This window comes from Ruegeria sp. ABV3_008 (genome assembly GCF_056161185.1).
Genome location: NZ_JBSWYP010000009.1, coordinates 115,343 through 172,353, shown reverse-complemented (window position 1 = coordinate 172,353; position 57,011 = coordinate 115,343). Strand labels below are relative to the sequence as shown.

General features: G+C 56.4%; 49 protein-coding genes, 1 tRNA gene and 4 pseudogenes (1 of these 54 cut by a window edge). 22 read left to right on the top strand and 32 right to left on the bottom strand.

Features of this window, described 5'->3' with window-relative positions:
- Positions 1-96 precede the first annotated feature (96 nt).
- From ACXAH8_RS16195 to ACXAH8_RS16175, 5 genes are all read right to left on the bottom strand, one after another.
- Positions 97-1,362 (bottom strand): ABC transporter permease, encoded by a 1,266-nt coding sequence (locus tag ACXAH8_RS16195; RefSeq protein ID WP_170376954.1) that lies wholly within the window; start codon positions 1,360-1,362, stop codon positions 97-99.
- The gene (locus ACXAH8_RS16190; protein ID WP_170376956.1) at positions 1,359-2,165 is read right to left on the bottom strand and encodes a taurine ABC transporter ATP-binding protein; all 807 of its coding nucleotides are present in this window, start codon (positions 2,163-2,165) and stop codon (positions 1,359-1,361) included. The genes ACXAH8_RS16195 and ACXAH8_RS16190 overlap by 4 nt, the downstream gene beginning before the upstream one ends.
- Positions 2,166-2,234: 69 nt before the next feature.
- The gene (locus ACXAH8_RS16185; RefSeq protein ID WP_170376958.1) at positions 2,235-3,230 is read right to left on the bottom strand and encodes an ABC transporter substrate-binding protein; all 996 of its coding nucleotides are present in this window, start codon (positions 3,228-3,230) and stop codon (positions 2,235-2,237) included.
- Between the two features lie 331 nt (positions 3,231-3,561).
- Complete coding sequence (locus ACXAH8_RS16180; protein ID WP_170376962.1) at positions 3,562-3,942, bottom strand: carboxymuconolactone decarboxylase family protein; 381 nt, start codon at positions 3,940-3,942, stop codon at positions 3,562-3,564.
- A 168-nt stretch (positions 3,943-4,110) separates the two neighbouring features.
- Entirely contained in the window at positions 4,111-5,208 is a 1,098-nt protein-coding gene (locus ACXAH8_RS16175; RefSeq protein WP_475219844.1) for an aromatic ring-hydroxylating oxygenase subunit alpha, read from the bottom strand.
- Positions 5,209-5,342: 134 nt separating this feature from the next.
- Here ACXAH8_RS16175 and ACXAH8_RS16170 point away from each other — a divergent pair, with 134 nt between their 5' ends.
- Both ACXAH8_RS16170 and ACXAH8_RS16165 read left to right on the top strand, forming a co-directional pair.
- Positions 5,343-7,820 (top strand): FAD-dependent oxidoreductase, encoded by a 2,478-nt coding sequence (locus ACXAH8_RS16170; protein ID WP_475219843.1) that lies wholly within the window; start codon positions 5,343-5,345, stop codon positions 7,818-7,820.
- A gap of 67 nt (positions 7,821-7,887) precedes the next feature.
- Positions 7,888-8,991, top strand: coding sequence for a mandelate racemase/muconate lactonizing enzyme family protein (locus ACXAH8_RS16165; protein ID WP_475219842.1), 1,104 nt, complete (start codon positions 7,888-7,890; stop codon positions 8,989-8,991).
- Between the two features lie 5 nt (positions 8,992-8,996).
- Here the strand turns inward: ACXAH8_RS16165 and ACXAH8_RS16160 are convergent, their stop codons facing one another.
- From ACXAH8_RS16160 to napF, 15 genes and pseudogenes are all read right to left on the bottom strand, one after another.
- A complete protein-coding gene (locus ACXAH8_RS16160; protein ID WP_475219841.1) occupies positions 8,997-9,956 on the bottom strand; it encodes an ornithine cyclodeaminase family protein in 960 nt (319 codons plus the stop codon).
- An 11-nt stretch (positions 9,957-9,967) separates the two neighbouring features.
- Positions 9,968-11,095, bottom strand: coding sequence for an aminotransferase (locus tag ACXAH8_RS16155; protein WP_475219840.1), 1,128 nt, complete (start codon positions 11,093-11,095; stop codon positions 9,968-9,970).
- Between the two features lie 22 nt (positions 11,096-11,117).
- Entirely contained in the window at positions 11,118-12,071 is a 954-nt protein-coding gene (locus ACXAH8_RS16150; protein WP_475219839.1) for an ornithine cyclodeaminase family protein, read from the bottom strand.
- A gap of 93 nt (positions 12,072-12,164) precedes the next feature.
- The gene (locus ACXAH8_RS16145; RefSeq protein WP_475219838.1) at positions 12,165-13,154 is read right to left on the bottom strand and encodes a pyridoxal-phosphate dependent enzyme; all 990 of its coding nucleotides are present in this window, start codon (positions 13,152-13,154) and stop codon (positions 12,165-12,167) included.
- A gap of 113 nt (positions 13,155-13,267) precedes the next feature.
- Positions 13,268-14,248 (bottom strand): LysR family transcriptional regulator, encoded by a 981-nt coding sequence (locus ACXAH8_RS16140; RefSeq protein WP_475219837.1) that lies wholly within the window; start codon positions 14,246-14,248, stop codon positions 13,268-13,270.
- Between the two features lie 168 nt (positions 14,249-14,416).
- A pseudogene (locus ACXAH8_RS16135) lies at positions 14,417-14,540 on the bottom strand (IS5/IS1182 family transposase); the annotation flags it as partial.
- 48 nt (positions 14,541-14,588) lie between these two features.
- Positions 14,589-14,848: pseudogene (locus tag ACXAH8_RS16130) on the bottom strand (transposase); the annotation flags it as partial.
- A gap of 63 nt (positions 14,849-14,911) precedes the next feature.
- The gene (locus tag ACXAH8_RS16125) at positions 14,912-15,175 is read right to left on the bottom strand and encodes a hypothetical protein (RefSeq protein ID WP_475219836.1); all 264 of its coding nucleotides are present in this window, start codon (positions 15,173-15,175) and stop codon (positions 14,912-14,914) included.
- Positions 15,176-15,188: 13 nt separating this feature from the next.
- The gene (locus ACXAH8_RS16120) at positions 15,189-15,881 is read right to left on the bottom strand and encodes a NapC/NirT family cytochrome c (RefSeq protein ID WP_419738394.1); all 693 of its coding nucleotides are present in this window, start codon (positions 15,879-15,881) and stop codon (positions 15,189-15,191) included.
- 29 nt (positions 15,882-15,910) lie between these two features.
- Complete coding sequence (locus tag ACXAH8_RS16115) at positions 15,911-16,348, bottom strand: nitrate reductase cytochrome c-type subunit (protein WP_475219835.1); 438 nt, start codon at positions 16,346-16,348, stop codon at positions 15,911-15,913.
- 12 nt (positions 16,349-16,360) lie between these two features.
- On the bottom strand, positions 16,361-17,278 hold the full coding sequence (gene napH / locus ACXAH8_RS16110; RefSeq protein WP_475219834.1) for a quinol dehydrogenase ferredoxin subunit NapH: 918 nt from the start codon (positions 17,276-17,278) through the stop codon (positions 16,361-16,363).
- Entirely contained in the window at positions 17,275-18,093 is an 819-nt protein-coding gene (napG, locus tag ACXAH8_RS16105; RefSeq protein ID WP_475219833.1) for a ferredoxin-type protein NapG, read from the bottom strand. Before napG ends, napH begins: the two co-directional genes overlap by 4 nt.
- A gap of 27 nt (positions 18,094-18,120) precedes the next feature.
- Positions 18,121-20,613: a nitrate reductase catalytic subunit NapA gene (gene napA / locus ACXAH8_RS16100; RefSeq protein ID WP_475219832.1), complete on the bottom strand. Its 2,493-nt coding sequence runs from the start codon at positions 20,611-20,613 to the stop codon at positions 18,121-18,123.
- Positions 20,614-20,630: 17 nt separating this feature from the next.
- A complete protein-coding gene (locus tag ACXAH8_RS16095) occupies positions 20,631-20,903 on the bottom strand; it encodes a chaperone NapD (protein WP_475219831.1) in 273 nt (90 codons plus the stop codon).
- On the bottom strand, positions 20,900-21,412 hold the full coding sequence (gene napF / locus ACXAH8_RS16090) for a ferredoxin-type protein NapF (RefSeq protein WP_475219830.1): 513 nt from the start codon (positions 21,410-21,412) through the stop codon (positions 20,900-20,902). The genes ACXAH8_RS16095 and napF overlap by 4 nt, the downstream gene beginning before the upstream one ends.
- Before the next feature lie 590 nt (positions 21,413-22,002).
- Between napF and ACXAH8_RS16085 the strand changes: the two are divergent.
- The 3 genes and pseudogenes from ACXAH8_RS16085 to ACXAH8_RS16075 all read left to right on the top strand — a co-directional run.
- Positions 22,003-22,229 (top strand): annotated as a pseudogene (locus ACXAH8_RS16085) (hypothetical protein); the annotation flags it as partial.
- A gap of 103 nt (positions 22,230-22,332) precedes the next feature.
- A pseudogene (locus tag ACXAH8_RS16080) lies at positions 22,333-23,703 on the top strand (cytochrome ubiquinol oxidase subunit I).
- A gap of 6 nt (positions 23,704-23,709) precedes the next feature.
- Positions 23,710-24,720: a cytochrome d ubiquinol oxidase subunit II gene (locus ACXAH8_RS16075; protein WP_475219829.1), complete on the top strand. Its 1,011-nt coding sequence runs from the start codon at positions 23,710-23,712 to the stop codon at positions 24,718-24,720.
- 295 nt (positions 24,721-25,015) lie between these two features.
- On the opposite strand, the gene ACXAH8_RS16070 is transcribed toward ACXAH8_RS16075, so the two are convergent.
- The 3 genes from ACXAH8_RS16070 to ACXAH8_RS16060 are packed head-to-tail and all read right to left on the bottom strand — an operon-like array spanning position 25,016 to position 27,482.
- Entirely contained in the window at positions 25,016-26,179 is a 1,164-nt protein-coding gene (locus tag ACXAH8_RS16070; protein WP_475219828.1) for a saccharopine dehydrogenase family protein, read from the bottom strand.
- The gene (locus tag ACXAH8_RS16065) at positions 26,176-26,877 is read right to left on the bottom strand and encodes a DUF4166 domain-containing protein (RefSeq protein WP_475219827.1); all 702 of its coding nucleotides are present in this window, start codon (positions 26,875-26,877) and stop codon (positions 26,176-26,178) included. The genes ACXAH8_RS16070 and ACXAH8_RS16065 overlap by 4 nt, the downstream gene beginning before the upstream one ends.
- 41 nt (positions 26,878-26,918) lie before the next feature.
- Positions 26,919-27,482 (bottom strand): GbsR/MarR family transcriptional regulator, encoded by a 564-nt coding sequence (locus tag ACXAH8_RS16060; protein ID WP_475219826.1) that lies wholly within the window; start codon positions 27,480-27,482, stop codon positions 26,919-26,921.
- Between the two features lie 545 nt (positions 27,483-28,027).
- On the opposite strand from ACXAH8_RS16060, the gene ACXAH8_RS16055 reads away from it, so the two are divergent.
- Genes ACXAH8_RS16055 through ACXAH8_RS16040 form a run of 4 tightly spaced genes read left to right on the top strand, consistent with a single transcriptional unit; the run spans position 28,028 to position 30,985 of the window.
- Positions 28,028-28,369: a copper resistance CopC family protein gene (locus ACXAH8_RS16055; protein ID WP_475219825.1), complete on the top strand. Its 342-nt coding sequence runs from the start codon at positions 28,028-28,030 to the stop codon at positions 28,367-28,369.
- Between the two features lie 2 nt (positions 28,370-28,371).
- On the top strand, positions 28,372-29,238 hold the full coding sequence (locus ACXAH8_RS16050; RefSeq protein ID WP_475219824.1) for a copper resistance D family protein: 867 nt from the start codon (positions 28,372-28,374) through the stop codon (positions 29,236-29,238).
- A gap of 8 nt (positions 29,239-29,246) precedes the next feature.
- Complete coding sequence (locus ACXAH8_RS16045) at positions 29,247-30,557, top strand: multicopper oxidase family protein (protein WP_475219823.1); 1,311 nt, start codon at positions 29,247-29,249, stop codon at positions 30,555-30,557.
- Between the two features lie 59 nt (positions 30,558-30,616).
- Positions 30,617-30,985: a c-type cytochrome gene (locus ACXAH8_RS16040; protein ID WP_475219822.1), complete on the top strand. Its 369-nt coding sequence runs from the start codon at positions 30,617-30,619 to the stop codon at positions 30,983-30,985.
- Positions 30,986-31,095: 110 nt separating this feature from the next.
- Here the strand turns inward: ACXAH8_RS16040 and ACXAH8_RS16035 are convergent, their stop codons facing one another.
- Complete coding sequence (locus ACXAH8_RS16035) at positions 31,096-32,187, bottom strand: LysR family transcriptional regulator (RefSeq protein WP_475219821.1); 1,092 nt, start codon at positions 32,185-32,187, stop codon at positions 31,096-31,098.
- Positions 32,188-32,255: 68 nt separating this feature from the next.
- Here ACXAH8_RS16035 and cuyA point away from each other — a divergent pair, with 68 nt between their 5' ends.
- From cuyA to ACXAH8_RS16010, 5 genes are all read left to right on the top strand, one after another.
- Positions 32,256-33,269, top strand: a complete 1,014-nt coding sequence (gene cuyA, locus ACXAH8_RS16030; RefSeq protein WP_475219885.1) for a D-cysteate sulfo-lyase — start codon at positions 32,256-32,258, stop codon at positions 33,267-33,269.
- Positions 33,270-33,301: 32 nt separating this feature from the next.
- The gene (locus tag ACXAH8_RS16025; protein ID WP_170377011.1) at positions 33,302-34,261 is read left to right on the top strand and encodes an ABC transporter substrate-binding protein; all 960 of its coding nucleotides are present in this window, start codon (positions 33,302-33,304) and stop codon (positions 34,259-34,261) included.
- A 69-nt stretch (positions 34,262-34,330) separates the two neighbouring features.
- Positions 34,331-35,386 carry a quaternary amine ABC transporter ATP-binding protein gene (locus tag ACXAH8_RS16020; RefSeq protein WP_475219820.1) on the top strand — a complete coding sequence of 352 codons (1,056 nt, stop codon included), beginning with the start codon at positions 34,331-34,333 and terminating at the stop codon, positions 35,384-35,386.
- Positions 35,383-36,927 carry an ABC transporter permease subunit gene (locus tag ACXAH8_RS16015; protein ID WP_475219819.1) on the top strand — a complete coding sequence of 515 codons (1,545 nt, stop codon included), beginning with the start codon at positions 35,383-35,385 and terminating at the stop codon, positions 36,925-36,927. The genes ACXAH8_RS16020 and ACXAH8_RS16015 overlap by 4 nt, the downstream gene beginning before the upstream one ends.
- Entirely contained in the window at positions 36,924-37,646 is a 723-nt protein-coding gene (locus tag ACXAH8_RS16010; RefSeq protein WP_475219818.1) for an alpha/beta fold hydrolase, read from the top strand. Before ACXAH8_RS16015 ends, ACXAH8_RS16010 begins: the two co-directional genes overlap by 4 nt.
- Positions 37,647-38,428: 782 nt before the next feature.
- Here the strand turns inward: ACXAH8_RS16010 and ACXAH8_RS16005 are convergent.
- The 3 genes from ACXAH8_RS16005 to ACXAH8_RS15995 are packed head-to-tail and all read right to left on the bottom strand — an operon-like array spanning position 38,429 to position 44,012.
- Positions 38,429-39,574: a DNA cytosine methyltransferase gene (locus tag ACXAH8_RS16005; protein ID WP_475219817.1), complete on the bottom strand. Its 1,146-nt coding sequence runs from the start codon at positions 39,572-39,574 to the stop codon at positions 38,429-38,431.
- The gene (locus ACXAH8_RS16000; protein ID WP_475219816.1) at positions 39,574-42,486 is read right to left on the bottom strand and encodes a BpuSI family type II restriction endonuclease; all 2,913 of its coding nucleotides are present in this window, start codon (positions 42,484-42,486) and stop codon (positions 39,574-39,576) included. The genes ACXAH8_RS16005 and ACXAH8_RS16000 overlap by 1 nt, the downstream gene beginning before the upstream one ends.
- Entirely contained in the window at positions 42,483-44,012 is a 1,530-nt protein-coding gene (locus tag ACXAH8_RS15995) for an Eco57I restriction-modification methylase domain-containing protein (protein ID WP_475219815.1), read from the bottom strand. The genes ACXAH8_RS16000 and ACXAH8_RS15995 overlap by 4 nt, the downstream gene beginning before the upstream one ends.
- A gap of 1,281 nt (positions 44,013-45,293) precedes the next feature.
- Between ACXAH8_RS15995 and ACXAH8_RS15990 the strand changes: the two genes are divergently transcribed.
- Positions 45,294-45,476 (top strand): helix-turn-helix transcriptional regulator, encoded by a 183-nt coding sequence (locus ACXAH8_RS15990; RefSeq protein WP_475219814.1) that lies wholly within the window; start codon positions 45,294-45,296, stop codon positions 45,474-45,476.
- A gap of 109 nt (positions 45,477-45,585) precedes the next feature.
- A complete protein-coding gene (locus tag ACXAH8_RS15985) occupies positions 45,586-46,899 on the top strand; it encodes a primase-helicase family protein (RefSeq protein WP_475219813.1) in 1,314 nt (437 codons plus the stop codon).
- 57 nt (positions 46,900-46,956) lie between these two features.
- On the opposite strand, the gene ACXAH8_RS15980 is transcribed toward ACXAH8_RS15985, so the two are convergent.
- The 3 genes from ACXAH8_RS15980 to ACXAH8_RS15970 form a co-directional block, all read right to left on the bottom strand.
- Entirely contained in the window at positions 46,957-47,919 is a 963-nt protein-coding gene (locus tag ACXAH8_RS15980) for a tyrosine-type recombinase/integrase (RefSeq protein WP_475219812.1), read from the bottom strand.
- Between the two features lie 144 nt (positions 47,920-48,063).
- Positions 48,064-48,140 (bottom strand) — tRNA-Pro (locus tag ACXAH8_RS15975).
- 104 nt (positions 48,141-48,244) lie between these two features.
- Positions 48,245-49,360, bottom strand: a complete 1,116-nt coding sequence (locus ACXAH8_RS15970) for a THUMP domain-containing class I SAM-dependent RNA methyltransferase (protein ID WP_475219811.1) — start codon at positions 49,358-49,360, stop codon at positions 48,245-48,247.
- Positions 49,361-49,656: 296 nt separating this feature from the next.
- Between ACXAH8_RS15970 and ACXAH8_RS15965 the strand changes: the two genes are divergently transcribed.
- The 6 genes from ACXAH8_RS15965 to nqrF are packed head-to-tail and all read left to right on the top strand — an operon-like array spanning position 49,657 to position 55,529.
- The gene (locus ACXAH8_RS15965) at positions 49,657-51,000 is read left to right on the top strand and encodes a Na(+)-translocating NADH-quinone reductase subunit A (RefSeq protein ID WP_475219810.1); all 1,344 of its coding nucleotides are present in this window, start codon (positions 49,657-49,659) and stop codon (positions 50,998-51,000) included.
- Between the two features lie 5 nt (positions 51,001-51,005).
- Positions 51,006-52,214, top strand: coding sequence for an NADH:ubiquinone reductase (Na(+)-transporting) subunit B (locus ACXAH8_RS15960; protein ID WP_170472437.1), 1,209 nt, complete (start codon positions 51,006-51,008; stop codon positions 52,212-52,214).
- Positions 52,207-53,034, top strand: a complete 828-nt coding sequence (locus tag ACXAH8_RS15955) for a Na(+)-translocating NADH-quinone reductase subunit C (RefSeq protein ID WP_170554954.1) — start codon at positions 52,207-52,209, stop codon at positions 53,032-53,034. Before ACXAH8_RS15960 ends, ACXAH8_RS15955 begins: the two co-directional genes overlap by 8 nt.
- Positions 53,034-53,687 (top strand): NADH:ubiquinone reductase (Na(+)-transporting) subunit D, encoded by a 654-nt coding sequence (locus ACXAH8_RS15950; RefSeq protein ID WP_152460184.1) that lies wholly within the window; start codon positions 53,034-53,036, stop codon positions 53,685-53,687. The genes ACXAH8_RS15955 and ACXAH8_RS15950 overlap by 1 nt, the downstream gene beginning before the upstream one ends.
- Positions 53,687-54,295, top strand: coding sequence for an NADH:ubiquinone reductase (Na(+)-transporting) subunit E (nqrE, locus tag ACXAH8_RS15945; protein WP_170377273.1), 609 nt, complete (start codon positions 53,687-53,689; stop codon positions 54,293-54,295). Before ACXAH8_RS15950 ends, nqrE begins: the two co-directional genes overlap by 1 nt.
- A 10-nt stretch (positions 54,296-54,305) precedes the next feature.
- Positions 54,306-55,529, top strand: coding sequence for an NADH:ubiquinone reductase (Na(+)-transporting) subunit F (gene nqrF, locus ACXAH8_RS15940; RefSeq protein ID WP_425085315.1), 1,224 nt, complete (start codon positions 54,306-54,308; stop codon positions 55,527-55,529).
- Positions 55,530-55,586: 57 nt separating this feature from the next.
- Here the strand turns inward: nqrF and tviB are convergent, their stop codons facing one another.
- Both tviB and ACXAH8_RS15930 read right to left on the bottom strand, forming a co-directional pair.
- Complete coding sequence (gene tviB / locus ACXAH8_RS15935; protein ID WP_475219809.1) at positions 55,587-56,870, bottom strand: Vi polysaccharide biosynthesis UDP-N-acetylglucosamine C-6 dehydrogenase TviB; 1,284 nt, start codon at positions 56,868-56,870, stop codon at positions 55,587-55,589.
- Positions 56,871-56,885: 15 nt separating this feature from the next.
- Positions 56,886-57,011, bottom strand: partial view of an SDR family NAD(P)-dependent oxidoreductase gene (locus ACXAH8_RS15930; RefSeq protein WP_475219808.1) — the 3' end only. The gene runs 888 nt beyond the window's last position; the window shows 126 of its 1,014 coding nt (coding positions 889-1,014); the start codon falls outside the window, past its right edge; its stop codon occupies positions 56,886-56,888.

Below are 57,011 nucleotides of genomic sequence, written 5' to 3'. Positions count from 1 at the left end.
GCGCTAACTTGTGTAGTTGGCGAGAGGAGCGGTTGGACAAAAAAAACCGGCAGATCGACGAGCGGGTCAATCTGCCGGTGTTTTTGGTATATTAGGTCAGCTACGACCCTTCCATGGGACCAGCACGTTCTCGGCCTTGCGCATCAGGATATCGATGCCGTAGCCGATGATGCCGATCAGCACGATGCCCATGATCACGATGTCGGTCAGCTGGAATTTCGAGGCCGCGATGATCATCATACCAGCCCCTTTCTGCGCTGCGACCAGTTCCGCCGCAACAACCGTGCCCCAGCAGACGCCCATCGCGACCCGCGCACCCGTGAAGATCTCGGGCAGAGAGTTAGGGACGATCACATGACGCATGATCTGCCATTTGGATGCACCCAGCGAATAGGCCGCGTGGATCTTGGAGATGTTCACCCCCGAAACCCCCGCACGGGCCGCAATGGTCATGATCCAAAGGGCAGCAAGGAACAGCAGAACGATCTTGCCGGTCTCCCAGATTCCGAACCAGATGATGACCAGCGGGATCAGCGCCAGCGGAGGGACAGGTCGCATGAACTCGACAATCGGGTCGAACCAACCGCGAAACCAGCCCGACAAGCCCATCGCATAGCCTAGCGGAATGCCCACGATAGCCCCGGCGATGAAACCTGCGATGACGCGCAGCAACGACCAACCCAAGTGCTGCCAGAGCGAGAAGTTCTGATAGCCTTCATTGGCGATCTCGAAGAAACGCGCGACGACCGTTTCAGGCGCAGGCAGCCAGATCGGGTTCATTTGCAGACCCTGTGCCGGAGTAAAGCTGATGGCGCCCTTGCCGGTCAGCGATACAGTGCCGTCGCCAACATTGACTTTTGCGTCAGGACCGATCGGATTGCCATTGATCGCGATGATCTTTGCGCCATCTGCGCGTTTGGCGTCGTCGTTCTTGTCAAACAAGATGGTCGAGGACCGCCCTGTTGGCGCAGCAAATGCATCGTCTTTGGCGAAGCCCGTACCGGGGTCAACCTCGAAATCTTCGGCGTCTTCTCCGAACGGAGGGACGCGGATGAAGACTGTTGCGTCATCGGTCGTGCCGTCCGCATTCTCGACCGTGTAGGTGAATTGGGTTTCCCCCACAAACGGGCCTGGAACGTGCAGCGGGATCAGTTTTGATCCTGTGAATGCCGCCCAGATCACGAAGATAACCAGAATCGAGATGATCGAGGCTGCGCGATCCGCCCGCACAGCACTTTCATCGCCAAAGGTCACAGTTTTCAGGCTGGTAAAGTCCTGACGGCTTTGCAGGCCCTTGCGCAGCAGGTGAACGATCAGAAACGCGCCGCCGAACAGGCCGATATAAAACAGAAGTACGATCATGATGCTTGCTCCGTCCGGCCCATGATTTCTTCTTCCATTTCCCAGATCATCGACAGGATTTCATCTCGGGTTTCGGCGAAACCTTCGGACTTTTTGACATCGCGAAGGTCGGCGTTCACGCCGCGTTCCGCGAAAGGCAGGTTGTATTCCTTGTGAATGCGGCCCGGACGCGGGGCCATCACGATCAGGCGTTCACCCAGCAACAGGGCCTCCTCGACCGAGTGGGTGATCAGGATGATGGTCTTGCCCGTCTCTTTCCAGAGTTTCAGGACCAGGCCCTGCATTTTTTCCCGGGTCAGCGCGTCCAGCGCGCCCAAAGGTTCATCCATCAGGATCACGTCTGGCTCATTGGCCAGACAACGGGCCAGGGCCACGCGCTGCTGCATCCCGCCCGACAGCTCATAGACGGCCTTTTCCTTGAAGTCCTGAAGGCCGACGACCTCAAGAAGATGGTCCGAGATCTTATCGCGCTCTTCCTTGGGCATGCCCTTCATGCGCGGGCCGAATTCCACATTTTCGCGCACGTTCATCCATTCGAACAAGGCGCCTTTCTGAAACACCATGCCACGTTCCGCGTCTGGCCCTTCGACCACGTGGCCATTTAGCTCGACCCGGCCCGAGGTGGGCGCAAGGAAGCCCGCGACGATGTTCAGCAACGTTGTCTTGCCGCATCCCGAGGGCCCGAGGACCGAGACCAACTCACCTTCTTTTAGGCTGAGCGTGACGTCCTGAAGGGCTTGCACAGAGGTACCGTTGGGCAAGTCAAAGCGCATGGACAAATCAATGATGTCCAGTTCAGGCATTCCGTTTCCTTCCTGCTGTTGTTTCCGAAGGCCAGCCGGATGACCGGCCCCCGGAATATGTATGTTGTATTAGTTGGACGCGGCCGCCAGCGGCGCGCTGTTTACAGCGCCCTCATAGGAGTCCAGCGCCGAGTCGATGCTGCCCGCATCCACAAAGACGTTGGCAACGCCGCCCATGAACTCATGCGCGCCACCACCCAGCCATTTGTCAGACAGCTGCTCTTCGGCAGACGGGAAGGTGAAGGTCGCGATGGTCGCCTCGGCATCGGCCAGGTCCATACCTGCATCCTTTGCGATCACGGCCAGCATCTCGTCCTTGGACTCACCTGCGTTCCACTGCGCGTTTGCGTCAGCAGTCACTTTGAGGAACTTGGACAGCAGTTCCGGCTCTTCTTCAATGAACGCAGTCGGTGCGCTTGTGACGTCGAACACCAGAATGCCAAGCTCTTCCTTCTCAGCTCCGGTCAGCAATACGTTGCCATGTTCAGTCATACGACGTAGCGCGCCGCCCCAGCCGCAGACCATGTCCAGGTTGCCCTGAGCAAAGGCTGCCGCGCCATCGGCGGGTGCCATGTCGACGATCTCGAGCGAGCTGGTATCCACACCGAAATGAGCCATCTGGGACAGGAATCCGTAGTGCGCGGCTGTGCCAATCGGAACACCGACTTTCTTGCCGTTCAACTCGCCGGCGTTGGTCTTGTCGATTTCCAGCGCTTCGGCCACGACGCAGTTGTCGTTGTCCGAATAGCTAACCGCAACATCGACGGCCTGCAGGTCCTGACCAGCTGATGTGGCCACAACGAACGGCGGAACGCCTTGGCTTACAGCGATCTGAACGTCGCCGGATGCCATAGCAGCCGACATCGCAGTCCCGGTGTCGAAGGACACCCAGTTGATCTTGACGCCCATCTCTTCTTCATAGGTGCCATTGGCCTTGGCGTATTGGAACGGCATCGGCCATTCGAGGAAATAGGCGACGGTGATTTCATCCGCAGCCGCTGCTTGTGATGCCGAAAACGCGGCAAGACCTGCGCAGGCCGTTGAGAGCAGATACTTTTTGATCATTGGTTTATGTTCTCCCTGTTGTGATGATCATTTTTTTATATGGCCCGACTTTTTGTCGGACCGATACCTGAGACAATAGACCCAAGATGGTGAAACAGCGAAACAAATTGTGCTGCAGCGCTGTAAATACCGGGGGCAGAGCTGCGAAATTGGGCGCGAAGGCGCGCAAAATCCATTTGGCGGCTCTGCCGGGAATTGCTGTTTGTTTTCAACGTTGTCTCATGTTGAACCGTCCCCGTACGCGGTTGTGCCAAAGACGTCTGGTCGAGCGGGATTGCTCTGGTGCCTGTTGCGGGAATCGACACCTCTGATCGCTGTTTCAAAGCGGGCTTCATAGTAGATCCCGTTCCTCCAGCACCTTGCGCGCCACGCGGAAACACTCCAGCGATTGAGGAACACCGCAATAGATTCCGACCACGTGAATGATCGACTGAATTTCCTCTTTGGTGACGCCATTGTTCAGGGCACCGTTACAGTGGATTTCCCATTCGTGCATCTTGCCCAACGCACCCAGCATGGCGAGGTTCATCATCGAGCGCGTCTTGGCGTCAATTGTGTCGTCACCCCAGCCAAAGCCCCAGCACCAGGCGGTCATCGCCTCCTGAAAAGGGCGGGTGAAGTCATCCGCCGCCGCAAGGTTCTTTTCCACATATTCTGCGCCCAGGGTCGATTTGCGTTGCTTTAGCCCGGTTTCGAACAGGGTGTCATCCATAGGTCTTCCTCGTGATTATGCGACCCGTTGACTATTGGTCAGCCAATCCGGCAGACGGGTCTCCTGCCAGATGGGACTTGCCTTTATATCCAAATTCAAAAGCAATGAGTCGCACGTCAACCTGCACAGTGGCAGGTTCTACCGTACGGAATCCAAAAGAGTTTAAGGTCAGGCGGGTGTGTCCACGCCGTCCCGCATCCATTGTTGCAGCCGGGCGATGGAATGTTCGCTCATCACGCCGCATTTGGGGTCCAGAACCAGTGGGCCGGGCACATAGCCCTTTGACTTGAGGCCGCGATACACGGATTCGACCAAGCGAATATCCTCGGCCACTGTGGTTTCGCGATCCTGTACGGCCAGCCCGCGGATCACATCGCTTTCATGGCCGCCCTCCGTGTACCAGCCCCGCCAGACGGTGCACGTGTCCACGGTTTCCGCGCGCCAGTGATAGGTATTTAGCACATTCCCAGGATAACACTGAAATGAAAACATGGGCCACAGGAACCACGACTGATAGTCGCCGGCATGGGGCACCGACAGGTCGATCGGATAGGTCATTTTGTCTAGCGCTTGACACTCGGTCGTATGGCGCAGCACGTAGCCCCCTTGTTCGTCAGGCCGGATGTCATAGGTTTCCGGCTTCACCACGCCCTCCGCAAAGGTGGGGTGGTTCGATGGGCAGTGGTAGCACTCCGAGTAATTCTCGACGGAGACCTTCCAGTTGCAATCCTCCGGAATCTCGACCCATTCCAGCGGCGCGAGGTCATCTATATGGGGTACGAATTCGGCGATCTCTTCGCGCACGCCGGGATACCAGTCGTCCATCGGGGCGGCATCTTTGTCGAGATTGACGAAGACGAAGCCCAGAAAAATCTCGGTACGAACCTCGGTCAGACAGATTTTTTCCCGTTCAAAGCCGGGGACCGATTTGATGTTAGGCCCTGCGCGCAGCCCGCCAGTCAGTTCATACGTCCATTGGTGATAGGGGCAGACCACAACCCGAGTATTGCCGGTTCCGGTCACCATCTCATGCGCGCGGTGTTGGCACACATTGTAGAAGGTGCGGACCACCTCATCCCTGCCGCGAATGGCAAACAGGTTCTGCCCGGCAATCTGAAAGGCGAAGTAGTCGCCCACATTTGGGATATCGGCCGCGTGTCCTGCGAATTGCCATGTCCGCGCCAGCAGCCTGTTCATCTCATCTTCGAAGACAGCGGGATCGGTGTAGTAGCGGGCCTCGAGCGAGTGGGTGAGCGGCTTGGTCATGATGGATCCTCAACTTGGAAACCGAGGGGCTTGCCTTGGGTAGCGTTCATTTGTGTCGTTATGTGTTGACCGTGGTACATTTGTTTGATTATCAAATCCACAGAAATCTGCGACTCTGGAACAGGAATCCTGCGATGTCCAAGAAAGAACTGCCCGAACGCGCAAAGGTCGTCATTGTTGGCGGCGGGGTCATGGGCTGTGGCCTCGCCTACCACCTTGGCCACGAAGGATGGGGGGAGGAGACCATCCTGCTGGAAAAGGCCGAGCTGACCAGCGGCTCGACCTGGCACGCGGCGGGTCAGATCACTCATTCCACAAGCTCTTATGGGCTGGGCAAGATGGTCGACTACAATATCGGCCTCTATTCGAAAATGCTGGAAGAAGAGACCGGTCAGGCCGTCACGTGGCACGGTTGCGGCTCGTTCCGGCTGGCCTACACCGAGGATGAGATGGACTGGCTGCGCCACACGCTGTCCGTCGGTCGCGCCCTTGGCTTCAATATCGAGCTGGTGGGCCCCGAGTTCATTGCTGAAAAGCACCCGTTCTACAATCTCGACGGTGTTCTGGGCGCGCTGTACACGCCCGATGATGGCCATGTTGACCCTTCGAATGTGACCATGGCCATGGCAGCGGGGGCACGGCAGAAAGGCGTAAAGATCTTCCGACACTGCCGCGCCACCAACATCACGCAGAACGATGCAGGCGAATGGGTGGTCGAGACCGAACAGGGCACGATCATCTGCGAACATGTCGTCAACGCAGGCGGCACCTATGCGCGGCAGATGGGCGAATGGTCCGATCTGCAGCTGCCCATGACCTCAATGACGCACCACTATTTTGTCACCGAGAACGTGCCGGAATTTCAGGATCTGGACACGGAACTGCCGGTGATCCGCGATGACAAGATGGTCTCGGGCTATATCCGGATGGAGCAGAAGAAGGGCCTGATCGGGATTTATGAGAAAGAGAACTCGAACTCTGTCTGGCATGATGAATGCCCTTGGGAATACGAGAACTGGCTGTTTGAGGCCGATTATGACCGCGTTATGCCCTGGCTTGAGAATTCGCTGGAGCGGATGCCAATCTTTGCCGAACTGGGCATCACCCGCGAAGTGCACGGCGCGATCAGCCATCCGCCCGATGGCAACCCGATGGTTGGTCCCGCACCGGGCGTTAAGAATTACTGGTGCTGCTGCGGCACGCAGATCGGCATTGGCTGGGGTCCGGGTCTGACCCGCGAACTGGCGAAATGGATGGTTCACGGGGCCGCCGATATCAACATGCGCGATTATGACCCGCGCCGCTTTGGCAACTACGCCAAGAAAGACTGGCAGGTCGTCAAGGCGCATGAGGACTACAAACTGCGCCATGAGATCCCCTTTCCGCATTTCAATCGTCTTGAGGGGCGTCCGATCAAACCGTCTCCGCTCTATGAGATCCTCAAGGACAAAGGCGCGGTTTATGAGGAGGTCTTCGGCCACGAACGCCCCCGCTGGTTTGCCCGAAATGGCGTGGAACAGCGCGACCACTACTCGTTCCGCCGCAACGAGGTCTTCGATATGGTTGCGCTGGAATGTCAGGCCGTGCGCAAGCGCGTGGGGATCATGGACGTGACCGCCTTCACCAAGGTTGAGGTCTCGGGGCCGGATGCCCATGCGCTGCTGGATCGCCTGACCGCGAACAAGATGCCGCAAAAAGATGGCTCAATCACGCTGACGCACTTCTTGAACCGAAGGGGGCGGATCGAGCTCGAAGCCACGATCGTGCGCATGGCCGAAGATCGCTACTATCTGGTCTGCGCGGCCTTCTTCGAGCAACGCCTTGTGGATCACCTGAACCAGAACCTCGCGGGAGAGACCGTCTTTGTCAAAACGCTCTCCGAAGATTGGTCGGCTTTGTCCCTGAACGGGCCAAAATCCCGCGAGGTGCTGGCCAAATGCACCGATGCTGACTTGTCCAACGCCGGTTTCCGGTGGTTGTCGGCGCGGGAAATCACCATCGCCGGGCACAAGGTCTGGGCCTTCCGCATGTCCTATGCGGGTGAATTGGGCTGGGAATTCCACATGCCGGATGGAGCTTGCGTTGACGTTTACAACGCGCTCTGGACCGCGGGAGAGGCATTCGGGATCGAGAACTACGGCTCGTTCGCGATGAACAGCTTGCGGATGGAAAAAGCCTTCCCTGGCGCTGGTGAGCTTACAAATGAGGTCACTTTGCCCGAGGCGAATGTGGGCCGATTCTTCAAGCTGGACAAAGAGTATCTGGGGGTTGAAGCCACTCGCGCCAGCGCCGCGCAGGCCCAAGCCGGTCAAATGCCCTGGATCTGCGCCTATCTTGAAATCGAGCCGGACGGTATCGAAGACGGTCATGGGGGCGAGGCGATCCGCATCGACGGCAAGGTCGTAGGTGCAACGGCTTCGGTTGCCTATGGTCATAGCGTCGGCAAGATCCTTGCCTTTGCCTTCGTCAAGCCACATGTGAATGTTCCCGGCACTGAGGTCGAGGTCGTGATCGCCGGCTGCCCGCGCAAGGGGCGTATCCTTGGCGAAGCGGCCTATGATCCAAAGTCCGAGCGTCCCAGAACGGATGCTCCAGCCGCAGTTCCGGCATAAATACGAAGGGGGCAGGGCGCGCGTTTCTGCCCCCCTCAACACGCTCTGCGCCAAAAGGAAGTCTAAGTTGAAGATCACCCGTATTGCCGTTTGGGAAGTCCCTCTGACCAGCCATGAAACCTACTACATGGCGGATGGGAAAACCTGCGATACAACGACATCCGTGGTTCTGCGGCTTGATACGGATACAGGCTTGCAGGGCTGGGGGGAGGTCTGCCCGATCCCTCATTATCTGCCGGCCTATGCCAAGGGTGTCGTTCCGGCCGTGACCGAGTTGGCCCCGGTCTTGATCGGGGCCGATCCTGTTGGACCCGAGGCTTTGATGGAGAAACTGAACGCATACCTTCCGGGCCACGGCTATGCGAAATCGGCCATTGATACTGCGCTTTGGGATCTGACCGCGCAGGCCGCCGATCTGCCTTTGCACAAGCTTTTGGGCGGCCGTCAGGTCAAGGATATGCCGCTCTATCACTCGATCACGTGCGTTGCCCCGGATGAGATGGCCCGGATGGCGCGCGACGCTTTTGACAAAGGTATGCGCCAGTTTCAGGTCAAACTGGGTGCAGATGCAGATTGGCAAACCGATGTCGAGCGCCTGGCCAAAGTGCGTGAGGCTGTTGGCCCCGGCCCGCTGGTCTATGGCGATTGGAACTGCGGCAGCGATGCGTTGACAGCGATCCGCGTGGGGCGTGCGGCGTCCCATCTGGATGTGATGCTGGAACAACCCTGCGCGACGCTGGAAGAATGTGCGCATGTTCAGCGCTCAACCGCTCTGCCGATGAAGATCGACGAAAACGCCTTAGATATAGACTCGGTCCTTCAGGCGCATCAGTTGGGCTGTATGCAGGCCGTTGCGTTGAAACTATCCAAGATGAGCGGCCTGTCCGCGATGCGTCAGATCCGCGATCTGTGTCTGACCCTGGGCACGCAGATGTGTATCGAGGATACGTGGGGCAGCGACATCACCACGGCTGCGCTGTTGCATCTGGCTGCCTCGACCCCTTCGCGCGGGATCATGAATACCTGTGACCTCAGCCACTATGTCGGCCCCCGGCTTGCGCCGGATGGGCGAGTGCGCGAAAATGGCCGTATCGCCCCACCCGAAGGGGTTGGGCTTGGGGTGACCCCCGATACCGAGGTCTTGGGTCAGCCCGTTGCGATCCTTGACTAAGCTGTCTACGCCAGTTGTCCGGTTTCTATCTGCAAGGCGCTTGAGATTGCAATGTCCTGAGCCGCCAGCCCGGTCAGATCCGTGATGGTGATCTGATCAGCCGATTGTCGACCCGGATACGCGCCGGACAGGATGTTCCCAAGTGTGGCGACATCGGCCTCGGTCAGGTGACCGGACTTAGCAAGGGTCTGGAACTCTCCGTGATCCAAACACTGCTCGGGTGAGGCGCAGACCAGCAGATCGGCGCGGGCGACCAGATCGGTCTCAAGCTCCTGTTTGCCCGGGCAGTCGGCTCCGGTGGCTGAGATATGAGTGCCCGGTTGCACCCAGTCGTTTGCGATCAGAAAGCTCTGAGCAGGCGTTGTCGTGATGATGGCTTGCGCCGTCTTGCAGGCCGAGGGCAGGTCATCGGCGCGTTCAGCCTTTATCCCCATTGAGATCAGGTCTTCGGCTGTCGCCTTGGCCTGATCCGGGGACCGCCCCCAGATTTGGAAAGACAGACGGCGATCCGGGATCAACTGTTGCAGACATTTCGCCTGATGGCGGGCCTGCAAGCCGGTGCCGACGATCAGCACTTTCTCAAACCCCTCAACCGCAAGCGCCTGCGTCGCCAATGCCCCGCCGATACCGGTGCGGATATCGGTCAGCCAGCCTTCGTCCTGCAAAAAGGCCACCGGCGCGCCAGTTTTGGCCGAAAAGACAATGTTCATGCCGTTCGAGCTGGGCAAGCCTTTGGAGGGATTGTCGTAAAACCCGGTCGCGATCTTGATGACGAAGATATCGTCATCTTCGATATGGCCGGATTTGACGTGACAATCCCCTGCGGCCTCGGGGAAGCCCAGATAGGTGACGGGCGGGGTCTGAACCCGTCCCTGCGCCACGGCGGTATAGGCCGCGCGGATCGCATCGACGGCCTTGGGGAAGTCGAAACGATCCTGAATCTGCGCCTTGTCCAGCTGGATCATCCATGTCCCTCTCAGGTGGCGCTGTGACGGACCAGAAAGCCCGAGAATTTCTCAAGACCCGCTACCAGATCCGCCGTGGGATTGGTGTAACCCAGACGCAGCCAGCCCTCCATGTCCATGGCGCTGCCGGGGGTCAGCATCACGCCGTCCTCTTTTAGCAAGGTCACGCACAGTTCACGCGAGGACATGGGCAGATCGTATTTAAGCAGCGCGGTGGTGCCTGATTTCGGCTTGACCCATGAGATCAGAGGCTCCTGCGCGATCCAGTCTTCGACGATCTGCAGGTTCTCACGGGTGATTCGCTGGGCGCGATCCAGAATTTTGTCGCGATTTTCCAGCGCCATGGCGGCCAGCAGCTCATCGACCTGACCGACCGAGATGGTGTTGTAATCACGGTGGATCATCACGTCATGCAGCATATCCTTGGGCCCCGCGATCCAGCCAACGCGCAGTCCGGCCAGAGAATAGGCTTTGGACATCCCCGCTGTGCTGATCCCCTTTTCGTAGAGATCAGCGACCGCCGCCGTGAAGCCATCCTCTGTCTGATCGGTACCGCGATAGACCTCATCACACAGTAGCCATGCACCGACGCTGCGCGCGATCTCGACGATTTGTTCCAGCATCTCGCGATCCATCAGCGCGCCCGTTGGATTGTTGGGGTTGTTGATCGCGATCAGGCGCGTGTCGGGGCGGACCATGGCGCGCAATTCATCCAGATCGGGCAGGAACGCGTTTTCGGGCTTCAGGTGCAGTAACTCGATCTCGGCCCCAATGCTTTCGGGGATCGAGTAGTGCTGCTGATAGGTCGGGATCACCGAAATCACGTGATCCCCGCGCGCCACGAGGGTCTGATGCACCAGCGAGTTCGCCCCGATAGTGCCATGCGTGGTCAGGATGTTTTCGCGTGTCTGGCTTTCGTATAGGCTGCAAATCGCGTCGCGCAACCGGTCCGAGCCTTCGATCGCGCCATAGGTCATCTTCATCGCTGACAGGTCGTTCAGGATGCTGTTGTGCTGCCCGGCCATCTCGAACAGTTCACCCAGAGTTATGGATTCCACGCAGGTTTCCGCGAGGTTGAGGTCGCATTTCGTCTCGAACTCATTCATCCACATTTCGACGCCGAAAGGTCTGATATCCATGGGTGTTTCCTTCTGCTCTCAGTTACGCCGAAGCCGCGTCATAGACGGCGCGGGCCATGAAGATGTCCTCTAGCCCCAACCCGATTGAGCGGAAGAAGACGGGTTTGTCGCCTGACGGGGTCTCGCAGGCCTCAACCTGCAATTCGGCCAGATCACCGCGAATGCTGCCCGGTTGCCATCCGGCCTCGGCCGCCAGTTTCATTTCTCCGGCCGAACCGGGCGTGGTGGCGCGATAGTCGCAATAGACCTCGGCCGTTGTCAGGAACGCCGGGTCGACCTCATGCGCGTTGGCGACATTGGTGCTGATTGAGGTGACCAACGCCCCCGCAGACACCGACGCCGTGTCGAACACAGGCGTACCGGACGAGGTGCAGAGCATGACGACATCCGCGCCCTGACCGGCGGCATCGGCGCTGTCGGCCAGTTGGACCCGGCTATCTGTAGCGTGCGACTGCGCTGCCAGCTCGGTGTTTTGCGCAACGTTGGGGGAATAGACGCGAATATCGCTCCAGTCGCGCAGGGCCAGCACATGTTTCAGATGCGCTTGCGCCACCTTGCCAGAGCCGATGATCGACAGGACCTTTGCCTCAGGACGGGCGAGGTGGTCGACGGCCAAAGCGGTCGTGGCGGCGGTGCGTTCCGTCGTCAGCTCACCGGAATCGCACAGCATCAGGGGCTGGCCGGTTTCCATCGACATGAGAACCGTCCACGCCGTGATCACGGGCTTCCCGGGACGCACCAGATAGGGCGAGAGCTTGGCACCAAAAAGATCGGCCCCGGTGCTTGCCCCCAGATAGGTGACGAAATCGCCCTTGTCTTCAGGGAGCAGGGTCAGGGTTTGTGACGGCTGCACAGCTTGCCCGCGCCCAAGCTCGGTAAACAGAGCGCGCATCGCGGCCAGCGCGTCAACTGAGGGCAAAAGCGCGGCAACGTCTGAGGCGTTCAACACGATTGCGGATTTTGAGGTGTCGGTCATGACGGAGTCCTTGGTCTTTCGGTGCGGGGTAATCCCCGATGTGTCTTGACGGGCGGGATGCGGGCAGGAAATGCCCTTTCATCCACGTGGGGATCAGACCCCTGCGTCCTTGATCACCGACAGAAACGTCGGCAGGCCGATGTTGCGGCCACTCATGACCACGATTGCCCGTTTCGGGGCCATTTCGCGGACTTCAGGGCTGAGCGCTGCAATGACCGATGTGATCGAGCCGCCCTCGACGATCATCCCTTCGCTATCGGCAAACCGGGCCATTTCCGGCACCAGCGCGTCCTCGGGGATCAAAACGGCGCGATCCATGAAGTCGCGAATGATCGGGAAGGTATAGCGATTGCGCAGGCCGATGGCCCCGGTGATGCTGCTGGCAAGGCTTGGGAATTCCTCGACATGAACCGGTTTGCCCGCCTCAAGACTGCGCACCATGCCCGGTTCGACCTCCATCGAAGACCCGACAACGGAGATCCCGGGCGAGATCGACTTGGTGGCCAGTGCAATGCCGGACAAAAGACCGCCCCCGGACAAGGGCGCGATGATCATGTCCGCATCGGGCAAGTCGGTCAGCGCCTCGAGTGCGATCGTGCCTTGCCCCGCGATCACATTCAGATCGTCAAACGGATCTGCCCAGGTATAGCCGTGCTGCTCCATCAGCCGATCCGCGTGATCCTGCGCCTCGTCCTGCGTGTCGCCATGCACAATTACCTCGGCCCCGAGGTCGCGCATCGCCTGACGCTTGTTTTCCGGACAGAGCGAGCAGACAACCACACGAGCCGTGATCCCCAGACGTTTGGACAGATAGGCGACGGCCCTGCCGTGATTGCCGCTGGACACGGCAATGATCCCACGCGCGCGTTCCTCGGCGGTCAGTTGCAGAATGCGGTTTGAGGCTCCCCTTAGTTTGAAGCTGCCTGTGGTTTGCAGGTTCTCCAGCTTCAGCCAGATTTCAAAACCCGCGCGCTCCGACAGGGTCTCAGAAAACACCAGGGGTGTCTTGCGCACGATGGGCGCGATCCGCTGCGCGGTGCTCATGATCTCTTGCAGCGAGACATAGCTGTCGGGGGTCGTCATGTCAGGGGTCCTGCCGTTGCGTTCGATGCCATCGGGACACCATGTCAGAAACCGGGCGCGAGAAAATCCATTTTTTCTGAAGTGAACTTATGGCGGTGCAAAAGTGACGGCGCTCAGCTTTGAGTTTCAGCCAGCGCTGTCAGGAACAAATCGACACGTTTGTCCCCGTGGGCTTTGCGGGAGACCAACTGAATTTCGGTGTCATAGGCAAAGACCTGCGGTAGAACTGATTTCAGCTCACCCCGCTCTATCCATGGCTCGCAGGCGTGACGGGGTAGGTAGCCGAGGTAAAGGCCGCTGAGGACCATAGCCAGCATCGCCTCCATCGTGGCGGCTGTTGCGGCGCTGGTAAAAGGCCCAGGCGCCTGATGCCTGTCGCGATCATCAAAGCTGCGTTTGGAATACTGCGCTTTGGTCACTGCCTTTTCGATTTCGTCGGGGTCATACAGATCATAAATCGGATTAAACCGGCCGCAGCACAACAGCTGCTGTTCGACATAGACTGTTTCGCCGCGAAGCGAGGGGGACAATTCCTGAAACGGCCCGACGGCGATGTTGAGTTCATTGTTCAGCAAGGCGCGCTCCATTTGAGGGGCGCTCATTATGGTGATGTTCAGCGAAATCTCCGGCGCTTGCGCGGCAAACCTCTGGATCACCTTGTAGATCGGACACGAGAGATTGGTCAGAATCGCATCGTCTATCGCGATGTTGAATTGACCCTGCATGTCGCTCGTATAGGCCTGAACCGACCTGTTGAAGGACCCGATCGCAACGCTGAGCGAGCGGAGTTCCTGATACACAAGATGCCCCCCTTCGGTCAGCTGAAACCCACCGCGTCCGCGGTCACAAAGCCGAAAGCCAAGCCGGGTTTCCAGGTTTGAGATTGCGGCACTTACGGCAGACAAGCTCATGTTCAGCCCATATTGCGCGGGGGATAGCCCTCCGGCTTCGGCGACATGGGCAAACACCTGCAAAAGCTTCATGTCCGCATCTTGCAAACGCAGTTGAACAGAGGACGCTCCACCCTGATCAGCAGTGCGCAAGTCTTGGGTCTTGTCTTTCAATTGTTCCGCCAGTCGCTGATCCGGTTTCACCACTATCTTTAAGATAGGACGAACAAGAGGTGCAACTCTCAGAGCGTGTAGAAGCCGGAATAGCTGAAACGCCAAAACCCTAAGGTCCGCAAGGCGGTCTTTCGCTTAAAGTACTTGGCGTAGAATGAGCATCACAACCTGTGACCCAACACCTAGGGTCAGGATGCAAGTCCAAAAAATGACCGTCGCTACGAGGGCGATTGCAGAAAGGAAGACTTTGGCGGCGATCATAACGTGTCGCCACGCGCGTCCAATCCCAGAACCTACCAAACAGGATCTCAAATCTCTGCCTGGCGGTGCATTGTGCAGCGATGTCCCGAAAGGGGATCACCATTGTCTATTCCTCGCCATGTTCGGCAGCTGGGGCGACCATCATTTAAGTAAAGTGTTTTTCTCGATCCTACGTTTCCATCGACTGTAGAGTGTCTTGTGCGGCCCATAGACCTCGAGCGCGTCTCGGGTGAGTGTTCCACTACGATTGATGAAGAAAAGCTCGCTAAGCACTCGTCCATCATCAACCCATGGCCCGCCGTTCGACTTCGGGAAGAAAGGGGAATGCTTGGCCATCTGCACGTCGCTCCGCCGGATCAGATCGCTCATGCCATCGCTCCGTGTTCCAAGACGTGCATGATTCAACGCATCGAAAATCAATGCATCCTGACTCTATGGCCTGACTTGCGTTCCTTTTATTCGGATAAGGCTCCCTAGACCGCCCGCACACACGCCAACCAGAATAGCAATCACGAGCTCAAGAGCTTCGATTTGCGCAAATTGAAAACCGGCAAAGACCAGTGTTTCAAACACGCCGACAAGCCCGCCCATCGCCGCGCCCAGCCATATTCGTCTGGTCATCATCCCCAGCGCCAGCCCAAGAATGCCGGGCAGGCTGAGGATGTTTCCACCGATTGTCCCAAGTATATCTAACATCTCTGCCCCCTTCTTAATCGGCGCTGGTGTTGAGGAAGGACCGGATGTCATTGCCAGACACCGCCGCTTGTTTGTGCAGCGGCTTGCCGTCAACCGCTTCGGCTATGTCCTGATAGGTCTCAAGATATCCCGGCGGCAGGCTGTGAGCGATACCCTGGTGGCAGTCGATACAGGTCATCCCTGTGTCAATCGCACGCTGATGCTCGCTAGCGGCGCGTGTTTCCTGCAAGGTAAAGTCCATATAGTCGAAGTTGTGACAGTTCCGGCATTCGCGGCTGTCGGATTCTTTCATCTTCTTCCAAACGGCCGAGGCCATCGCCAGACGGTGATCCTCGTATTTCTCGGGTGTGCTGATTGTGCCTGCGAGTTCGTGATAGACATCTTTTACGGCCATGATCTTGGCTTTGATCTTGTGGTTCCACTCATCCGGCACGTGGCAATCTGAACAGATCGCGCGCACGCCCGAATGGTTGTTGTAGTGGATCGTCTCGCGGTACTCACCCAAGTTGGTTTCCATCGTATGGCAAGACACGCAGAACTCTTCGGTATTGGTCAGTTCAAGAGTCCAGTGAAAGCCGCCCCAGAATAGGATACCCCCCAGAAAGCCGGCCAAGATCAAAAACCCCGAACTGAACAAAACAGCCGGTGTCCAGAACGCGTTCCACAAGCGACCGATCCAGCCGCGTTTTTCAGGAGAGTCTGCCATCTTGGTGCTCCTTTCAGTCATACGTTGGATTAGTTGCTGTGGGATGGTTCAAACAGGTTATCGACCAAGGTAGGCGCATTTACCTGCGGCACGTGGCATTGGTTGCAGAAATACCGGGTCCCTGCGATGTGATCCAACTCATTGCCGTCGCGATCGAGATAGTGGGTCATCGACAAGGTGGGCGCGTTGCGTTCGCCCGCAACGGTCCAGTCATGGCAGGAAAGGCACTGGTTGGTTCGCGTGTCGATCTGGTATTGTTTGATCGAGTGTGGGATCAGCGGCGGCTGTTGCCGGTAGTTCCGCGCAATACGTCCTTCCATCGTTTTGTGGACTTGATCCAGCGGGACCGTTTCATCCACTTCGCCGCCTCGCAGGGTCTCAACCTGGGCGGATTGCGCAAGGGCGAACCCGCTGAGGAGTACGACTGGGATCAGGGCGGCGACGCCTGTCAGGATTGGCTTGTTCATCTGTGCACTCCCTTAGATAGGTCTGGCCGTGCGCGCATCGGGCGCGGGAACGGGATCGAAAGGCGCGACGACCTTGTCGTCGAACCGGTGAGTAAACTTGAAGACATCCACCGCACATACATCGATGCAGCGGCCGCAATTTGAGCAATCGGGCGACAGGATCAGCGGCGTCGCATCCGGTTTGCCTTTCAGAGCTGGCGAGATGACCTGGTTCTCCGGGCAGACGGCATAGCAATCCATGCAGTCATTGCAGGCGGTCCGGTTGGCGGCGCTGACACGAAGCAGGCTTTTGCTGCCGATCAAGCCATAGAAGGCGCCGACGGGGCAGATATGGCCACACCAACCGTGACGGGCGACGACCAGATCAAAGATGAAGATCGCAGCGATCAGCACCCAGACAAAGCCTGTGCCGAAAATCAGCCCGCGATGCAGCATGGTGATTGGATTGACCAACTCCCACGCGATGACGCCAGACAGGCCCGAGACGATCAGGACCGTCGCCAGTATCCACAGGCGGGTGCTGCGTTTGGGTTGCCAGCCTTTGGGCAGGTCCAGCTTGCGGTGCAACCAGTTGGCGGCATCAGTCACCGGGTTGATCGGACAGACCCACGAACAATAGACGCGCCCGCCGATCAGCGCATAAGCGACCAGAACGATGATCCCGCCGATCAAGGCGGTCAGTTCCGGCCAATGCCCGGCCACAAAGCTTTGCAGCAGCACAAACGGATCGGTCAGGGGCAGAATGCCAAGGGTCAGCGACCCCGCCAACGTTCCCTGCACGATCCAGAGACCGAACCATGGCCCCAGCAGAAACAACGCTAAAAAGAACAGTTGGCTTGTCCGACGCAGCAGCAGGAACTTGTGCGCACCGACCCAGCCTTTGGCCTCAATAGCCTCCTGACCAACCGGAACATGAGTGTGCGCGCTCATTGGCCTGCCCCCGGTAGGTTATAGGAGGGCGCAAAGCCGCCCGGCGCGGCCAGATTGTCTGTGCCAGGCCCCGGCAGGCGGTCGGGTAGGTCGATCAATCCGTCCACAAGCGGACCGCCGTGGCTTTCTTTTTCTTCCCAGCCCTTGCGATAGTGGTCCGCGCTGCTGCCGCGCGCCAATCGGGCGGGCAGTACTTTGATCGCAGCTTCGGGTAGAACACAGCTTTTCTCGCACATACCGCAGCCGGTGCAGCGGTCGGCATGGACGGTAGGAATGAACATCGCATGGTGGCCTGAACGCGCGTTGTGCGCGGTTTCCAGCGTGATTGCCTCGTCAATAACGGGGCAGACGCGGTAACAGACATCGCAGCGCAGGCCAAGGAAGTTCAGGCAGTTTTCCTGATCGACCAGAACAGCAACGCCCATTTTGGCGTCGTCGATATTGTCCAAACCCGGGTCCAGCGCGCCGGTGGGACAAGCGGCGACACAGGGGATGTCATCGCACATCTCGCAGGGTACATCGCGAGCGGTGAAATAGGGCGTGCCGGTTGCAACGGCATCGACCCCAAGCTCAGCCAGTTTCAGGGTGTCGTAAGGACAGTCCCGCACGCAGAGCCCGCAGCGAATACAGGCTGACAGGAACTCTTTCTCCGACAATGCGCCAGGCGGGCGCAAGGCTTCCGCCGGAAGCGCGCGGGCATCGCGCGCCAACCAGGCCAGCAATGACCCGGCGACTACGCATCCACCTGCCGCGCGCGCCGAATCCTGCAGGAAGCGACGCCGTTGCGGCGAAAGAGGAGTACCGGTCAGGGACATGGGGACAACCTTTGCGATCCTTCCCGGTTAAGCGCGCTCGACCTTGCAGGCGCATTTCTTGAAGTCTGTCTCTTTCGAAAGCGGGCAGGTTGCGTCCAGCGTCAACTTGTTGGTCAGCTGATGCTCATCGAACCAGGGCATGAAAACGAGACCGCGCGGCACCTTGTTGCGTCCGCGGGTCTCGACCCGGCTTGTGACCTCACCGCGGCGGGTGGACAGAACGATCTCTTGCCCACGGCGCAGACCCCGATCTTCGGCATCCTGCGGGTGCATGTAGACAACCGCGTTCGGATAGGCGCGGTGTAGTTCAGGCACCCGGCGGGTCATCGAGCCCGAGTGCCAGTGCTCCAGCACGCGGCCCGTGGACAGCCACAGATCAAATTCTTCATCGGGCTCTTCGGCGGCGGGTTCGTAGGGCGCAAAGATAATACTCGCTTTGCCATCGGGCTTGCCATAGAACTTCACGCCCGCGCCTTCGGGCACGTAGGGGTCATAGCCTTCGCGGAAGCGATAGAGCGTTTCCTTGCCGTCCACGACCGGCCAGCGCATACCGCGCGCCTCGTGGTACATTTCGAACGGTGCCAGATCGTGCGCATGGCCCCGCCCGAAATCGGCATATTCTTCGAACAGACCTTTCTGGACATAGTAGCCGAAATGTTCCGCATCGTCGTTGTGGAAGCCTTCGGCCGTCTCGGACAGCGGGAACTGGTCGATCTTGCCGTTGGCATATAGCACGTCATACATCGTCTTGCCGCGATGCTCGGGCATGGTGGCCAGCAGCTCTTCGCCCCAAACCTCTTCGACGGTGAAGCGTTTGGAAAACTCCATGAGCTGCCAGAGGTCCGATTTCGCCTCTCCCGGCGCTTGCACCTGTTGCCGCCAGAACTGAGTGCGGCGCTCGGCATTGCCATAGGCGCCTTCTTTTTCGACCCACATGGCGGTGGGCAGGATCAGATCGGCAGACACGGCTGTGACCGTCGGATAGGGGTCGGACACGGTGATGAAGTTTTCCGGGTTGCGATAGCCGGGAAAGCCTTCTTCGTTGATATTGGGCGCGGCCTGCATGTTATTGTTGCACTGCACCCAATAGGCGTTCAGGTCACCATCTTTCAGCTTGCGGTGCTGCAGAACAGCGTGGAATCCGGGTTTGTCCGGGATGGTGCCAGCAGGAATGTTCCACGCGGTCTCACAGATCTCACGGTGCTTATCGTTCGTAACCACCATGTCGGCGGGCAGACGGTGGGCAAAGGTGCCAACCTCCCGTGCGGTGCCACAGGCCGACGGCTGACCGGTCAGCGAGAACGGCGAGTTGCCCGGTTCGGAAATCTTCCCGACCAGCAGGTGCACGTTATACATCAGTGAATTCACCCACGACCCGCGTGTGTGCTGGTTGAAGCCCATGGTCCACAGGCTCATGACCTTGCGGTTGGGGTCGGCATATTGCTGGGCCAGACGCTCAAGCTGTTCGGCGGGCACACCCGACAGCTCGGACGTGTATTCCAGCGTGTATTTCGAAACCGCCTCGGCATATTCCTCAAAGCTGATCGGTTCCATCTTGCCGCCATTTGGGTTCTCGGCCGCTTCCTGCAGTGGATGGTTGTCGCGTAGGCCATACCCGATATCGGTGACGGTTTTGGTGATGTTGACGTGGTTTTGGACGAAGTCCTCGTTCACCGCGCCATTCTGAATGATGTAATTGGCGATATAGTTCAGGATCGCCAGATCGGTCTGAGGTGCGAACACCATCCCATTGTCAGCCAGCTCGAACGAGCGATGTTCGAAAGTGGAGAGCACATGCACCTCGGAACCCGGTTTGGTCAGGCGCGTGTCGGTGAGGCGCGACCACAGGATCGGGTGCATCTCCGCCATGTTCGAGCCCCACAAAACGAAGGTGTCAGCGTGCTCAAAGTCGTCATAGCAACCCATCGGCTCATCAATGCCGAAGGTCCGCATAAAGCCTACAACCGCTGATGCCATGCAATGACGCGCGTTGGGGTCAATGTTGTTCGAGCGGAACCCGGCCTTCATCATCTTGGCAGCCGCATAGCCTTCCCAGACGGTCCACTGGCCAGAGCCAAACATGCCAACGCTGGTCGGGCCTTTCTTGGCCAAAGCCTCTTTCCATTTCTCGGCCATGACGTCAAAGGCTTCGTCCCAACTGACCGGTTCGAATTCACCGTTCTTGTCGTATTCGCCATTGGTCTTGCGCAGCAAGGGTGTGGTCAGACGGTCCTTGCCGTACATGATCTTGGACAGGAAATAGCCTTTGATACAGTTCAGGCCCCGGTTTACAGGCGCGTCCGGGTCACCCTGGGTGGCCACCACACGCCCTTCCTTGGTGCCGACCAGAACAGAGCAACCCGTGCCGCAGAACCGGCACGCCGCCTTGTCCCAACGAATGTCAGACGTGCCGACTTGCGCCTGCGCTGCGCCGGTGGCCAGCGGAAGACCAGCCGCCGAAGCGGTCGCGGCGGCAGCAGTCGATTTCAGGAAGGTCCGGCGGGATTCAGAGATGGTCATAGCATGGGTCTCCGGTTTCAGGTCTGGCAGGAAGCGTTAAGATGCGGACGGGTCTCCGCGAGGTCTTCGAAATGGTGATAGGTCAGGGTCAGAGAGATCACGCCCGGGATCTGATGCAGATCCATGATCGTCTCGGAGGCCAGCTTTTCGGGCGTGTCCTCAACCACGACGACAACACGGCCATCTTCGGCGGCGGCATGGATTTCGACACCGTCAAACCCTAGCATCGCCTCCTGGGCGGTCTGGACTGCGTCGGGGGCGACGTGGACAAGGCATCCGCAGATGTTCATTGCAAGCTCTCCTGGGGGAGTATTTCGTAGTGCACAAATCGGATTGTATTCGCTGGGCAAGCGCTGGCGCAGGCACCGCACCCTGTACAGGCCTCTTGGTTGACGGCGGGCTCCGACCGCCCCCCAAGTAACAGCTTGAACCCAATCGCGTTGCTGTCGCAGACGTCCTGACACACACGGCAGCTCACGCCATTCATCGAAAGACATCCTGCTGTGACATGGGCACGCCACGGCCAAACACTCAGGTTTTCAGGTTTCAAAGCACCGGTCGTACAGGCCTCGGCGCAGGCGCCGCAGAATGTGCAGGGCGAGGCTTCAAGGCTGACAACTGGCCAGCCCTGCCGATCAAAGGTGATGATGTGTTCGGGGCAAGCCGAGACGCAATCGTCGCATTGGACGCACAATTCGAAAAAGTGGTCCTGATCCGCGCCGGGCGGAATGATTGCTGTCCGGTCTTCGCGCAGCGGAGCGCCACGCAGAAAGGCACGGCGGCTGGCTAGCTTATTCATAGGCTTGCGGTCCGCTGTTGATCTCGAGACTTACCAAACTCATTATCGAACTGTCGCAGGCCAAAAATTGACCTATGTCATGTTCAATTTGATTAATTCTTGATCGTTCTTAAAACTATGCACATTTCACGCATAAGAAGAAGAGAATTTGTTTCTACCCCCGTATTTCACCGGTGCATCTCAATCCAGGCCAATCATCGAGTCTCTTCGATGGACGCCTCTGTTCAGATTGTTTGAAAGTCCGCAATGCCACATTGAGGTCAGCGAACGTCTCTGAACTTTCAAAACCCCGCCTTGGTTTTCTTTTCACAATTCAACGTTGATACCGGCCTCTGCGGTCAAAATTTTGAACCCCTCGGTTTCTGGGTAAAGCAGGGAGAATTGAAAAATTGAGTTGGCTGAGCGATAGGAAAAACGTGCAGAAAACACCTGCCACTCACAGCTATCATGCGTTTCTGCAGCTGGAGAATTCACAAGATTTCTAGCAAAATTTGTTCATATGAAAGAAGCCACGCGAAAAGACCCGCTGCTTGCAAACTACCGAACACTCGTAACAGCCGCCGATTGGTCTTTTGTCAGTTTTTAGGCGTTGGAGCGGACGCGATCAGGGCGGCACCAAGCGCCGCATCTGGCGCAAGATACGTGTAGGGATCCACGAGGAAACGCTTGTAGTACGGGCGGTTGAGGTCACGTTGAGCAATGCGGTACCCTCTCGATAGCATCCTGTGGATGCGGCTGCTGGGCAATGGATGCCGATATGGTGCCGGAGATGATTGATCAAATCCCGGCCGATCAGAACATCGGATCTGTGACCGCCAAAACTATGCGCCACCCTGCCGCATGACCGGCTGTCGCACATCCCTTAACGCCAAAACGGCCACACCTATGTGAAGTTCGAACACGACTTCTAAAGGTGAACAATGGACGCGCTTCTGCTGTCCCGCATTCAATTTGGGGCAAACATATCTTTCCACATCCTCTTCCCGACGATCACGATCGCATTGGGATGGGTGCTGCTGTTTTTCAAACTGCGCTTCAACGCAACCAAAGACACCAAATGGATGGATGCCTACCGCTTTTGAGTAAAGGTCTTCGCCCTGTCCTTTGCGATGGGTGTGGTCTCGGGCATCACCATGTCCTTTCAGTTTGGCACCAACTGGCCGGGTTTCATGGAGACCGTGGGCAATATCGCCGGGCCGTTGTTGGCCTATGAGATCCTGACAGCGTTCTTCTTGGAAGCAGTTTTCCTAGGCATCATGCTGTTCGGCTTTTCACGCGTTCCCAACTGGTTACACACAACCGCGACTTTCCTCGTGGCGTTCGGAACAACTATGTCGGCCTTCTGGATTTTGGTTCTGAACAGCTGGATGCATACGCCTGCTGGGTTCGAGCTGCGGGACGGTGTAGCTTTTGCAACCGATTGGTGGGCAATCATCTTCAACCCATCAATGCCTTACCGACTGACCCACATGCTGCTGGCCAGCGGCCTGACGGTAGCATTCCTGGTGCTTGGCTTCTCGTCCTTCCGCTGGCTGCTCGGAGATCGCGGGCAAGACGTGCGGGCAACTTTCAAGACCGGCGCGTGGCTGGGCGCATTGTTGATCCCGGCCCAAGTCTTCATGGGAGACATGCACGGGCTGAACACGCTTGAATATCAGCCGCAGAAGGTCGCCGCGATGGAGGGCAATTGGGAGACCAAATCAAACGTACCGCTGCTGCTGTTTGCCATCCCCGACGAAGCCGCGCGTGAAAACCACTATGAGGTCAGCATTTCCAACCTCGCTTCGATCATTCTGACGCATAAGGCAGATGGCGTGGTACCCGGCCTGAATGATTTTGTTGCCGAGGACGGCACCGTGCTGCACCCGCCCGTTGCGCCTGTCTTCTGGTCGTTCCGCATCATGGTCGGTACCGGTATGGTCATGCTGCTCAGCTGGGCGACACTGCTGTTCATGCGGCGCGGACGGGGACCTGCCGGAGTGCCCAAACTCATGCAAATCGCATTGGTCCCGATGGCCTTTTCGGGTTGGGTCGCAACGCTGGCCGGGTGGTACACAACCGAGATTGGCCGTCAGCCATGGCTGGTTCATGGTGTGCTGACAACTGAACAAGCCGTGGCTGATGTCCCCGCGCCGATGGTGGGAACGACACTGGCGGCCTACCTGCTGATCTACGCCCTGCTTCTGACCGCCTATATCGGCGTGCTGTTCTATCTGGCGCGGAAGGCGGCGCAGGGCGACCAACCCTCCCGTCCAGATCCGAAATACCCCAAAGCAGTTCCAGCGGAGTAAACAACCATGACTTATTTTGGTGATCCGACACAGTGGCTGCCCCTGACCTTTGCGGCGCTTATGGGGCTCTCAATCCTTGTCTACGTGGTTCTGGACGGCTTTGATCTGGGCGTTGGGATCCTGTTCCCTTTTGCCGATGAGGCCGAAAAGGACCGAATGATTGCCTCGATCGGGCCGTTCTGGGACGCGAACGAGACGTGGTTGGTGCTTGCCATCGGCATCCTTCTGGTGGCCTTCCCAACCGCACATGGGGTTATCCTGACCTCGCTGTATTTGCCGGTGGCGATCATGCTGATTGGCCTGATCCTGCGCGGTGTCGCGTTCGAGTTCCGGGTCAAAGCCCCGGCGCACCACAAAAATGGTTGGGACACGGCTTTCTTTACGGGTTCGTTGATGACCGCTTTGGCTCAAGGCTTCATGCTGGGCAAATACGTCATGGGGCTGGAAAGCACTTTCGGCACCTGGATCTTCGCCGCCATCTCGGCCGTGTTTCTGGCCGTAGGATATTGGTTCATAGGAGCCTGCTGGGTCATTCTCAAAACCGACGGGGCGCTGCAGCAAAAAGCCGTTGATTGGGCTAAAGGTGGAATCTGGGGGCTGATCATCGGCATCGCTTCGGTGTCATTGGCGACCCCTTGGGTCAGTCCGCGCATCTTTGACAAATGGTTCACCTTCCCCGAGTTCTTCCTGCTGCTGCCTCTGCCACTTATGTCGGGCATTCTGATCGCTTTGCTATGGTATGCCTTGCGTCACTTGCCAACCCGCAACGACAGTTGGGCCTGGTTCCCCTTCGCGGCGTCTATCGTTTTGTTCACACTGGCATTTTTCGGGATGGCCTACAGCTTCTACCCCTATGTGGTGCCCGAACAGCTGACGATCTACGAGGCCGCAAGCGCTCCGGAAAGCCTGTTTATCATTCTGATAGGGACAGTCTTTGTTCTGCCGGTGATCGCCGGATACACGGTGATGGCCTACACGATCTTTCGGGGCAAGGCGACTGAGTTGCGATACGACTGAGCCGCGACAATCTTTGAATGACCCGTGGACCTGGAAAACGGGTTTTTTCGCAAAGCCTGAAGCGGCCGAGATCATCCATTTCTTAGACCCGAACCACAAGAAACTCGAGTAGCTGGTTGTGTTATGATCTGAAACTCCTGGAAACACGACAATAGGCCATTCTCAAAACCATTTAAAAACAGAACATTAAGCCGAAATCCATGGTGTCTGTTCAGACTCCGAGCTCCAGCTGCAACTCATCTCGCAACCCGCAAAAAAAATGTACTCTTGGCACTCTCAGCCGTTCGGCGCGGGGTTATCGTTGGGCGGTACTTTGGCACATCTGATTTCTAAGGGAACGATTTATGGTTCCGACCGTCTCTTCAGTGTCTCTCGGATCTAGGTGTTCGAACACCCCGGTGTGAAGCTGCAAATCTTCCATCGCGTGTTCAACCACGGGCCGTGGAACCTCGTTCAGGCACGGACGCGCACCCGTCTTGATGTTTGGCAACTCTCGTAGGATCGTGCGGCACATGATCCCGGGCACAAACGGACCGTGACCTTCTTCGGCGATCAGCCTCCACTTGCGGGTTACGCCTCGTCCGTTGCATTTGCCAGAAACACTCACTTCCATACCTCCACGGTTGCTCCCAAAGGGATAGAGCGCCTGTGAAATCATGTAGAGTGCGAAATAGGCCCATTCCGGTAATTCGAGCCTCGCGTGTTGCCTGAGCTGCGACAGTAGACGGAGAGCCCAGTTCATCACCGGCAGTTCAAGGCCAGCGCGGAAGGTTACGGTCCGAGCGTAGGTCAGGGCTGGAAGAAGCGCGATGTCGGGAACGTTAACGCTGTATCCAGCGCGGATCATACCCGGCTCCAGTTCATACAGTATGCGATCCGTCCATCCGAGGGTCGTCCGCCAGGCACCATCACGCCATTGTTGATATGGACGCCCGACGCCGCTCACGATGCTCTTGATAACGGACATGCCACGCGGTGCCCGGTTGCCGGGTAGGATTGCAATGTCGATCGTGTCAACGTCTTCTAGACCTTTGATCAGGTCTGCGACGATACACGAGGACAGACCGGGCACGCTGGACGCGCCGGATAACACAAAAACACCAGCCTCCTTGGCATCGGAGTTCAAGGCTGCGATGCCTTGTGTGAAGGTCGCACTATCCGACAGGTCAAGGTAGTGGCAGCGATTGGCGATGCAAAGCCTTGGGATCGCATAAGGGTCGCCGCGATAGTGCTGGAACGGTCCTGCGGCATCAATAACAACGTCCGGTTTCTGATCAAACAGCGCCTCGGGTGCTGCGCTGACATCCAGTTTTAAGGTTTGCGCATTCAGTTCCTGAGCTAGAGCACGACCCTTTTCGGGATGCCGTCCAACCAACCAGAGCTGGTGTCCGTCCCGCGCCAATAAGCGGGCAGTCAGAGATCCGAAAACGCCGTACCCCCCTATGATCACGACCTTCATGACCTGATGCTCCGAACTATTTCCGCATCGCGGAAGTTGGCGTCCTGCCAGATCAACGCGCCAAACAACGGATGTGTCAGTTCCAAGGTGAATCGGAAATATCCACCACCAAGCTCTTCGTGGCCGACCACCAGACGCCCTGGGCATGCCCATCGCGGAAAAGACAGCCGTCTTTGTCCCAGTTTCAGAAAATACCGGTCACTGACGAAGTAGAGGCCGGTCCGTGTGCTTTTGAGTCTGAGCGAGATGCCGATCCCAAAGCCTATATATTCCTCCAACCCGGTTGGTCCGGCAAAGCGTTTGGAACTGCCAACCATCTGCGGAAACCCTTTGGCCCGGCCATATTGCCGGATCCAAAATTGACCGTCCGCTGCCGCATCTTCTGTGACTGTCACCACAGCGGAGCGACCGACAGAGGTGTGATCGAAAGGCAGCGGTGCTCCGATAACTCGCAGGACAATGGCCAAAGCGCGTCCAATGAAGTTCATCTGCATGTGGATCACGCGCCCCTGATAGGCAAGGCTGGCATCACCCAGCAACCGTTTGCTGAATCTGCGCCGAATTGCTTTGGGCAAACGGGCCCATGCCGCAGCCCCCAGTAGGTTTTTGAACCGGTCGTCCTGGTCGCAGGCGGTATTGAATTGCGGTTGAATTGGTTCTGTTCGAGGTTCGGTTGAGGTTTCGTTCATTTCGAGCATTCTGTTGTTTCCGTCATAAGAGAAATTGAGGGATAAATTTTTTAGCGGCTCTTTTTGCCTCCGGTAAGGCTGAGCAGGGAAACAACCTTGGTTCCCATTTTCATCAACATCATCAGCTTCGGACGGGGCACTGTCAGCATGTCGCGGAACCATGTGTCGGCCGTTGTCAGGAACTCTTGCATATCCTGCATCCGCTGCAGCGTGATTGGGTCCAACCCGCTTTCGGTTTCAGCTTGGGCAACGCATGCGCGCAGAGCCTGTGTTGCGGGATCAATCTCGCGCTCTTTGCGCCCCTGAGCGATACGTATTCCCATCTCCCAAACATCTACCTCCGCCACGTAATGTTCGCGCCGATCCCCCGGTACAGGAACGCGACGGATGAGCCGCCAGCTCACCAATTCCTTTAGAGAGTTGGACACATTGGATCGGGCAATGCCCAGAGATTCAGCAATCTGTTCCGCGTTAAGGGGTCGGGAGCTGAGGTACAAAAGCGCGTGTATTTGTGCCACGGAACGATTGACACCCCACTGGTTCCCCATGTCGCCCCAATACAGGATGAACTGGCTTGCAGCATTTGATTTCGTCATGTCGATAATTTCTGTCATGACAGAAATATCAGGTATAAAGCACTGAAAATCAAGAGCACGATTGGAACTTCAAACAACAAAGCTATGTGGAGTGGGAGATGAAACGTCAAATATGAGATAAAATACTGGCTGAAAACGGTTTTTCTAGAGCGCTTCGATTTGGGCCGTCCGCTTGATCTCAACGATAACTTTACATGCGCCCAGATCGGTGCGTTGCCCTTTTCGGCTTTACGTCAAGTCGCGCGCAAAAAGAAAGCGTAATAAGGGGATAAGTTGGGGGGTCGGAAAGAGGGTTTTTTAGAATAAGCTGAGAACAGAAACACTGCCAACTGTTCTCCGATTGGAGAGCTTACGCGTATTCAAAATTTTTGAGTGCGGATAGTGCTTGCAAATTTCGGCGTGCCCGCAGCATTGGTTTTCACTTGAAGTGTCAGATTCGGGCCGTGAGCAACGGCTTGGTGACACGCATCTGGTGAAAGCTTAACCCTTTGTGACGTGGCTATGGTCATCGACTACGTCAGCAGAATACAGTGCGTCAATGGAATGAACTGAGGAACTTGCCGATGAAAATGCTCACTATAGTTGCATTGATTTCCGCGCTTGCCACAAACGCTTTTGCCCATTCGAAAGTGGACACCACCACACCCGAAGACGGCGCGACAGTTACTGAGGTGCCCTCTGAGATCAGCTTTAATTTCACGGATGATATTCGCCTGACAAAGGTTAACATGATCCATCAGGATGCGCATACAGTCACGCTCGACTTGGGAGACCAGACAAGTTTTGGCCGCGCGTTCGCGCTCCCGCTTCAAGGCATGGGTGAAGGTATCTATCGAATTGAATGGCGGGGCTTGGGTGTGGACGGACACGCAATGCAGGGTGAATTCACATTTACAGTGGACTGAGTATGCCCGATATCTGGGGAATAGGCGCAATACTGTCCAAGCTGATACTCTATGTCGGTATTGGCGGTTCGACTGGGCTTTTGATCACTCAGATTGCTTTCACCGACCTTGTGTCGCCTCTCAGCGAAAGGATGCGTCTTCAGGTTGCGCTGTTGGCGGTGCTTGCGCTTGTTGCCTGTGTCCTCGGCTTCATGCTGCGCGGCGCTGCCCTGACGGGCGGAGCCGATGGGATGACCGATCCTGAAATGCTCGGTCTGTTGTGGCAGACCTCGGTTGGCGAAGTTCTTGTTTATCGGATCACTGGATCCATACTAATCATCGCCGGAGTGTTTATTCCACTTGTTGGGCAATGGATCGCCCTCGCAGGTGGATTGCTCGCTCTGTGGTCCTTTGCTCAGATCGGGCATATTCCTGAACTGGAATCAACAGGCGTTCGCTTGCTCTTGCTCTTGCACCTTTTAGGGGTCGCGTTTTGGATCGGCATCCTTGGACCGTTGCGCGCCCTGTCGAAACGGCCAGAATATCTGAGCAACGCAGCAAAGTTGGGCCATCGATTTGGCCAGGCGGCTTCGATTGTTGTCCCTGTTATGATTTTGGCGGGACTAATAGTGGCTTGGATGCTGTTGGGCGATGTGAGGGCGCTGACGACTACCGGGTACGGGCAAACCCTTCTGATCAAAATCGCACTTGTAGGCGTGGTCCTGACGTTGGCGGCCGCAAACAAACTCCGCTTCGTTCCAGCTATGCAAGCAGGGCACGATAAGGCGGCGCGTCATCTGGCGCGCTCGATTGAAATCGAAACTACGGTCATACTGATGGTGCTTGTCGCCACTGCGACGCTCACTAGCGTTCTGACCCTACCGAATTGAGGCATTCTATGAAAAGGCGAGACTTCCTGTTCACAACATGCGCGGCGGCACTGGCACCGCGCATCGCTCTTGCATCAGCGCCCTTTGAACTGGTCGCACAGCCGGTCAATGCGCAAATTCTGCCCGAAGGTGATCCGGCAACTCCGATGCTTGGCTTTAATGGCAGTACGCCCGGTCCGGTGCTTCGCGCCCGTCAGGGTGATACATTTGATATTCGGTTCCTGAACCAGATTGGTGAAGGCTCGGCGGTGCATTGGCACGGGCTGCGCATCGAAAATGCGATGGATGGCGTGCCGGGGATGACCCAACACATAGTAGAGAAGGGTGCTGAGTTCGAATACAGCTTTCGAGCACCCGATGCTGGCACGTTCTGGTATCACTCCCACAACCGATCCTGGGAACAGGTCGCCAGAGGTCTCTACGGGCCGCTGATCGTTGAGGAGCTAACCCCACCCGATGTGGATCACGATCTGATTGTGATGATTGACGACTGGCGCATCACCGAAGGCGGAGCGCTCGTCGACGGCTTTGAGAACAGGCACGATCAGGCGCATCAAGGGCGGTTGGGGAACTACGCCCGCGCGCTTGTAGAACCAAATACGCCGGTCCGGCGCGGTGATCGCGTGCGCTTGCGGTTGATCAATGTCGCAACAGACCGGATATTCCCGATTGAACTTGAAGGCATCGACGGCAAAATCGTTGCGTTCGACGGTATGCCACTGCCGGACCCGCAAGAGGTTTCAAACCTTATTCTCTCACCGGCTCAACGCTTAGATATCATTGCTGACGTAACATCAGCTGATCACATTGCCTTTGTTTTCCCAACGCGCGACGATCCTTACCTGTTGGGTGAAATTCCGGTCGAAGGGGTAAACAGCACGCGGCAACCGTCCGCTATTCCCACACTGCCACCCAACGAGCGCAAGGAGCCAGATTTGGACAATGCGGTGGACCTGTCGCTCACCATGCAAGGCGGGGCGATGAGCCGTCCGGTAAGCACGCAAACTGACATTTGGGCGTTCAACGGACAATCTGGCCTATCGGATACGCCGCTCCACAAGTTTGAACGTGGCCAAACGGCGCGCATCCGTCTGGTGAACGACACCCGTTTCCCTCATGGCATCCATCTGCACGGGCATCATTTCTTTGAAGTCGGGGCGGACAGCAGCTTAGGCGCTTTCCGGGATACGGCGCTGATCAATCCTGGTGAGACCCGCGAAATCGTTTGCGTGTTCGACAATCCCGGTAAATGGCTGTTGCACTGTCACATGCTAGGGCATCAGGCAGCTGGCATGAAAACATGGGTGGAAGTCGTTTGAAACGCTTGCTGGTACTGGCTCTATGTGGCGTTGCGAGCGAGGCAATTGCCAGCCACGAAATGGAAGACCGAGATTTGACTAATGGGCGTGTTCTTTACGGCGAACACTGCGCGTCCTGCCATGGCATCAATCTGGAAGGACAGCCAAATTGGCAGACACCTGATGACAATGGTGTTCTGCCTGCACCACCGCATGATGAGACAGGGCACACTTGGCACCATGATAATCAGCTTCTCTTTGAGTACACACGACTTGGTGGCGAAGCAGCGTTAGCCGCACGTGGGGTCATTGGCTTTGCAAGCGCCATGCCGGGATTTAGGGATGAACTCACCAACAATGAGATTTGGGATATTCTGGCTTATATCAGGTCAAGTTGGCCCGATCGCGTTCAAGAAATGCAAGCGAGTCGAAATCCGCCGCACAATTGAGGAAGACGGTCTTCTGTGCGCTGCCTGGTAGTAGGGCCGTCCACATCCAAGACTGGTCCGTTTGCTGCCAAGACGCCACAGGGTTACGGCTTCGTTTCGAAGGTTTTCCGTCACTCAAAATTCGGGTCCAACGGATTGTTTTGACCTCTGGCCAGAGCGGGCACTTTGTCCATTCTAGACTTTGAAGACGGCTTGTTCGTCCAGAAATCAAGCAACGTTTTCGCTATCTCGGTCTGGTGGTGGGCATAGACCACCACGTCGAGCTTTTCCTGACCCAATTGATTGCGTAGGGAGATCAGCTCGCCGCTTTCAATTTCCTTGTGCACCATGCTTAACGGCAGCCAACCAACACCGAGACCGTTCAGGATCATTTCCTTTGCCCCACTTGAAAAAGCCGTCTGGCAAACGGGGTTTTTGCTGAAATCGGCGGTTCCGAAGGGAAGTTTGCTCTTGTTCAACGCTTCGCCGAAATAGCTGTTTTCGGGATAGACGATGGCAGGCGTATCCAAAGGCACGTCACCGTTTCCGCGCACGGCATAGCGCAATCCGCCACCGATGACCGGAATGAGGTAGTCGTGCCCCCATGTGCCGCGGTGAATGCCTGCTCCGAACGGCATTGGGGCGACGGTTTGCGCCTCGTAGCATAGCAGCATGTTGGTATCGCCGCGCAGGAACAGAGTGACACAATCGTTCAGATTGGCCGTTCTCAGGCGAAACCGGAGCCCCTTGAACGTTGCACGTGCACGCAATGCCATATCAGGGAAGGTCGAGACGACCGATGCATGTGTTGCGGCGATCGTCACAATCGAAACGGTGGGGCCATGTTGCGCAATTTTTGTGCGCAGATCATTTAATCTTGCGATCAAAGAGCGGATTTCGGCTTCATTCGAGGCCAGTGCGGGACTGATCTCGACCCGGTTCGATTTGCGATCGAGAACTTCAATCCCTAGCCACTCCTCAAAACTGCGAATACGCCTTGAGAATGCGGGTTGTGTGATGTTTCTGCGGGCCGCGGCCCGCGTCATGTTCCGCTCTTCTAGAAGGGTCAGAACATCGTCAAACCACAGCATATTCATCCGCATCTCCGTTATACCCAAAGAAAATGTATGGGCAGCCTGCGAAATATGCACTGTTTTTATTCTTTTTCTTTTGAAACTGTTTGGCTGTGGGCAAAAGCAGGGAGAGTGTGGTGGCTGAGACAATTCAGATGACCGGCGGTGACACGATGGTCGCGCCGGAGATGGTTTTGAGCTTGTGCAAGGAGCTATCGCTGACGCTGGCGAAATTTCCCCGGGTATCGCTTGGTCATCTTCCTACGCCTTTGGAGCCGATGGATCGCCTGAGTGAGGTTTTGGGTGGTCCGCGTCTTTGGGTCAAACGGGATGATTGCACCGGCCTCTCATCGGGTGGGAACAAGACCCGTAAGCTGGAATTTCTGATGGCTGACGCTGTCCAGAAAGGTGCAGATACCATCATCACGCAAGGGGCGACGCAATCCAATCACGCGCGTCAAACAGCAGCGGCGGCCGCAAAACTTGGCCTTGCGTGTCACATCCTGCTTGAGGATCGCACGGGTTCCAATGACCCGAACTATATTCTGAATGGAAACGTCCTGTTAGATCGTTTGCATGGCGCCAGTGTCTCCAAGCGTCCCGGTGGTGCGGACATGAATGCCGAGATGGAAGCCTGCGCCGCGCGGATGCAGGCAGAAGGCAAAAACCCCTACATCATTCCGGGCGGTGGGTCGAACCCGATCGGGGCTTTGGGCTACGTAAATTGCGCGCGTGAGCTAAGCGAACAGGCCGCCAATGCCGGGTTGAAAATTGATGCGCTGGTCCATGCGACCGGCAGCTCTGGCACGCAAGCCGGATTGGTCGCCGGTCTTGCCGCACTTGAAAGCGACATTCACCTTCTGGGCATCGGCGTACGCGCCCCACAAGACAAACAGGAAGGCATGGTCCATGATCTGGCTATGCGCACTGTCGAATATATGGAGACGGGTACACCTATTGCGCGAGAAAATGTACGTGCAAACTGCGACTACGTCGGAGCAGGATATGGTCTTCCGACCAAGGGGATGATTGACGCGCTCAAGCTGTTGGCCCGCACCGAAGGGCTTTTGTTCGACCCGGTCTATTCGGGTAAAGGGTTGGATGGTCTCATCGACCAAAACCGCAAAGGCTATTTCGACGGCATGGACAATGTCGTCTTTCTGCACACCGGCGGAAGCGCAGCCCTTTTTGGCTATCCCGAAACTTTCGAACTTCCTGGCTACGTGGCCTGAAAATACACAACAAACCAACAAGGAGATATCAAATGAAACTAAAAAAATACTTGATCAGCGCGGCTTTGGTTTCAGCTCTCGGCGCACCACTCGCCGCTGAAGAGGTTAAGATTGGCGTTCCCACTTGGACAGGCGCACAGGCCATTGCCCATGTCTTGGGTGAGATCGTGACCACCCGCATTGGCGGCACGGTGGAGTACGTGCCCGGTAACAACGCCACAATCTTTCAAGCGATGGATCAGGGTAAGGGTGATATCGATGTGCACCCTGATGTATGGCTGCCTAATCAAGAGGCCTTCACAAAGCAATATGTTGATGGTGCTGGCACCGTAACGTTGTCATCGAACCCCTATCAGGGCAATCAGGGTTTCTGCGTCTCCAAAGACTTTGCCGCAGAGATGAATATCACCGACATCGCGGATCTTGGACGCCCCGATGTGGCGGCCGCGATGGACAGCGATGGCAACGGTAAGGGTGAGATGTGGATCGGTGCACCCGGCTGGGCCTCGGCCAATGTGAACGAGGTGAAGGTGCGCGACTATGGCCTGTTGGACTTCATCGATCCGATCCGCGCCGAGGAAGCTGTTAAGACCGCGCGCATCAAGGACAGTATCGCCAAAAAAGAAGGATATGCCTTCTACTGCTATGAGCCGCATGCCGTCTGGTACATGTTTGACGTGGTGATGCTGACCGAACCGACTTATGACCCTGAAAAATACGTGATGGTGCAGCCCTCCGACGACCCTGACTGGTACAACAAGTCGATGGTAGCCAGCAAGGACGCTCTGAAGGAAGTTCAGATCGCCTGGTCCAACTCGCTTGGGGATCGCTCGCCGGCGATTGCAGAGTTCTTCGCGAACTTCTCCCTTACCGCCGATGACGTGAGCTCGCTGGCCTTCGAGATCAGTGCCAATGGGCGCGATGCTGAGGAAGTTGCGGCCGAGTGGGTTAACGCCAATTCCGAGCGCGTAGATGCGATGCTGGGTCTCTGAGCCAGACCAAAAAACAACGGGCAGCACCTAGCGGTGCCGCCCCATTTGAAGGCACGTACGGGTGGGCGGATGAGCGACGAGACTGTAATCGAAATTTCCAATATCTGGAAAATCTTTGGCGCTAAGCCCGAAGCTGCTCTGGAAGCCATTCGTGCGCGGGGGCTGACCAAGGCTGAAGTCCTTGCCGAATTCAATGCGGTGGTGGGCGTGGCCGATGTCAGCCTCAACGTAAACCGCGGTGAGATCTTCTGCATCATGGGGCTGTCAGGGAGCGGCAAATCCACACTCGTGCGCCATTTCAATCGCCTGCTCGAACCAACGGCCGGCAAAATCGAAATCGAGGGCACGGACGTCATGGCGCTCGGCACAAAGGAGCTTCAGGCTTTCCGCAACCGGAAAATCGGGATGGTGTTCCAGAATTTTGCGCTGATGCCTCACCGCTCGGTCCTTGATAATGTAGCAATGCCGCTGGAAATCCGACAGGTCGCCAAGAACGAGCGTATGCGGCAGGCGGCCGCCATTCTCGACATTGTCGAATTGGGGGCGTGGGGGTCGAAATTCGCTCACGAACTCTCTGGGGGCATGCAGCAACGTGTGGGGCTTGCCCGTGCGCTCGCGGCCAATCCTGATGTTCTGTTGATGGATGAGCCATTCTCCGCACTTGATCCCCTGATCCGACGGCAGTTGCAGGATGAGTTCATCCGGTTGTCCAAAATCCTCAAGAAAACAACGATCTTCATCACCCATGACCTTGATGAGGCTGTCCGCATCGGAGACAGGATTGCGATCATGCGTGACGGCAAGATGGTGCAGATCGGCTCGGCTGAGGACATTGTGATGCATCCCGCTGATGACTACGTCGCTGATTTCGTGGCCGGGATCTCGCGCCTGAAGGTGGTGCATGCTCATGCGGCGATGCAGCCCTTGGACAGCTACCTCGCCACGCACGGCCCACTGCCGGCTGACATCGACCGGGTGGACCACAATGAGACGCTCTCCGCATTAATTACACGAGCCATTGACGACGAACGGCCGGTTTTGGTGTCCGCAGGTGGTGAGGACAGAGGTGTCATCACTCGCGCAGATCTGTTGCGCACCGTGATTGAAGGGACGGAAATGTCATGAGCGAAGATCTCGGTGTGAACCCCCTTGAAGACACAGAAAGCGAAGCCGCGAAGGCCTACGCCGAGGAACGCCGCGAGAATATCCGCACTTTTGTGCGCACAAGCCACGATTACTACATCCGCAATTTCGACAAGATCGGGGCGTCCGCACGCTTTACGGCAACCTTCAATGTGATGGCCGGGCTCTTTGGTCCAATCTGGTTCGGCGCACGCGGGCTTTGGTCATGGGCATTGGCCTTTCTTGTTGTCGAGGCGATCGGCTTTGTGCAGATCGCGCGGGGCCTGTTCGGAGATCTGGGCGCAGACGCGTTGGCCCGTGTGACCTCGATCGAAGGTACGCTCGATTTGCGCTACCAGCAGCTTGCGGCCGCGCAAGAGAGCGGCTCGGATCGAGCCGCAGCGATCCAGCGTCAGATCGAAGGGCTGGAGGCCAACATAGAAGGCTTCCGCGCCGAGGCAGAGTTGCTCGCCGCGCAAGGCCCGTCGATTGCCCTCACCGGTGTTGTAGTCTTGCTTGTAGCCAAGCTCATACAGGCTGTGGCCGCCAACTGGGCGCTGGAGGCCCGGTTTTCTGACTGGCTCTCAGATCGCACAATTCGCTCTGGCATGCCGGTCAGCCAGATAGTCTTCAGCGCGGGTTTCATGATCCTGTTGGTCGCGACCGCAATGATCCACTACAGTTTCCCGGGTCGTTTTTCGTTTCTTAGTGAATTCCCGACAGATAACTCAATTCGCCTAGCCAGTATTGACAGCGTAGAGGCATTTATCGCCTGGTGCGTCGCCAACAGTGTGGCGTTCTTTGACGGGCTCACCGCGGCTATTCGCTGGTTGCTGGATGCCATGGAGGTTGCGTTGGTTCAGACCCCTTGGATCGTGGTTGCCGCGCTGATCGTTCTGTTGACCTGGCTCACGGCTGGCTTGCGCATGGCTATCTGGTCTGGTGCTTTTTTGGCCTATATGGGCCTTCTCGGCTTCTGGGAAAAAGCTATGACCACTTTGGCGCTTCTCGGCACTGCGGCGCTGCTTTCCATCGTGATTGGCATTCCTTTGGGTATGTTCTCTGCGCGTCGACCGCGCTTCTACGCGGTCATCCAACCGATCATGGATTTCATGCAGACCATGCCTGCTTTTGTCTTCATGGTGCCTGTGATTGCCTTCTTCGGGGTTGGTAAACCAGCGGCAGTCATTGTCACTATGATCTTCGGTGGGACACCCGTGGTACGCCTTACCGTTTTGGGCCTGCGTGGTGTGCCCGAAAGCGTACGTGAAGCCGCGATTAGCTTTGGCGCCAACAAGTGGTACCTTCTCACCAAGGTCGATCTTCCGCTTGCCAGCCCCTCCATTCGCGCGGGTATCAACCAAACAATCATGCTGTCACTGGCCATGGTCGTGGTGGCCTCGCTTATTGGTGCGAAAGGGCTGGGCGAAGACGTCCTCGAGGCGCTGCAATACGCCAATGTAGGCCAGGGTATCCTCGCAGGCTTTGCCATTCTCTTCTGCGCGATGATCCTTGATCGGATCGTTCAAGGTCAGCGAAAGTGACCCCCTTTGTCCTGGTTCATGGTTTCATGGGGGGCAGCGCACAATGGGATGAGTGTCGCGATACCCTGCAGCAACATGCTGATGTGATTGCAGTCGACCTGCCCGGTTTCGGCGCAAATGCCCATCTGCCGCCAATCGACAGTATTGGCGGATATGCGGATTGGGTCATCCAGCACCTCCGCGGCCTTGGAGTGGAGGAGTATCATCTGCTGGGTCACTCCATGGGCGGCATGATCGCTCAGGAAATTGTCTTGCGCGATGGTGCAAGGATTGACCGTCTTGTGCTCTACGCAACTGGTGCCATCGGTATTTTGCCGGGGCGGTTCGAGACCATTGAACAGAGTAAAAAACGCGCCGCGGAAGATGGCCCGGCGGCCACCGCGCGTCGGATCGCAGCAACTTGGTTTTTGGATCGCGAAGCTGCACCCGGATATGAACACTGCGCCGCGATTGCCACTCAAGCCAAGCTGCCGGCCCTGGAGGCCGGCCTGGACGCGATGCAAGCTTGGTCAGGGGAACAGAACCTGTCCCAAATCCAACAGGAAACTCTCGTCCTTTGGGGCGATCGAGATCGGACATATCCGTGGAGCCAAATTCAAATGCTTTGGGAGGCGATCCCCAGTACATCGCTTGCAGTGGTACCGGCCTGCGCCCACGCGCTCCATGCGGAGAAATCTGATCTGTTTCAACGCCTTATATCCAACTTTTTGGATCACTGAAGTATGCATACGACTTTGACTTTTTCATGGTCGCAGCCAGCTTTGTCCACGATCCGGAAGTTCTTTGCCGGCTCGAGTTAGCGGTCGCAGCGATTGTCTGGTGCGGTCAGCCACGCCGCAGCGAATACCGGAATCGATGAACGGCTGGAATAGGCCGCCAGTTCAAAATTACGACTTGAACTAGCAACGCTTCAGGCTGAAGGAGGAAACTTTAGTCGGCGGAAAGGTAAGTTCATTGGTCGGAGTGAGAGGATTCGAACCTCCGACCCCTGCCTCCCGAAGACAGTGCTCGGTCGGCATATCGTCTGACGCTGACATGCACTGCACGACATTTGAAAACATCTGGCTGCTCAAGAACGTCCGTGTTGTCAGTACCTTAGTGTCGCACGCACGGATGCGCAGTTCAATAAGCATCGTGGTGCTTGCTCACCTGCGTAGAGCGCAACGCTGCAGCGCATCTCTCCGGAACTGCAGCGGAGGTGCAGCGCTGAATCGCGTAGCCAAGTGAGCCACCATCTCATCTTCTTCAGTCTCTCCCCCGCCCAGATCCAAAACCCCGTTCCCTGTGCGGCGGCCCTGTTGTGGCGATGTCAAGCGCACCGCTTTTTGGCTCATGGCCAATCCAACTTATCCTACTTATCCAACATTTCAGTTCAGTTTGTTTGGAAGTCGCATCGGCAGGTGAACACCCAAAGACCTGCCGTCTTAGCAGATGTCCAAACTAGGTTTTAGAAGTTGGATAGGTTGGATTGGCCTGGCTTGCGGATGGTCCAGCAGGCCGCTCACGCTAAGGTGTATTCTTGAGATCCGGATGAATCTGGTTCGGCTTTGATCCCAAACGAACGAAGCAACTCTTTCGCAACGGCTAAAGCCAGAAGTGGAGGTACGGCGTTTCCAACCAGTGCATTTCGATCATCTTGTGCGCCGATACGAGGAATATCAAATCGGTCGGGCAAGGATTGCAGACGCATTGCTTCGCGGATGCTAATCAGCCTTTCATCAACTGGATGAAAATTCGCACCCACATTTGGGCGCCTGAAATAGGTGTTTATTGTATAGGCTGGTCTGTCTGGATGTAACCTTCCGTAGGTTGTGGTTCTTCCTCCAGATTTCTTGAAGTTCAGAATACGCTGTGTCGCGTATTCGTCAGGAACATCCATATAGTTTCCACCTGGAGGTATGAAGCTGACGAGCAATTTGTCCGTATCAGACATGCGAGGCATTTCGTGAAGTGTGAAATCGATGCTTGAACCGCGCATTTTCGCAGCAAATTTTGAGGCAGCATTTCCAGAGTATTTGGCCCTTTCGCCTCTGCCGACTGGAGAGCCAAGATCCATCAGAGCAGAAGCGCTGCCAAGACTAAAGTCTGAACTCGGACCGCCAAAGACATCTAGTGCAAATTCATTCCGGTCTGGAGTTTTTACCGGTGCATCCAGCGAACCAACTATAAAGACACGCTTCCTCAGCTGAGGGACCAGATAATCTGCGGCATTAAGCTTCATCACAGAAACGAAATAGCCGAGATCTTGGAATTTTCTCGCAAGATAATCCGTCAGGCGTTCCTCGTTTACCCGAGCGGCTGATAGACCTGGAACGTTTTCCATAACGAACCCAGTAGGGCGCTTTGCTTTAACGACTTCAAAAAACCGGAAAACAAGCTTTCCTCTTTCGTCATCGGCTTGCCTCAAACCCACAAGAGAGAACGATTGACAAGGAGGCCCACCAATTATGATATCCGTCTCTGGAATGTCAGAGAACTCTAAGTCTTCAATATCAATCCGATTTAATGACCGACCGAAATTTAAAGGGTACGCCTTCTCTGCAATTGGCGATATGTCGGTTGCCCAGGTGATTGAAGCTCCAGCCCAATCGAAACCCAAATCCAGCCCACCAATACCTGTGAAAAACGAAGCAACGGTTGGAGACATTAGTGATTCCTCGCTTCTTGTAGTTCATGCAAGCGGTCCCAAACTTCGGTGAGTAACCCATGCACACTTAGGCCTGGAATAAGCCTTGCCAGCTCAACTGCAAACAATTGATCAAGATGCATCAGCTCAGGCTGCAGTTCCACACGTACGTCGGTTCTCACTGGGAATGGAATATTGGTTAGACTCGCTAGGATTTCACTTCGCTGATTTGCTCCGATAGTTCGCGGATCTATAACCCAAATCTTATCTGTATGACGTTGCTCGACTGACCTTGCCCCTTCACGGTTGTTGGATTCGAGCTCGAACTGGAGGTTTCCAAAGCTAGATATTAGCCAAGCGCCAATGATCCGCGTAGCGTCCTGTTGCGACAGACCATTGCTCGGATCTGTCGCGACGCAATCACCATAGCTGAGAAAATTACTGGATAGTCGAACTTGGCGGCCATTTTGACTGAACGCATAGTTGTTTATATGAACCCTATGACCAACCCTTTGTTTGCGAGGAATAATGAGCTCCCCAGCATAAGGTTCCCGAAGAACATTCCACAACTGAGGTCTAGGTAAAACACTTTCGTCTAGACCTACAATTTGTTCTATCCGCTCAATGTAAGATTGCGTTTCAGCATTTGATCTCAGCGAGCTTACTGCTTGATCAAGCGATACATCCCAGCTTTTGCGTCTATCGCCTCGATAACTTGCAGTAATCACCGAGCTTCTCTGCAGTGGGGTCTCCAATGTCCAGTCGCGGGCTACGTCTTCATAGGATATTTCGAAGCCAGCAATTCGGTCCGCTTTGTTGATCGCATATCCTCGAAAACTACTTGGAATTTGTTGGGCCAAAGTATGAAGTTCTGCGTTCTCGGTTCGTGTCAGCGCGCCGTTCGAGATTGTCTGGAAGGGTCTGCCATCAGTTTTGTGGCTGCGCTTAGGACCGTATTGAGTTCTCTCCGGAAACTCATAAACCGCGATACCGCCACCTTCCTTTGCCAGACTGCCTCTTCTGCCCCATGAAAAGAGTTCAGGGAGCAACTGAAGTGGAAGCTTTCTGAAGTCGCTAACCAGTTGTACCGAGAGATACGGCTTCCAAGTACCCGAAGTTAGATCCGCTTGCCTTACTTTACGCACGCTCCAACGATCCGGAATTGGCCCTCCACGAATGGCCGCCGCCGCTTCTTCAGCCCCAGTTCTACCTGGCTCTTCAACGCGTACAAAGCTTACTTCATGGGCCTCACTTGGTGTCGACTTTTTGAGGATCAGCATTGAAGTTGCAATCATGAGCTGCTCGAAGAATTGGCTGTGTGGATAAGTCACCACGGCCAGGACTTCACAATGCTGCAGGATCAAATCTCGAAGCGCACGTGCCGTTTCGTTGTCAAACCACTTATTGTCGAGAATAACTCCAATAGTTGCGCCTGATTGGGCGGACTTAATAACAAATTCAACATATAGCGCGAAAATATTGGCCTGCCCTCGATCTGCATCAACGCTGCCACCAACCCTGGCGATTGCGTCGCGGAAATGCGCGCGTAGTTCGACAGGTATTGGCGCCTCATCCTGAGATTCGTACCGTTTGAATGGCGGATTCATCAAAACTATATCCGCAGCTGCCACTTGGTCAGGCGAACTGAACATGTCCGCGACGGAGATCCGGCACCGTGCCGTTGGATCAGCAAGCCGCGGTTCCTTAATTGCTAATCGTAGCGCCGCAATTTTTGCTATAAGTGAGTCCGCTTCTAATCCTACGACCTGAGACAGTACTTGTTCGTGTGGAACTCCCAATGACCTAAGTCGATCATAGGCCGCCGATATCAAGTTCCCTTCACCGCAACCAGGGTCCAAAATACGTGCACCTGGATCAGTAATCGTTAGTGCCGCGAGAAGACCAGCAAGCTCTGCGTCTGTGGCGGCTTTTCCGTGTGAGTCTCTTACAGATGGGGCCGCCGTCTCTTGAACCAGTGTTTCCGGAAATGCATAGCTGTCAGCTCGGTTAGCGGCCATTGAACTAACATCTGCAGAAGTCAGTGAGGCAAGATAGTTTTCGATGCTTGATTGAACTACTGGGTTACTCTCGAATCCGAGGTACAAGGGTGCGCAACTGTCCTCGAAGACGCCTGCAAAATCGATCGACCTTAGGACCACCAGTGCATTCGCGACACCAGCGAGAGTATTTCCTACAGCTCCGACGGAGTTTTTGCGTGGATGATCATGTCGACGAAGCAATCCACGTAAATACTCAGCCAAAAGACACCTGACCATCATCTCACGCCGCGCATTCAGCCTGTAGTCTATTGAGAAGTATTCCCGCACTACTTCAGGCAACATGCCAGCGCTTGTGTCCATCGCTGCGTCATATGGTAGGCCCTCCGAATGATCGTACGCACTTTGGGCTATACCGGGCCAAATCGAGGTGAACTCTGGGGTCGTCGTGCTTAGCGCACTTGAAACTAAGTCTTTTAGATGCTGACAAAATTGGAGTCTGTGCTCGCTTCGAGTTGTCGATGCGAAGCGCCCGGAGTCGTATGACATGCCATTTAATCGACAATCTTTAGGCGGCGAACTTCCTCGCAGGGCAAAACCCAGCGTAATTTCCATATTCGAGATCGCAAAGAATCTTGGGCGGCCTATCGAGTAGAGACTATCGTTTGCCTCAGCGTACCCTTTTGCCTGTATCTGATTGCGCTCTGAATTTACGGTGTCTGGCCTTCGCTTAATTTCGAATACCAATATCCAGCGCCCAGAAGCTCTTTCCACTAAAACGAAGTCTGGAACAACTCCAACTCCAGTGCTCACTGGGTGATGAAGCCATTCATACGTCGCGTGGAGCCCCATTTGGTCTAGCGCTTCGCGAGCAACAGACTCAAACTCTGGATGAAAGACGCCGACCTCATCATCAGAATACGATAGCCAACTCATTTCTGCCTCCCGGTGGGCTTTTTGGCACGTTCGCTGGCGTCGCGATACTCTTCCCTGATCTTGTCGGGTTCAAGATCTGAAAGTCCGAGAACAGAATAGACTAGATCATCGATTTCTCGCAGGAGAGCTTCAGTTTCTTGTGGGCTAGCTGCCAAATTCCGGCCGATATTTTTCAACTTCAAACGATCAGCTTCTTCCCACTTGCGAACGTCCAACACTTCTGCTTCGCGATACTCGTACAATTGCAACTTCGCCAACCCCGCACCCTGATTGCGAGCATTCCTCATGATCCCTGTAACACTGGCAGTGGCATTTAGTGCCGCAAGCCACATGTGGCCCTCGCCATCATTTGGTGTGAGACCGTAGAAGTTGTCGGAATAGGCGCGCCGGTTCGGGTTTAAGATATGACGTGGCCGATGACGCAGATAGTAGTTGAAAAGCAACAAGTCCGAGGGAGCGGCGCTATGGCGGTACCACCTTTCAGGTCTTTCCCGGTACCAAGTGAGAATTGAAACGTTTTTGTCTGGATGCTTAAGAGCCTCGGGCAGCCGCTCCTCGAGAACACGGATTGTCTTCTGTGTGCCCTCCGCTTCAGAAACGAGCAATGCTGCTTCTGGGTGATGAGAAGGAACCACAAAGCCTTCGATCTTTGAGATCTTTTTCACAAATGGTGTTGAGTCTTCTGCTTTAGCGCGCTCCAGTTCGGTCAGGAAAAACTTCGATTGCTTTAAACGAAGACCGCGACGCGTGTCGAAGAGCTCGCCAATTGAGGACATGCCAAACCGACTGACTGATTGCGTGCGACGGCTTTCCATTTTGCGCTTCTGAGGCCCCTTCTCCGCAAAGATGATAGTTGCGTCGATAAGTCTCCCTTCAAACGGAAGAGGAGGGACTGTTTCGGCTCTCCAGCTAGAGCAAGTTTCATCCAATTGCCGCTGCAACCATCTCCCATATTTTGTGGATTGCCAGGAGTCATAAACAATACACGCGAGCTTGCCGCCCTGTTTTAGGTCGGCGAGTGCTTTGATGATGAAATAAACGTACAGGTTCGCTGTGCCTGGTACGTCAACATTGAGGGCTCTCAGTAGTTCTGACCGATACCTCGTCTTCTCTCCAATCCATTCTTGTCGAACATATGGAGGGTTCATAACCGCAAAATCGAAGTTCCCTTTTATGGTTTGCAGCAAATAATCAGCACATTTCACTTCATACTTTTCATCCGATACTTGATCGCTGATCTCGCACATCTCGGGATCTATATCATAGGCTTTGAGATGAACGACTTGATTGCAAATATTCCTTATAGCATTTGGAAATGTGCTTGGGCCCACACACGGGTCCAACACAAGACTCGCCGAGTGCGCGCAGTCTAGGCCAATGCCCCGGACCATTTTTGTTGCCAGAGCCTTGCTAGTGAACACTTGACCCAGCGCTTGCGATTTCGATGTTGGCTTTTTTGCAACGCTAGGGGGGTCGCCAGATTTTGTTACTGCGCGTGTCATCGACTGGACTTCATACTTCGTCATAAAGGCGCTTCATTTGTTGAACGGATAGTACAGCACCAACTTTTACCGGCCTTGCAACATCGGTTATTCCCAGAACTTTGTTTTCCAACAAACACAGCTTAAATTCTCCGAAATCCGGCATTGGTGCACACGGGTCTGCATGCTCCGCACAATAGAACGCACATCTGCATTTGACCACAGATGTTGGGTATAAGATTCAAAAAGCTACTAGGATTTGGTATCTTTGGGGATTATGGGCGCTATGTGACTGCCGAACCATTGCTACAAGTTCAGTTAAGCTAGGTGGTTACAGAGCGACACGAAGCCACCAAGAATTTGCGTTTCAGGTGCGAATTCACACCAGGTATCATGTGAAAAGATCTCTTTTCAATCGGAGTGCGGCGTGGCCCAGTGAACTGCAGGCAAATCGACTCGTCTATATGCTCGTTCGGCTTCTCGCCACCGTTGATCCAACCATTCTGCAAGACGTAGGGCTTCACCGTAACGTCCGGTCGCCTGCAACCACGCCGCAGCGTCTCTTAAGGATACAACGACTCGGTTATTTGAGACACGCTGCGCTGGCGGTCCCTTGCCTCTCGCTCGAGACATTCGAAGTGTGTTTGGTTTAATCCCAGTAACCCGGCAGAATTCGTGGGCGTAGATTGTACCGTCATATCGGATCATCTGGGTAAGTGTTGGGGCAGAAGTGATTGAAGCACCCGAGTGCCCGACTGAACCCGACGTATGGCCGGTCGCTTCATCACAAACACTCTCTGTTCTTGGCATTTTACCCTCCTGCCAACGAAGGTTCTGGCTGGATCCTGACAACTGGATTTTTTGATACCATCTGAAGGCTGGATTGCCATGCTGGGCTAGCTTTGATCCGACATATCCAACCTTCCAACTTTTATTTTTTTGCTAACGACCTGGGCTAGGCTCTTTGAAGGCTCACACAGCACACGCAGCATCCTAATCAGGTCGGAGATGTTGGATATGATGGATCGACATGAGGGGCCATTTGCATGCAACTGCAGAGCACTGCGCGCAGTGTAAGCCATTGTACCACAATACTTTTTCACTTGACTTAAGGTGGGTCATCATGGATCATCATGATATCTCGATCTATTGAGTTGCCCTGACCGCGCGGGCTGAGCGCGAGACGCCTCCCGGGCTTTGCTTGGAGGCCATGACCGCAGAAAACTGCGAGACCAGCATGTGACGATTTCGATCACAGCGGTACCCAAACATCAATGAAACTAAAGCCAGAAGCACTCGCTTCTTGGTTCCAGGAGGAATCTCGCCATGAAAGCGAAGACCTACTCTATTGATGAGTTCTGCGACGCCTACGGCGTAAGCCGCTCATCGTACTACCGACTGCGAAGAGCCGGAAATGGGCCCCGCGTCGCGAGAATCGGTGGCAGGGTCGTGGTGCCCGCTGTTGCTGCAGAAGTTTGGTTGGCCAAGCTAACCGAAGCTACAGCCTAAAACGAACCCGCCAACTCGGAGCGAGCAGCGGGCGAGGCAGTACACGACTGAAATATATGCCAAAAATTAACGCTGTTCAACTTCGAAGGCAACTCGAAGGGAACATGAAATGTCCAAGAAAAGGAAGAGCCGGGCTTGGGTCATCGGCTACATGAATAGCAAGTATGCGATCGTGCCTATTGGCGGAAAGGTCCGCATCGTGGAAGCAATCAAAGACCCCGTTTTGAAGCGAACCCTGTTTCGTTTCTACAGTGAGACGGACCTCAAGCTAAAGCACTCTAATTGCTTCGTCGAGGTACACAAGGAAGGCAAAACCGAACCGGACCTTGTTCCTTGGGTTCAGATTTGGCTGAGCAGTGATGAGAGACGTCAGTACCGTGGACTGGTGTTTGACCCTGCGGACGATCATCCAGAATTTCTGAACCTCTGGTGCGGCTACTCAGTTGTGGCGAAGGCGGGCGACGTTTCGATGTTCTTGGACTTCGTCAGAGACATCATCTGCGGAGGTGACCGCGAAGCTTACCAGTATCTGATGTCGTACTTCGCGCATATGGTTCAGCGACCACGTGAGTTGCCAGGAACTGCTCTTGTGCTTCTTGGCCGTCAGGGTGTCGGCAAAGGGTTCTTCATGCAGCAGGTGGGCGCATTGATCAAAGATCATTACGTTCAACTAACGCAGGCAAAACACTTGACCGGCAACTTCAGCGGTCACTTGGCGCATGCGTTGCTCGTATTCGCTGACGAAGGGTCGTTCACCCGCCAGTACTCCGCCAACATACTGAAGTCGCGCATCTCGGAGCCGACGTTCTTGATGGAGCAAAAGGGCATTGACGCGATCCCGGTTGCGAACTTCATGCGACTTGTAATCGCGAGTAACGAGGAACACGTGATCCGCGCCCAGTTCGACGAACGCAGATATGCTGTTCTGAGCGTGTCAGATGCCAAGCAAGGTGACGTGCCTTACTTTGCAGAACTCGCGCGATTTATGAGCGATGGTGGCCGCGCTGCCTTAATGCAGGTCTTGTTGGATTGGGACTTGTCAGACGTGAACATCAGGTCGGTACCGAAGACGCGCGCTTTGGTCGAGCAGAAGATGCTGTCGATGACAGAAATGGAACGCTGGTGGTACGAGCGCCTCCAAGCCGGGATCTTGCCGCAAAACTCCACCGGTTGGCCACATCAGTTGGCGGTGCGCGAAGTGATGCGGGATTTCGAGGACTTCTGTTATGGATTAGGCGCACGCGGTCGAAGCCTTGAGACACAGGTCGGCAAGTTCTTAAGGCGAATGGTGCCAGGTATCCAAAACACACGACCCGGCGGAACGCGCAGCTACGTCTTCCCATCGTTGGCCGAGTGCGGTGCTGCTTTTGACCGAGAGACAGGTGTATCGTGGGAGTGGCCGAGCGACGAAGACGTCGCGTAACGGCTAACAACCATCTGGGGCGGCGCGTCTGCGTCACCCCAGATCGACAACTAAAACTCACGTTCCTGCGTGTAGTTTTGCAACGAGATCAGTCGCACGAAGTCTTGCGTACCGATCAAGCAGAACACCCGCATCACGATGACCAGTCAACACTTGCACCTCTGCCACCGACCATCCTTCGAGCACCTTGTCTGTCGCTGCCTGCGCTCGCAGATCATGCAACCTGATGTCACTTATACCGGCGCGCGCACGCAAACGTTGCCAAGCCAGTCGCACGGCGTTCGTGCTGATGGGCAACACGCGGTCATCGGTGCGTGCCAACTCTCGCAACACGTCCAAGGCACGCGGTGACAACGGCACCAGCCTTGCGTGTCTGTTCTTCGTCTTGGGCAGCAACACAGTGCACGCGTCGAAGTCCACGTGCTGCCAGAGCATCGACAGCAGTTCGCCACGACGACAAGCAGTCGCGCGCGCCAACACCAACAGCGGATGCATCAACTGGTTCTTGCACTGCCCCGCCGCATCGAGCAGCGTTTGCCACTCACCGTCCTTTAGCCTCCGTTCGCGCCGGTCGCTGATGCGTGGTCGCTTCACGTGCCGCACCGGGTTCGCATTGCTCGCTGCGCTGTCATCAAGCTGACGTTCGATGGCTGTCTGCATCAACGACAACTCGCGTGCCACAGTTGCTGGCTTGGCATTTCGGCCGCGTTGGTCACGCCACCGCGCAACATCGGCACTGGTCAACACGTTGATGCGCATCTCTGCCAGCTTCGTTCGGCCGAGTGAGTAAAGCCGCCACCGTTCGTTCGGCATCTCGTCTGCCAACTGATGCAGCGCGTCTGATAGCGTCAGTATCTTTGGCTTCGGTTGGTTCAAATCACCACGTTCTGCGCGCATCTCCGCATCGCGTGCCCACATCACTGCGTCGGCTCGCTTCGTAAACGTCTTGCTCGCTGATCGGCCCGCACGTCGCACCGTCGCTTGCCACTTGCCACTCGGTCGCTTGTTGATCGTCGCCATCTCGCATCTCTCCTCGTGCGATGATGGACGTTTTGAGCTGCGTTTTTTTGCTTGGTGCAGCGGAAGTGCAGCGATCAGACAACCGACACGGTGTCGGTGCGTGCAACTGCATCCAGATGTATCAACAACATCAAGCAGTTGATCTGGTCGGAGTGAGAGGATTCGAACCTCCGACCCCTGCCTCCCGAAGACAGTGCTCTACCAGGCTGAGCTACACTCCGACCGTGGCGGCGGGTCTATACGCGTGGGTTGGGATGCGCAAGGGGGTTCTTGCGCGCGAAATTGGAAAAGTCTTGGCGCGCTCAGCCGGGTTGCGCTGAATGCACTATTGTAGAATCTCGGTTCTATACAGACGAATTTTCGTGCCGCCGTGATCGACGAACGGACCAGTGGGCAGAAAAGGCAGGCGCGTCGCGCGGGCGAGGGCTGGGGCGCTGGTGATAACGCCGACGCGCCACCCCTGGAAGCGGGCCATCAGCGTTTTGCCAAGGCTGCCATAAAGCGAACGCAGACGTTTTTCATCACCGAGCCGTGCGCCGTATGGGGGGTTCACGATGACTAGACCAGCGGGCCCAGGGGGTGGTTTGATGTCGCTTACGGCGCGATGCTGAAAACGGGTATGCTCCGCCACACCAGCCTGTTCGGCGTTGGTAGAGGCGGCCTCGACAGCGCCTGTGTTTCGGTCGGAGCCGTAGAACTGAAGGGGGCTCTCGGATGGGTGGCACGCGCTCCGCATTGCCTGCCATGCCGCTTTGTCGAACTCGGACAGCTGCTCGAAAGCGAAGGATCGCGAACGTCCCGGCGCCAGCCCAAGGGCGATCTCGGCGGCTTCAATGACAAAGGTGCCCGAGCCGCACATAGGGTCGACAGCCGGCTCTGTCCCCTCGAACCCGCATTCGCGCAGGAACATCGCGGCCATGGTCTCGCGCATGGGGGCCTTGGCGACAGCGGTTTTGTGACCGCGCTTGTGCAGCGGCTCACCCGAGCTGTCGATCGACAGCGTGCAGAGATCCCTTTCGATGCGCAGTAGAACACGCAGATCGGCCTCGGGAGTAATCGCTGCGCCCAAGGTGTCAGAGATTGCGCCCTCAATGCGCTGGCGCGCAGCCCCGGCATGGTAAATGCGAGACTTGCGACTGGTGGCTTCGACCTTGACGGGAACGTCGGGGCGAAGAAAGTCCGACCAGGGAAACTTGCGCGCGCGTTTATCCAGTTGGGCCAGATGGACGGCAGGAAAGCTGCCGATGCGCACCAGAACCTTGTTGGCACCGCGTAGGACAAGATTGGCCCGCCAGACCTCTGACCAATCACCCGTACAGCTGACGCCGCCGGGCACGACGCGTGCGCCTGCGAATCCGTGCTGCGTGGCCTCGGCGCAGAGCGGGGTTTCGAGGCCCGGTGTTGCCACCAAGAAGATATCAAACTCGTGGGTCATGCTCATTTTTGTTGCTTACACCGGATGCGGCAGAGGTGCGACCGGCAAAATATCGGTGTGTTAGCGCCAATATGAACGTTCGATTAAGACAAAGTGACAAACAATAGATAATTTCGAGCCTAACGGGTTTGCGTTTCTGGTCGTCGGCGCGTAAAGGACCGACATCAGACACACGCCTGCGGATTCCGACCAGCAAATAGCTCTTTGCGAGCCGGTCGGTTTATCATCCGCGCTATCAGATGCCTCTTCTAATTGGGCGATGATAGCTGGCGCAGGAGAGAGGCTTGGAAGACAGTAGCGAGATGCAAACTTTCAAACTGAAAAAAGGGCTGGAATTGCCGATCGAGGGTGCCCCGGATCAAACGATCCAGCCAGGGCCGGAATTCAGCCAGGTTGCGGCTTTGGGCGGCGACTATTTGGGGTTGAAACCCCGTATGCTGGTTCAGGAAGGCGATGAGGTGCAGCGTGGCGCTCCGCTGTTCTGCCACAAGGACGTCCCCGAGGCGATGATGGTTGCCCCGATGAGCGGCAAGGTCATTCAAATCAACCGGGGTGCGCGCCGCGTTTTGCAGAGCGTTGTGATCGAAATCTCCGACCCGAATGACGCGGGCGTTGATTTCTCGGGCGTGGGCAATGGCGACACGGCCGAGGGCGTGGCAGAGAAACTCTGCGCGGCGGGTCTTTGGACTGCGTTCCGCACACGGCCCTATTCGAAAATGCCGTCCCCAGGCACCAAACCGGCAGCAATTTTTGTTACCGCGATGGACAGCGAGCCGCTGGCCGCTGATGCCGCCGTGATCATCGCCGATGCAGGGGAAGCTTTTGCCGCCGGTCTGGCGGCGGTTGCCAAGCTGTCGGATGGCAAGACCTACCTGTGCCACAAGGACGGCGAGGCAATCCCCGGCGCAGACGTAGCCGGAGTGGAAGCCGCGGCCTTCGCAGGTCCACACCCTGCCGGTCTGGCGGGTACTCACATCCACTTCCTGGAGCCGCTCGCCGGCGACAAACAGGTTTGGACCATCGGATATCAGGATGTTATCGCAATTGGCCGCCTGATGCAGTCCGGCCATCTGGACCCGAATATCGTGATCGCTTTGTCCGGGCCTGGCGCACGTCAGCCGCGTTTGATCCGCACCGCAATGGGTGCCTCGATCGATGAATTGACCAAGGATGAGATCAACGTGGACGGGACACCCCGGATTATTTCGGGCTCGGTTCTGTCGGGTACTCAGGCCGAGGGGCCGACGGCCTATCTGGGCCGGTTCGCGCGTCAGATCACCATCATCCGGGAAGACCACGATCAGATTCCGATGGGCTGGATCCGCCCGATGCCCTCGAAATACTCGTTCCAACCGGTTCTGGGTTCGGCCTTGTCCAACAAACTGTTTAATCTGACCAGCAACCTCAACGGTGGCCGTCGCGCGATGGTGCCGACAGGTGTGTTCGAACGGCTAATGCCGCAGGATTACCTGCCCACGCAGCTGCTGCGGGCCTTGCTGGTGATGGACACCGATACCGCTCAGGCACTGGGTGCACTGGAGCTGGACGAAGAGGATCTGGGCCTTGTCGGCTTTGCCTGTCCGGCGAAATATGAATATGGGCTGGCGCTTCGCGACTGCCTCGCCAAGATTGAAAAGGAGGGCTGATCCAAATGGGTTTGCGCAGCTTCTTTGATCGGATCGAGCCAAACTTTACTAAGGGTGGCAAGTACGAGAAGTACTTCCCCATCTACGAGATGGTGGAAAGCTTCATCTACACTCCGAAAACTGTAACCACCGCCGCGCCGCATGCGCGGTCGTATATCGACATGAAGCGGATCATGACCTACGTCGTGATCGCGACGATCCCCTGTATCCTGTGGGGGATGTACAATACCGGCTATCAGGCGAACTCGGCCATTGCGCTGCTGGGGCCTGAATCGGCGACCGGATGGCGGATTGCTCTGCTGCAGATGTTTGGTATCTCGCTGGACCCCTCCAGCGTCTTTGCCAACGTGATGCACGGGCTCACTTATTTCCTTCCGATCTACATCGTGACGCTTGTCGCGGGTGGTATCTTTGAGGTCATTTTTGCCACCGTGCGGGGCCACGAAGTAAACGAAGGTTTCCTCGTTACTTCAATGCTTTACACGCTGATTATGCCTGCAACCGCGCCTCTTTGGCAGGTAGCGTTGGGCATCATCTTCGGCGTTGTAATCGGGAAAGAAGTCTTCGGCGGCACCGGCAAGAACTTCCTGAACCCGGCTCTGGTCGGTCGTGCGTTTCTGTACTTTGCATACCCGGCGAGCATGTCCGGTGACACAGTCTGGACGCCGGTTGACGGCTTCTCGGGCGCAACCGCGCTGTCCGTCTCGGCGTCGCAGGGCTTTCAGGCTCTGGCCGCTGACGGCATCACCTGGTGGAACGCGTTCTTCGGCTCGATCCAAGGCAGTTTCGGTGAGACTTCGACCCTTGCCTGTATGATCGGTCTGGCCTTCCTGCTGGCCACTCGGATCGCCAACTACCGCCTGATTGTAGGCTGTTTGGCTGGCACGATTGGCTTTACCCTGCTGCTAAACCTGATCGGTTCGGACACAAACCCAATGTTCGCGATGCCTTGGTACTGGCATGTGGTCATTGGTGGGTATGCCTTCGGTCTGGCCTTCATGGTGACCGAGCCTGTTTCGGCCAGCCACACCAACATGGGTCGCTACATCTATGGCGCGCTGATCGGTATCATGGTTGTGATGATCCGTGTCATCAACCCGGCTTTCCCCGAAGGCATGATGCTGGCCATTCTGTTCGGCAACGTCTTTGCTCCGCTGATCGACTACTTCGTCGTCCAAGCCAACATCAAACGGAGGGCGCGTCGCCATGTCTGATACGCAATCCCCAGATCAAAACGAGGCACCTAAAGGCGCAATTGCCAAGTTTCTGGCAGCCTCGCCGGACTCTGTCGGCAAGACGATCATCATCGCGGTTGCTGTCTGTCTGGTCGCCTCGATGGTCGTGTCCGCGGCCGCTGTTAGCTTGCGCCCGGTGCAGGAGACCAACCGCCTGAAGGACAAGCAGGTCAACGTTTTGCAGGTGGCGGGCGTTTATGAGCCCGGCATCGACGTGACCGAAGCCTTCGCCGCGTTTGAACCTCATGTGCTTGAACTGGCGACAGGCGAGTTTGTCGATGATCAGTTTGATCCGGCCACGTTCGACGATATCGCAGCCGCCAGCGACCCTGAACTGAGCGTCGCGCTGGATGATGACCCGGCGGGCATTGGCCGCAAGTCGAACTATCGCGTGATCTACCTGCTGCGCGATGATGCAGGTGCCTTGGATAAGGTTATCCTACCGCTGCATGGCTACGGTCTTTGGTCTACACTCTATGGCTTTATCGCTTTGGAGAACAACGGCAACGACATTTATGGCCTGCAGTTCTATCAGCACGGTGAAACCCCCGGCCTTGGGGCTGAGGTGGACAACCCACGCTGGAAGGCGCTGTGGAATGGCAAGAAGCTGCGTGACGATAATGGTGATCTGCAAATCACCGTGTCGAAATCCCAGCCCGCCGCCGGACCCGACTTCTATATCGACGCGCTCGCGGGGGCGACCCTGACCTCGGTGGGTGTCGATAACCTGGTGAAATTCTGGATGGGCGATGCGGGCTACGCACCGTTTCTGGCCAAACTGCAAGCAGGAGAGCTCTGATGTCCCAGACCAAGAAAGAGATGCTGGTCGACCCGCTTGTCGACAACAACCCGATTACCTTGCAGGTGCTGGGCATCTGTTCGGCGCTGGCGGTGACCTCGTCGCTGCAGGTGTCGATGGTGATGGCGTTGGCGGTGATCTTCGTGACCTCGTTCTCGTCCTTCTTCATCTCTTGCCTGCGCAACCAAATCCCCGGCTCGATCCGGATCATCGTGCAGATGGTGATCATCGCTTCGCTGGTGATCCTGGTGGACCAGATCCTCAAGGCTTATGCGTTTGAGATCTCGAAAACTCTGTCGGTTTTCGTCGGCCTGATCATCACCAACTGTATCGTGATGGGCCGCGCCGAGGCTTTTGCGATGAAGAACCCTCCGGTTGCGTCCTTTATCGACGGCATGGGCAACGGCATGGGCTACGGCCTGATCCTGCTGCTGGTCGGCTTCATTCGTGAGCTGTTCGGTGCCGGGTCGCTGTTCGGTGTCACCATTCTGGAGACCGTCAACAACGGCGGCTGGTACGTGCCCAACGGCATGCTGCTGCTGCCCCCGTCGGCGTTCTTCATCATCGGTCTGATCATCTGGGCCTTCCGCACATGGAAGCCGAACCAGGTGGAAGAGCGTGAATACAAAATTCAGCAGGTAGAGGCCCACTGATGGAAGGTCTGATCTCACTGGCCGTAAAGGCCATCTTTGTCGAAAACCTTGCGCTCAGCTTCTTTCTGGGGATGTGTACCTTCATCGCCGTGTCGAAGAAGATCTCAACCGCGCTGGGTCTGGGGATTTCGGTCATGGTCGTGCAGGCCATCACTGTTCCTGCCAACAACCTGCTGCTGAACTACCTGCTGAAACCGGGTGCGTTGTCCTGGGCCGGGTTCCCCAATGTTGACCTGACCTTCCTTGGCCTGATCTCGTATATCGGCGTGATCGCGGCGATGGTTCAGATCCTCGAGATGGTTTTGGACAAGTACTTCCCGCCGCTCTACAACGCGCTGGGGATCTTCCTGCCGCTGATCACGGTGAACTGCGCCATCCTGGGTGGTTCGCTGTTCATGGTTGAGCGGGACTACAACTTTGCCGAGGCGACCACTTATGGCCTTTCTTCGGGCTTTGGTTGGGCACTGGCCATCACCGCAATGGCGGGCGTTCGTGAAAAGCTGAAATACTCGGACATTCCCGACGGCCTGCAAGGTCTGGGGATCACCTTCATCACCGCGGGTCTGATGGCGATGGCCTTCATGTCCTTCTCGGGCGTGAAACTGTAAGGAGGGCAGAATGGAAACTTTTGGTTTAGGCGTTGCCCTTTTCACAGTAATCGTCATCGCGCTGGTGACGATCATTCTGGCGGCCCGTTCGAAACTGGTCTCGACCGGTGATGTGAACATTACCATCAACGGCGAAAAGACCATCTCGGTCCCCGCGGGTGGCAAACTGCTGCAGACTTTGGCGGCCGAGAAGCTCTTCGTTCCGTCTGCCTGTGGTGGCGGTGGTACCTGCGCGCAGTGTCGGGTGAAAGTGCATTCCGGTGGCGGGTCGATCCTGCCGACCGAGGAAAGCCACATCACCAAGCGTGAAGCGGCCTGTGGCGACCGTCTGTCCTGTCAGGTTGCGGTCAAGCAGGACATGGACATCGAAGTCCCCGAGGAAGTCTTTGGCGTCAAGAAATGGGAATGCACCGTTCGCTCGAACGAGAACGTGGCGACTTTCATCAAGGCTCTGACCCTGGACCTGCCCGAAGGCGAGGACGTGAACTTCCGCGCTGGTGGCTACATCCAGATTGAAGCTCCCGCGCACCAGTTGAAATACACCGATTTCGACGTAGAAGAGGAATATCGCGAGGACTGGGATCGCTTCAATCTGTGGCAGTACGAGTCTATCGTCGCAGAACCGATTGAGCGTGCGTATTCCATGGCGAACTATCCGGACGAAAAGGGCATGATCATGCTGAACGTCCGTGTTGCCTCGCCTCCTCCGGGTTCCGATGGCATCCCTCCGGGTCAAATGTCGTCATACATCTTCAACCTGAAACCGGGTGATAAGGTCACCATCTCGGGTCCGTTCGGTGAGTTCTTCGCCCGCGAAACCCAAAAAGAGATGGTCTTCATCGGCGGTGGCGCGGGCATGGCCCCCATGCGCAGCCACATCTTCGACCAGCTCAAGCGTCTTGAGAACCGTGATCGCAAGATCAGCTTCTGGTACGGTGCGCGGTCGAAGAAAGAGATGTTCTTTGTCGAGGATTTCGACCAATTGGCCGAAGAGTTCGACAATTTCGATTGGCACGTCGCCTTGTCGGATGCGCAGCCCGAGGACGATTGGAAGGGCTATACCGGCTTCATCCACAACGTTCTGTTCGAGGAATACCTCAAGAACCACCCCGCGCCTGAAGATTGCGAGTTCTACATGTGTGGTCCTCCAATCATGAACCAGTCGGTCATCAACATGCTGCTGGATTTGGGTGTGGACCGCGAAGACATCATGCTCGACGATTTCGGCGGGTAAGAGACAAAAAAGCCGGCGCAACATGCGCCGGCTTTTTTTGGTGGTCTCCAGACCGCATCAGAGCCTCAAGTCACTCGCGTCCCTTGGCAGGCAGGACTTGATGTCGAATACCACGCTGGTGGGTTTGCCGTAAGCTCGGAACGTTGACGGATCAGCGTCTTTGTATTCCCGATGCGCGACGGCCAGAACGACTGCATCATAAGTTCCGTCCTGAGGGGAACTTGAAAGCGAGAGGCCGTATTCAGCCTCGGCTGCGGCGGGATCGGCATGGGGATCGTGGACGTCGACGCTGATGCCATAGCTCTGCAATTCCTCAATGATATCAACGACGCGTGTGTTCCGCAGGTCGGGGCAGTTTTCCTTGAAGGTCAGGCCGAGAACCAGAACGCGTGCTGCACCGACATTGATGCCGTTGCGGGTCATGCGTTTGACCAGTTGAGACACAACATAACTGCCCATCCGATCGTTCAGCCGCCGCCCGGCCAGAATGATCTGAGGGTGATGGCCCACGGCTTCGGCTTTGTGGGTCAGATAGTAGGGGTCCACGCCTATGCAGTGCCCCCCTACCAGACCGGGGCGGAAGGGTAGGAAGTTCCACTTGGTCCCCGCGGCGCGCAAGACGGCCTCGGTGTCGATCTCCATCCGCCCGAAGATCATCGCCAGTTCATTCACCAGCGCGATGTTCAGGTCGCGCTGGGTGTTTTCGATCACCTTTGCAGCCTCAGCCACGCGGATACTTTCAGCTTTGTGCGTTCCCGCTGTGATGATCCGCGCATAAAGCGCATCGACGAGATCCGCCACCTGCGGGGTCGAGCCCGAGGTCACCTTGCAGATATCCGCGATCCGATGGGTCTTGTCGCCGGGATTGATCCGTTCCGGGCTGTAGCCGGCAAAGAAATCAGTGTTGAAACTCAAGCCAGACGTGCGTTCCAGCACTGGCACGCAGTCTTCCTCAGTCGCGCCGGGATAGACGGTGGATTCGTAGATTACCAGATCGCCGGGTTTGAGGACCATTCCCACGGTTTCCGAGGCCGCAAGCAGAGGCGACAAATCAGGTTGTTTGCCTTCGGTGATTGGGGTGGGCACCGTGACGATGAAGGTGTCGCACGCCGCAAGGTCGGACGCTTGCGTGGTGAAACTCAGACCCGATGCGGTGGCAAGGTCTTCGGGCTCGACCTCTTGCGTTGCGTCCTTGCCATTGCGCAAGGCGTCGATACGTGCGGCATTGATATCAAACCCGATCACGGGGCCGATTTTGCCAAAGGCAACTGCCAGCGGCAGGCCGACATAGCCCAACCCAATCACGGCGATTTTGCGGGCGTCAGGATTGGTTTCCAGCATTCCGGTCTAAGCCCTTTACTTGCCGTGATAGTCGCGGAACCACGCGACAAACTGCGCGATCCCGTCTTTGAAATTAGTTTCCGGGCGGTATCCTGTCAGGCGTTGCAACAGGTCAGTATTGGCCCATGTGGCTGGGACGTC

Excerpts from the sequence above, each read along its gene's own strand:
- ACXAH8_RS16195 (WP_170376954.1), bottom strand. The coding sequence starts at position 1,362 with ATGATCGTACTTCTGTTTTATATCGGCCTGTTCGGCGGCGCGTTTCTG.
- ACXAH8_RS16190 (WP_170376956.1), bottom strand. The coding sequence starts at position 2,165 with ATGCCTGAACTGGACATCATTGATTTGTCCATGCGCTTTGACTTGCCC.
- ACXAH8_RS16185 (WP_170376958.1), bottom strand. The coding sequence starts at position 3,230 with ATGATCAAAAAGTATCTGCTCTCAACGGCCTGCGCAGGTCTTGCCGCG.
- ACXAH8_RS16180 (WP_170376962.1), bottom strand. The coding sequence starts at position 3,942 with ATGGATGACACCCTGTTCGAAACCGGGCTAAAGCAACGCAAATCGACC.
- ACXAH8_RS16175 (WP_475219844.1), bottom strand. The coding sequence starts at position 5,208 with ATGACCAAGCCGCTCACCCACTCGCTCGAGGCCCGCTACTACACCGAT.
- ACXAH8_RS16170 (WP_475219843.1), top strand. The coding sequence starts at position 5,343 with ATGTCCAAGAAAGAACTGCCCGAACGCGCAAAGGTCGTCATTGTTGGC.
- ACXAH8_RS16160 (WP_475219841.1), bottom strand. The coding sequence starts at position 9,956 with ATGATCCAGCTGGACAAGGCGCAGATTCAGGATCGTTTCGACTTCCCC.
- ACXAH8_RS16155 (WP_475219840.1), bottom strand. The coding sequence starts at position 11,095 with ATGGATATCAGACCTTTCGGCGTCGAAATGTGGATGAATGAGTTCGAG.
- ACXAH8_RS16150 (WP_475219839.1), bottom strand. The coding sequence starts at position 12,071 with ATGACCGACACCTCAAAATCCGCAATCGTGTTGAACGCCTCAGACGTT.
- ACXAH8_RS16145 (WP_475219838.1), bottom strand. The coding sequence starts at position 13,154 with ATGACGACCCCCGACAGCTATGTCTCGCTGCAAGAGATCATGAGCACC.
- ACXAH8_RS16125 (WP_475219836.1), bottom strand. The coding sequence starts at position 15,175 with ATGTTAGATATACTTGGGACAATCGGTGGAAACATCCTCAGCCTGCCC.
- ACXAH8_RS16120 (WP_419738394.1), bottom strand. The coding sequence starts at position 15,881 with ATGGCAGACTCTCCTGAAAAACGCGGCTGGATCGGTCGCTTGTGGAAC.
- ACXAH8_RS16115 (WP_475219835.1), bottom strand. The coding sequence starts at position 16,348 with ATGAACAAGCCAATCCTGACAGGCGTCGCCGCCCTGATCCCAGTCGTA.
- napH (WP_475219834.1), bottom strand. The coding sequence starts at position 17,278 with ATGAGCGCGCACACTCATGTTCCGGTTGGTCAGGAGGCTATTGAGGCC.
- napG (WP_475219833.1), bottom strand. The coding sequence starts at position 18,093 with ATGTCCCTGACCGGTACTCCTCTTTCGCCGCAACGGCGTCGCTTCCTG.
- napA (WP_475219832.1), bottom strand. The coding sequence starts at position 20,613 with ATGACCATCTCTGAATCCCGCCGGACCTTCCTGAAATCGACTGCTGCC.
- ACXAH8_RS16095 (WP_475219831.1), bottom strand. The coding sequence starts at position 20,903 with ATGAACATCTGCGGATGCCTTGTCCACGTCGCCCCCGACGCAGTCCAG.
- napF (WP_475219830.1), bottom strand. The coding sequence starts at position 21,412 with ATGAATAAGCTAGCCAGCCGCCGTGCCTTTCTGCGTGGCGCTCCGCTG.
- ACXAH8_RS16075 (WP_475219829.1), top strand. The coding sequence starts at position 23,710 with ATGACTTATTTTGGTGATCCGACACAGTGGCTGCCCCTGACCTTTGCG.
- ACXAH8_RS16070 (WP_475219828.1), bottom strand. The coding sequence starts at position 26,179 with ATGAAGGTCGTGATCATAGGGGGGTACGGCGTTTTCGGATCTCTGACT.
- ACXAH8_RS16065 (WP_475219827.1), bottom strand. The coding sequence starts at position 26,877 with ATGCTCGAAATGAACGAAACCTCAACCGAACCTCGAACAGAACCAATT.
- ACXAH8_RS16060 (WP_475219826.1), bottom strand. The coding sequence starts at position 27,482 with ATGACAGAAATTATCGACATGACGAAATCAAATGCTGCAAGCCAGTTC.
- ACXAH8_RS16055 (WP_475219825.1), top strand. The coding sequence starts at position 28,028 with ATGAAAATGCTCACTATAGTTGCATTGATTTCCGCGCTTGCCACAAAC.
- ACXAH8_RS16050 (WP_475219824.1), top strand. The coding sequence starts at position 28,372 with ATGCCCGATATCTGGGGAATAGGCGCAATACTGTCCAAGCTGATACTC.
- ACXAH8_RS16045 (WP_475219823.1), top strand. The coding sequence starts at position 29,247 with ATGAAAAGGCGAGACTTCCTGTTCACAACATGCGCGGCGGCACTGGCA.
- ACXAH8_RS16040 (WP_475219822.1), top strand. The coding sequence starts at position 30,617 with ATGGAAGACCGAGATTTGACTAATGGGCGTGTTCTTTACGGCGAACAC.
- ACXAH8_RS16025 (WP_170377011.1), top strand. The coding sequence starts at position 33,302 with ATGAAACTAAAAAAATACTTGATCAGCGCGGCTTTGGTTTCAGCTCTC.
- ACXAH8_RS16020 (WP_475219820.1), top strand. The coding sequence starts at position 34,331 with ATGAGCGACGAGACTGTAATCGAAATTTCCAATATCTGGAAAATCTTT.
- ACXAH8_RS16015 (WP_475219819.1), top strand. The coding sequence starts at position 35,383 with ATGAGCGAAGATCTCGGTGTGAACCCCCTTGAAGACACAGAAAGCGAA.
- ACXAH8_RS16005 (WP_475219817.1), bottom strand. The coding sequence starts at position 39,574 with ATGTCTCCAACCGTTGCTTCGTTTTTCACAGGTATTGGTGGGCTGGAT.
- ACXAH8_RS16000 (WP_475219816.1), bottom strand. The coding sequence starts at position 42,486 with ATGAGTTGGCTATCGTATTCTGATGATGAGGTCGGCGTCTTTCATCCA.
- ACXAH8_RS15995 (WP_475219815.1), bottom strand. The coding sequence starts at position 44,012 with ATGACGAAGTATGAAGTCCAGTCGATGACACGCGCAGTAACAAAATCT.
- ACXAH8_RS15990 (WP_475219814.1), top strand. The coding sequence starts at position 45,294 with ATGAAAGCGAAGACCTACTCTATTGATGAGTTCTGCGACGCCTACGGC.
- ACXAH8_RS15985 (WP_475219813.1), top strand. The coding sequence starts at position 45,586 with ATGTCCAAGAAAAGGAAGAGCCGGGCTTGGGTCATCGGCTACATGAAT.
- ACXAH8_RS15980 (WP_475219812.1), bottom strand. The coding sequence starts at position 47,919 with ATGGCGACGATCAACAAGCGACCGAGTGGCAAGTGGCAAGCGACGGTG.
- ACXAH8_RS15970 (WP_475219811.1), bottom strand. The coding sequence starts at position 49,360 with ATGAGCATGACCCACGAGTTTGATATCTTCTTGGTGGCAACACCGGGC.
- ACXAH8_RS15965 (WP_475219810.1), top strand. The coding sequence starts at position 49,657 with ATGCAAACTTTCAAACTGAAAAAAGGGCTGGAATTGCCGATCGAGGGT.
- ACXAH8_RS15960 (WP_170472437.1), top strand. The coding sequence starts at position 51,006 with ATGGGTTTGCGCAGCTTCTTTGATCGGATCGAGCCAAACTTTACTAAG.
- ACXAH8_RS15955 (WP_170554954.1), top strand. The coding sequence starts at position 52,207 with ATGTCTGATACGCAATCCCCAGATCAAAACGAGGCACCTAAAGGCGCA.
- ACXAH8_RS15950 (WP_152460184.1), top strand. The coding sequence starts at position 53,034 with ATGTCCCAGACCAAGAAAGAGATGCTGGTCGACCCGCTTGTCGACAAC.
- nqrE (WP_170377273.1), top strand. The coding sequence starts at position 53,687 with ATGGAAGGTCTGATCTCACTGGCCGTAAAGGCCATCTTTGTCGAAAAC.
- nqrF (WP_425085315.1), top strand. The coding sequence starts at position 54,306 with ATGGAAACTTTTGGTTTAGGCGTTGCCCTTTTCACAGTAATCGTCATC.
- tviB (WP_475219809.1), bottom strand. The coding sequence starts at position 56,870 with ATGCTGGAAACCAATCCTGACGCCCGCAAAATCGCCGTGATTGGGTTG.